A 57,671-nucleotide genomic window follows, 5' to 3' on the forward strand; every position below is an offset into this window, starting at 1 on the left:
TTTGGTAGTTGACAAATTAGCGATCGCTAGTTCGTCATACATAACACTTAACTTAGAAGTTCGTTAAAAGGTTCCAAGAAGGAAATGCACTGAGGGATTTCCAACAAATAAATTCTCCAATGTTTTGGGGGTGAGCGTCTAGCTATGTAACTAAAGATAGGCAAACGCTCACCCCAAAAAAACTATACGGTATAGCTACTTTACCAACCTTGTTCTGCATTTTGAAAAACGTAAGCAGCTACCTCCACGATCTCCTCAGAACTTAACTTGCTTTTAAAGGCAGGCATAGCATTTTTACCATTTTGCACTTGGTGGATAATCGCCTCGATTGAGTCTTGATTGTAATTTTCTAGGTACTTTGACAATGCTTCCTTTTTTAAAGTTTTCTGGTTGATAAGGATGTTACCGCCACCTATATGGCAAGAAGCGCAGTTAGCCTCGAAAATTTTAGCACCGTTGGATGTTTCGGCAGCTAGTGCTGGACTAATGAATGTGAATTTGAATAGGGCGATCGCCGACAGTAGAATTAATAAAAGTATTCTCAACAGTATTTCCTCGCAACAAGCCTCCAGCAAGAGTATAAACGCGATTAATCCCTGATTAAGTCAAATTTGATCAAAATTGGCGGTAACAAGTTCACTCCTCGATCGCTACAGATTGTTTAGCGTCTTAGGGAAGGATAGAACTCGTTACCGCCATTTCTGCATTTTATGCGTCACTCTAGGAGTGTAGCGTGTGGCGATGAGCTAATTTCATTGAGTAATCATCTCGTGTCAAACGCTGGTGTTTCTAGCCTTGGACAGTAATTGTACCAACCATGCCAGCACCACGATGAGGTTCACAGTAGAAGGTGTAGTCACCAGCAGGAGCGTCTGCTGCAAAGGTGGTTGTTTCCTTTTGGCCAGGACTCATGAGCAACTTCTTATGAGACAGAGATTTAGCTAAATCAGCGCTCTTAGAGGGGTTTTTGACTGCATCAAACACAACATTATGGGGAGGAACTTTATTGTTCACCCATTCAATAGTGTCACCTGGTTTGATGGTCAACTTTTTCGGTTCAAATGCTAGCAGTCCTTTATCGCTACCCAATTTCACCTGGTAGGTTTCAGCCGAAGCACTGGGAGTAAAAACAGCAAAGCTGCTAACAACTAAAAGGATTGTCAACACAGCTAAACTAAGGCGTCGCCAGCTTGCCGAAATTAATTTCATAGCTCTCTCCTAACAAACAATTTTTTTCCCTTTCTCATTTTAAATAAAATCAACACCAAATATGACAATCTGTCATAGATCAATTTTTTTTTAAGAATGGAGAGCAATTTATTGCAAAAAGCTGTCCAATAATTAGTCAATGGGGAATGGGGAATGGGGAATTAGGAGTAGGGACTGAATTCTTCCCAATTCTCTATTCCCAATGCCCAATACCCTATTCCCAATGACTCAACTCCAGGATTTAGTAATAGATTTTTCCGCCTCCCCACTTAGTACCAACGATTTTGGGTTGTAAGAGAATATGACCGGCGATCGCTTCCAAGTCATCATCCGTCAGATTTCGCACTGCTGTGAAAATATCTGCGCTTTTGAGACTGGGGTGTATTTCGGAAATCTCTTCTTCACCGTCGTAAGTAGTGGGATTTTTCAGGTAATCTACTAAACCTTCAATGTTGTTACGGTTAGGTGTTGCCAGTGCCAAGTCCTCTGGAGTGAGTCCCACGTTTTGGTTTGTCTTGGTAACTCCACCAGCATGACATTGGGCGCAAGCGTAATTAAATAAGCGTTTGCCTTCTTTGACTTGTTTAAGGCTGAGTACAACGGTATCACCTTGAGCATTTAATGGCACTGTTCGGGTAGCTTTGTCCAGTTCCACTGCTGTCGCGCTACCGACAATCAACTGAAACGAGAGTAAAACAGTAGCCACAACAACGCCAATTAGTCTTATAAACATGTTTCCCCTTAAAGATTTTGACGCTCAACACAGCTAAAAACGCGATTCTCAATCTCCAAGCTGCTAATTGCTAATGACTTATTAGTTTTTTATCATTAGCTATCAGTTATTAGCGAAAGTTCTGAGATAACCCTTCAGGGGACTTCGCGATCGCTCACCAAGTCGTTAGTACCTTTGGGGCGTATTTCAGAGGATATTTGGGAAATAATTGCCCTTGCATCTTCTAACGCCAAACGGGTCTTTTGGTGTTTGTAGGCGATTCCCAGTTGGTTGCACAGAGAAAACACTTGTTCTACAGGAATGCTGTAGTCGGCTGCTATCTCTGCGATCGATAGGTCTGCAAAACCCATAATGCTTGTTTACTGATAGATAGAGATTGAGTCGCTGTAATACCAATATCACGTTAGGAGTGCAATTTGTTGCCCAAAATACTGTTTGGGGAATAGGGTATGGGGAATCGGGCATGGGGCATGGGGAATCGGGCATGGGGAATCGGGCATGGGAAACAGAGAGAGCAAAGGAGAATAATTAACGCCCAATGCCCAATGCCCAATGCCCAATGCCCAATGCCCAATGCCCAATGCCCAATGCCTATTAACCTTTTCCCCCGGTAAAGGTGACGCTTTGAATAAAGTAACGATTAAAAAAGGTATAAATGCCTAAAGCTGGCAGGGTAAAGACCATAGAAGCCGCCATAATGTAGTTCCAATAGCTGATGTATTGACCTTTGAAGGTGTTCAGTCCCAAAGGAAGGGTAAACATTTCTGGATCAAATAGGATAACTATAGGCAGTAAAAAATTATTCCAACTCCCCATGAACACAAAAACTGCCTGCGCTGCTAGTGCTGGTTTTGCCAAAGGTAAGACAATGTGTCGAAAAATTCCAAAGGTATTTAAGCCATCGAGTTGAGCTGCTTCTTCTAGTTCTTTAGGAAAATTAACAAAAAATTGCCGCATCATAAAGATGAAAGTGGCATTAACCATGCTAGGAACAATCATGCCTTGATAAGAATTCAGCCAGCCGATCGCTTTTAAAATCAAAAATGTCGGAATCAGGGTGATTTGCGTCGGTACTGCTAGTACTGCCAAAATGAGGAAGAACCAAAAGCGCTTGCCTACAAAGCGCAATCTTGCCAAAGCATAACCAGCCATTGAATTTAACAACAAGTTTAAAAGCGTGACGCTGAGTGCGATCGCTACACTATTGAACAACCAGCGCCAAAATAGCGGTTCTTGGAGAAAGATTTGCCTGTAGTTGTCAAGAGTAAAATTCTTGGGGAGAAAGTTGGGTTCACCACTGACAATCTCTGTTAGTGGCTTAAATGATGCTGAAAGTGCCCAGAGAAAGGGAATTAGAGTAATGATGGCATAAAGTGTCAGTAAGACGTACAACAGGGCTTTGAGCCAGGATAAGCCAGAGGTGTTAGTCAAATCCGTTCGCCTCCGAAAAGTCGCTGCTGAATCAAAGTGATGGCAACGATCGCAGCTGCTAATAAAAATGCGATCGCAGCTGCATATCCCATTTGTAAATTCCGAAACACAGCTTGGTAAATTAGCAGCACCACCGTTAAGGTAGCGTTGTTTGGGCCGCCAGTACCGCCAGAAAAGATGTAAGACTGGTCAAAAAGCTGAAAAGTCCCAATCACCCCCATTGTTACCACAAAGAAGGTTACAGGCTTAAGCAAGGGAAGAGTAATGTGGATAAATTGCTGCCATCCATTTGCGCCATCAAGTTCTGCGGCCTCGTAAAGTGTTTGGGGTATATCTTGCAACGCCGCCAGATAAATCACCATGAAAAACGGTGCAGTTGACCAAATGTTCATGATCGTAATGCCTTTGAGCGCAACTGCTGGATCGCCCAACCAGTTATAAGTAGGTAGCCCCACAAAAGCGAGAAAATCGTTTAGTAGCCCATCAGTGTTATAAATCCACATAAAGATGAGTGTCAGCACTGCTGAAGAAGTGACTGTCGGCAAAAAATAAAGGATGCGCCACCAGTTTTTACCGCGAATCCCAGAATTCAGAGTTACCGCCAAAATTAAAGCCAGGATAGTTTGAGTTGGCACAACAATCGCTACATATTCGGCTGTGTTTTTCAAAGCAATCCAAACTCTTTCATCTTCAGCTAATCGCGCGAAGTTGCGAAAACCGATGAATTCGTACTCAATACCGCCGAGAAGTTGGACTTTTTGCAGGGAAAGAAAAACGGCGTAGAGAATGGGTAAGACTACAAAAGTTCCCAAAACTAGAATGGTGGGCATCATGAACATATACCCAGCCAAGTCTTCAGTGATGTTCCACCTGGATTTTCTGCGCCGCCTGTTAATTTCAAACACTACTGAATCTCCACTTAATCCCGCACTAACCCGACTGTAGCGATGGGTTGTGCATGATTATTTATCGTACTTCTGTCACAAAAGCATTCAATCCTCATTTTGTAAAGAAAAAATTATTCTGCTTTGGGAAAAGGTTAGAAAATTGTTGAAAAAATTGCTTAACTTAGCTCTTGTTCTCTTTTTGGGCTATGCACCGGAGTGGAATTTTTATCTTTAGAGGAGGTTTCTGTATATCATCTGATAAAAAATGCCAATTTGATCAAAGGATTATTCATTGTAACTGCTTCTTAGGTATTGTAAACTCCCTGTGAAAATAGGTACTTTGTAAAAGTGGAGATTTTAAATGATGCTTCATTCACTCAGAATGTGGATTGTTCCACTAGTTTTGACCTCAGTTAGTCTTTGCTCAAATGTAAGCAGAGCAACAGCAAAGACCATTTATCCATTTATTGGCAATTATCGGACAACAGTTAATATTACGCCTATTTCAGGCAACGTTTCGCAGGTATTTGAGGTTGGTTTGAGTGATGATGCCCCCTATGATTTAGAATTATACAAAGGTTTGACATACTCCGTGATTGATGACAAAGGAAATCTCACTTTTAACAATAATCCAGAAGTATTTGGTGTTCAAGGTTTCCCATTAGGCTACATCGTGTTTGGCAACGGTGATAACAAGTTATTTGGAACTAGTGATGCCAGTGCTTCAGTTAATTTTGATAATCTGACAGCGAAAGGTTCTGGCATTGTGAATATCACTGGCGGTAAGGGCATATTCAAAAATGGTATAAGCACACTATTGTTCTCCGAAGAGGACATAGTTAATTTGGGATCAATTATTACCTTGAATGGTCTGGCTTTAGTAAGTGGTTCTATCGAAGTTCCCCAAGAAGTTCCAGAACCAACAACCATCATGGGGACAGTAGTAGCGTTTGGTGGATTAGCTGTTAGTTCGTTTGCAAAGCGAAAGAGAACTGCTAGAAAACAACATTAGTGGCCAACATTAAAGTATTCATAAACACTTTAATTCTTATTATGGATGCTTTAATGTTTACAATATCGGAACTTCGTACTCAGAACTCGGAACTTCGAGAATTCGAGAATAAGTGAAGAGTTAGGTTTAAGAAATATGAGACTCAATTTACAATCTCAACTTTATAAGGCTGTTTCGACACGATTTAAAAAGTCGTCTAAGACTTGTAAAAATCTTTCTGTCTCTTCTAGATGAGGCATGTGTGAACTGTTTTCAAATAGTACCCACTCGGAGTCAGAAATACCCTGATGAACTGTTTTTCGAGGGCAGAAGTATTAGACATGGCACAAAAATTATTTGACATTATAATAGTCGACTATACGTAGACAAATAATTACATCTGATAAAGAGATAGGAAATTTCTACTCAGAAGTGATTTGGTAGAGGTAAGAAAGATTACTTACTCCATCGTCTTAATCTGCTGATTAGCTTCATTCTCTGCCTTCAGCATTGCTTGTTTTAATGGTTGTTGTCCCAACAAGGCGCTGACAAACTGGTTATCAAAGTTATTGACGATCGCACTTGGATATTGACCCACCTGCCACGGTGTAGCATAACTAACTCCCGCGACTAATGGCGATCGCAACGGATCTTGGTCATAACCCAAATTCTTTGCCACTGATTTACGTGTTGGCAAAGCAAACCCTGTTCCTGTCCACTTTTGCATTCCTTCTTTACCCGTGAGATAAGAAATCAATTTCCAAGCTTCGGCTTTGTGTTGTGCTTGCTTATTCATCACGTAGGCAACTGTAAACACCATCGTGCCTTTTTTATCATTAATTGTAGGTACTGGTGCAGTAGCAAACTCTACTTGGGGAAAGGTTTCAGTTAGATAGGGAATTGCCCAGTTACCTTCAATCGCCATTGCTACTTTACTCTGACCAAACATTTCACTACCTGAGTTTGTCCCTACATCAGATTTTTGGGCAGAGGAGCGGTCTTTTTGATATTGGTTTACTACTAACTCTAAACCCTGTAAACCTGACTCACTGGCAAAAGTAGCATAACCATTTTTATCTACGAGTTGTCCACCAAAGGCTTTAATTTTATAAGCCTGACGCGCCAATTCAGGAATTTCGCCAAACCCGTATTTGTTAATTTTGCCTGTCAGTTGCTTCGAGTAGTTACGTAATTCATCCCAACTCGCTGGCGGATTACTCAAGCCGGCGGCAGCGAAGGCTTTTTTGTTATAAAACAGGGCAAGGGTGGAATAGTCTTTGGGAAGACCGTAAATATGATTCTGGTATTTGAAACTGTCGAGTAGGGTATCCTCAAAATCCGCGAGGTCAAATTTGGGGGTAATGTAACCTTCTAACGGTTCTAAGACATTCTGACTCATTAAGAAAGGAGCTTCCAGGGCATCCAGATAAAAGACATCGGGCGCAGCTTCCCCAACTAAACGAGTTTTGATTACATCCATGTATTGGTCGGAAATTACCTCATATTTGACCTTAATAGTTCGATGTTGTGCTTCAAAGTCTTGCAGTACTTGTCTTAATAGTTTTTGCTCAACGGGAGAGCCTCCCCAACCACTAAGTTTGATGGTGACTGCGGTAGATACTAACGGTTTGCTTGGCAATTGTAGGCTGTGACAAGCAATAATAGCGATCGCGATCGCTATCACCAATGCCAAAAAATTAAATAATCCTTTATTGTTCACAAACAAATAATATTCTCTTTCCTCGCTTATACCTTGTGTTATTAAGGAATGATATTTTACTTATTTGAAATTTTGGCTGAAAATTGCAAGCTAAAATAACGAAAAATTATCAGCAATGCTAATTCAAGCATACTGAGTTCCTTTCCAACCTGATTTGTCCGAGGATACTTCACCCATAATTTATGTTGATGGATTCTGTTCAGATTGAAACAACTGCGCCACTGACTCTGGAATTTACCCAGATTGCCTTACCACCAACAGCAATCTCTTCAAACTCTAGAATTTCTAAGGATACTATTCGCACCAGTTTAAAAGCCTCCACTGGGGATGCTGTCTTAGCATCGGTTTACTCTCTTGGAACTGGCGGGATTTTACTCAGCAATTTATTAGTGGAGTTGGGTGCTAGTCCAGTGGTATTTGGGATGCTGTCTTCTATTCCCATGTTGGTCAATCTCATTCAGCCGTTGGGTGCTTACTTGTCGGAACGCAGCACCAGCCGCTTTCAATATTTGCTTCGGACACACGGAATTGGTCGGCTGATATGGCTGATTTTAGTAATTGGTATTGTCAGCGCCAGCTTGGGAGTGATTGATGCTCACCAGTTAGTCATATTGACACTCTTGATTGTTCTATTCAGCAATCTTTTGGGAGGACTAGGAAGCGCATCGTGGCTCAGTTGGGTAGCAATGATAGTTCCCCGGCAATTACGAGGCAGGTTTTTTGGGACACGCAATAGTGCTGCTAACCTTAGCACTTTAGTTTGCGTACCAATTGCCGGTCTAGTTGTATCACATTGGTATGGGGGATCTCTACAAGGTTATGGGATAGTTCTACTGGTAAGCGTTGTGTTTGGGATTATAGGATTAGGATGTCAGTATTTCCAGGTGGATATGAATCCGCGATCGCAAAACACTTATTATGGCCAGTTAACCCCAAGTGAGATTCAATCAGAGGTTGCAAAAGATGAATCTTCTAAAGTCCTTCAATCAATTCATCCACCACAAGACCAGTCAATTAACAGCATCTGGAAAAACTCTAACTTTTTGATTTTTCTGCTGTATTTCAGCTTTTGGACGCTTGCTGTTAACCTCAGCAGTCCTTTTTTTAACCTTTATATGCTCGATACGCTGGATTTGAATGTGAGCTACGTAACTATCTACAACAGCTTTCAGGCGGGGGCGACTTTGCTGATGTTTATCCTGTGGGGAAAATTAGCAGACAAGATAGGCAATCGTCCCATCCTCATCTCTATTGGGATTTTGGTTGCAGCTACACCATTTCTGTGGCTGGGGATTAGTGTTAATCGCCTTGACATCTGGCTGTGGTTGCCACTGTTACACATCTTGATTGGAGGGACTTGGGCGGCAATTGACTTGTGCAACAACAATATACAATTGGCGATCGCACCAACTAAAAATCAGTCTATCTATTTTGCGATCGCAGCTGCCGTTGCTGGAGTAAGTGGCGCTTTGGGCACAACTATAGGCAGTTTCATCGTCCAATTTTCCCAGTCTGGAGGTTTACTAAGCTTGTTTGTCCTCTCTGGTGTATTCCGACTAGTAGCCCTTGTTCCGCTCATGTTTCTTCAAGAGCAAAGAGGTTAGGGAGTGGGGAGTGGGGAGTGAAGAAGCAGGGGAGCAGGGGAGCAGGGGAGATGAGGGGACAAGGGGACAAGGAGATAAACAAAACTCCTTCCTAACTCTTAACTCTTAACTCTTAACTCCTAACTCCTAACTCAGCACGGGCTAAACCTTAGCTTTCCGCTAACAGCACTCCTAATGCCCAATGCCCAATGCCCAATCCCCAATGCCCCAAACTTTATTCTGCCGCGGTAGAAGTCAAGGACATTGTTTCCCACAACACCATGTGAGGTGTTGTTAATACAGGCTGATGTAGAGCAATCAGCTGGGCTAGGGTGTTCTTTAATTGGGTACGGGGTACGATATCATCAACAAAACCATGCTGGAGCAAATCTTCAGCAGTCTGGAAATTTTCGGGTAGTTTTTCCCGCAGGGTTTGCTCAATCACTCGCCGACCAGCAAAACCAATGGTTGCCTTGGGTTCTGCCAAAATTATATCGCCCAACATTGCAAAACTAGCGGTAACGCCGCCCGTTGTCGGATTGGTCAAAACTGGAATATATAATAGTCGCGCTTCTTTATGGCGCTGTAAGGCTGCAGAGATTTTCGCCATCTGCATCAAAGAGAGCATACCTTCTTGCATTCTCGCGCCACCGGAGGTACAAACGATAACTACAGGATAGCGTCGTTGAGTGGCTTGCTCAATCATCCGGGTGAGTCTTTCTCCCACGACGGAACCCATACTACCACCCATGAAGCGGAAGTCCATAACCCCAAGGGCAATGGGCAAACTATTGATTTGACCTAAACCAGTTCTAACTGCATCTATTAAGCCAATTTTATCTTGTGTTTCCCGCAAGCGATCGCTGTAAGGTTTGCGATCGCGAAATTCTAGCGGGTCAGTTGGACGCAAATGCTCATCCAGCGGTTTCCACGTATTGTTATCTATCAATTGACGGATGCGCTCATCACTATCTACCCGATTGTGATGACCACATTCGACACAAACCATCTGATTGGCTTTCAGGTCTTTTGTATATGCCAACACGCCACATTTAGAACATTTATGCCACAAACCATCAGCAATTTCACGCTCTTGGCGTTCGAGGCTGGTAGATCCTGACTTCCTTCGATTTGCAAACCAATCAAATAGAGACTTTAAACCACGTGATTCTTCGTTGTTAGCCATTTTTTATTTTATTTTAAGTGGGTATGAGGTCGAAAACATGTCAAACCGTATTGGGTTGTGCTTAGTCATAAGTCATTTGTCTTTACTAATGACTTATGAATACATCGTTAAACTACGTTTTTAAGCAATTCAGACCTTAATTTTTGTCTTTGGTTGCCAGCTTAACGAAAATACTTATACCAATACAAGTCTCTTGCTCTTTTTTTCAGCAGACTTAATTATATGGACGTAGTGACAAAACCATGAGAATACCAACCTCCAAATAAGATGCTCTCCCCCTCCCACCCTAATCAATTATTTGTATTGCTGGGTTTTGAACAATCAGCATCTGTTGCACTAGTTGTACTTGCCAACGGTTAATCGTCGTTAAGAGGGTAATACAAGTCACAAGCTGAATATTATCAAAATGTGAAGGGCAGATGGGGTAATGTTGGTTACAGTCACGAATTATAAATATTTTTTATGAAAGGGGATTGGGCATGGGGCATGGGGCATGGGGCATTGGGCACGGGGCATGGGGCATTGGGCATGGTTATTCCCTTTATCCCCTTGTCTTCCTCATCTTCCCTGCTCCTCTGCTCCCTACTTCAATTCAAGACGCTGGAAAAAATAACCGCAGGTAGCTAGACAAAATGGCTTCGCCGCTAAACAGCGTAATCACAGATCCTAAAGCCAGAAAAGGCCCGAAAGGTATCTTTTGTCCTAATTTTTGTCGCGATCGCTGCATAATCAAAATACCGATACCAATTAATGCTCCCAACGCACAGGCAATAAAACTAGCTAAGAGCAAATATTTCCAGCCTAACCAGGCTCCCATCATGGATGCTAACTTGGCGTCACCTGCACCCATTGCAGTTTTACCAAAGGTAATTGAACTCAATAGGGCGATCGCCTCAAACAGCCATAAGCCTAATACTGCGCCAACTATAGCGATCATAAGGTGATTTACCAATGCCACAAAACTACCCTCTGGTAGAAAACCAACTACCATTTGAAACAAAATTCCCACCACTAAACCCGACTTAGTAAGTGGATTGGGTAGGGTCATTGTATCTAAGTCGATGAGTGATAGCGCCAATAACCAACTGCAAAAAGCCCAATAGCCTATTGTTAAAGTTGAAACTTGAAATACCCAAAAAATTAGTAAAAAAATTATGCCCGTTACCCCTTCTACCACAGGATAACGGACAGAAATTTTGCTTTTGCAATATCGACACCGCCCTCTTAAGGAAATCCAGCCAAATACTGGTACGTTGTCGTAAGCTTTTAGCTGGTTTAAGCATTTAGGACAACGAGAAGGCGGCCAAAGAATTGACAACCCAGCAGGTAGGCGATAAACAATAACATTGAGAAAACTACCAATAGATGCACCCAAAGCAAAGACCATTACACTCGCCGGGATGGCGAACAAAATGTCCATACAGTCATTTGTCCTTTGTCATTTGTCCTTTGTCATTTGTCCTTTGTCATTTGTCCTTTGTCAATAACTAATAACCAATGACCAATGACCAATGACCAATGACTAATACATGTGGGATTCAATTTGACTTAAGGGTACAAAACACTCTTGAGGTAAAAGAACTGGTTGGTTAGTAAAAATAACCTTACCTCGATGAGTCACACGATTAATTGCTACACCGGAAGGTTGCCCTGCTATTTCGGGATGGACTTCACAGTGAGTATAGTATATCTGCCCAGCAGCTCTGATTACAGAGGGATCAATCAAAGGCGATTGGTTCTTGGGGGCGGTAAAATTTACTTGACCTTGTCGTAATGCGTACACTATCGACTGTTATTTGATTGCTAGATTTCCCTTTAGTCTACCCGAAACTTATAGCAAAGGTTGCCAAATTGCCCAAGTTGCTATATAAAATTATTTTTGTTCCATAGCTTTGATGAGTGAGTCTCCCATAGTGCGGCAACCAAGGAGATTTTTTCCTGGAGAAATTATATCCCCGGTGCGATCGCCTTGTTCTAAAACTTGCAATACGGCTTGTTCAATGCGATCTGCTGCTTTTGGTTGGTCTAAACCGTAGCGTAACATCATCGCCACACTCAAAACCTGTGCTAAAGGATTTGCCTTATCCTGTCCAGCAATATCTGGGGCGGAACCATGAACTGGTTCAAATACACCAGGGCCAGAAGCACCCAAACTAGCTGAGGGTAACATCCCAATACTACCTGTGAGCATGGCAGCAGCATCAGAGAGAATATCACCAAACAAATTGCCTGTAACAATAGTGTCGAACTGTTTGGGAGCGCGTACTAACTGCATAGCAGCATTATCTACATATAAATGAGAGAGTTCGATATCTGGATATTCCTGAGAAAGTTGGGTGATGTGATCGCGCCACAACTGAGATACTTCTAATACGTTCGCCTTATCTACTGAACAAAGTTTTCCACCGCGTTTTTTAGCTGTTTCAAAGGCCACTCGCCCAATGCGTTCAATTTCTGATTCGGTGTAAACCATTGTATTTACACCGCGTTTCTCACCGGTTTCTGTAGCAAAAATCCCTTTAGGTTTACCAAAGTAAATCCCACCAGTGAGTTCGCGCACCACCATAATATCCACGCCTTCGACAATTTCGCGTTTCAAAGTTGAGGCGTCGATTAGCTGGGGCAAAATTTTCGCTGGGCGCAAATTGGCAAATAATCCTAAACCTGCACGCAGTCCTAACAAACCTGCTTCTGGGCGTAAATCGGATGGCAGAGAATCCCACTTATAACCACCAATCGCTGCGAGTAATACAGCATCACTATTACGGCAAGTCTCTAGAGTGGCAGATGGTAGGGGTTCGCCTGTGGCATCAATTGCTGCACCACCGATGAGAGCTTCTTGGAATTCAAACTTCAGATCGAATTGCTTCCCTACGACTTTCAGCACATCTACCGCCACTGCCATAATTTCAGGGCCAATGCCATCGCCGGGGAGTAGAGTAATGCGGTAGTTCTGGGTCATAGCTGATTATTACTAAGTAAATGCTTGCAGATCAAATATCATACCTAGTAAAATGTACTGATGGAGTTTTTAATTTATTTGGGTGTAGCTCTAACGTAATCATCTGGCATTGGATGAAACTACCGAAAAAGTCCTATATCCCTAGTTGAGCGGATCGAAACGCTGCAAGATGAGAGCTATAAATACCACTGGCAAACCTACACCCATACAAATGAGAGCTTGGATAAATGTCAAAGGTGTGGTGTCAAACACTTGATTCATCATGCTCCACTGACTAAACAGACATTGTAAAATCACCACAGCCACAATTCCGATCGCAGGTGCATAGGCTACAGGTGTGCGTTTACCTTGGATTCTCACGACTAGAGATGGTAAAAACTGGGTAATGCTTAACAGGTAAAAGACTTCTGCTGCCACCAATCCATTAATCGCCATTGTACGAGCTAAGGCTTCATTGCCTGTAGTTTGCAGTATCCATTGAAACACCCCAAAAATTACCACCCAATTGAAAACAGAAATCGCTAATATGCGTTTAAGTAAACTGCCTGATAAAAGCTTTTCTCTAGGGTTGCGTGGTGGTTGCTCCATCACCTGTCCAGATTTTGGCTCAAAAGCGAGGGGAACAATCAACCCTACTGAACTAACCATGTTCAACCAAAGAATTTGGATTGGTAAGATGGGAAGCACAGTTGCCAGGAGAATGGCAATCAAAATTGTCATGGATTCGCCAACGTTAATCGGCAGCAAGAAGGCGATCGCTTTTCGTAAGTTGCGGTAAACACCACGTCCTTCCTCCACAGCAGCTTCTATTGAAGCGAAGTTATCGTCAGTTAAAAGCATATCCGCCGATTCTTTGGCAACCTCTGCCCCGGCTATGCCCATCGCTACACCAATATCTGCCTGTTTGAGAGCGGGAGCATCATTGACACCATCTCCAGTCATGGCAACAATTTCACCCTGAGACTGCAACGCTTTTACTAGATGCAATTTTTGTTCTGGAGCAACTCGCGCAAAAACCATACCTTCCTCAGCCGCTTGGGTGAATTCATTTTCATCCATCTGAGCTAATTGCCGTCCGGTAAAAACTTGTGCTTCAGTCGAGCAAATTCCCATTTGACGGGCGATCGCCGCTGCTGTTAGTGCATGATCCCCAGTGATCATTTTTACCTGAATTCCAGCAGATTGACAGGCTTTGACTGCGGTGATCGCTTCCTCACGCGGCGGATCGATTATGCCTTGAAGTCCCAGAAACACCAGTCCTCGATCGAGATCGTTACGATCCAAGGATCGCTTACTGGCAACTTCTTTGCTGGCAAAAGCTAGCACTCGTAACCCTTGGTTTGCCATACCAGCAACTTCCTGTTCCACTGCGGCAGGATTGAGACGAGCGAGTTTTCCTTGAGCATCGAACATGCGATCGCATCGTTGGAGAATTGCCTCTACAGAACCTTTGAGATAAATGACATTGAGCGATCGCTTTGCATCCAATTCATGCAAAGTCGCCATGTATTGGAATTGAGACTCAAAGGGAATGGTGTCTATTCTAGGTAATTGCTCTAGATTTGCTTGCGTCAATCCCACTTTGTTGGCAGCTGTAATCAATGCTCCCTCAGTTGGGGTTCCTACTAAGTCCCACTGTCCATCTCCCCATTCGATATGAGAATCATTGCAGAGCAATCCTGCTTCCAAGGATTCCCAAAGAGCAATATGTCCATCTGCATTGAAATCAACAGGCTGTCCATTCATTAGGATTTCACCGTCTGGGGCATAACCAATACCGCTAACGGTGTAGTGTTGTCCACCTGCATAAATCTTTTGAACCGTCATCTGATTCTCAGTTAAAGTCCCAGTTTTGTCAGAACAAATAACAGTGGTACTTCCCAAGGTTTCCACAGCAGGTAGCTTGCGAATAATCGCCTTACGTCGTGCCATCCGAGAAACTCCGATCGCCAACGTGACTGTAACAATCGCAGGTAATCCTTCGGGAATCGCGCTGACTACCAGAGCTACACTCGCTTTAAAAACATCAATCCAAGATTCGCCCTGTCCTAATCCGACTGCAAATGTCAGGGCAGCTAAACCTAAAATGACATACAACAAGCTTTTGCTAAATTTGTCAATATTTCGTGTTAGCGGTGTTTTCAGATTTGTGCTGCTTTCAATTAACTGCGAGATGCGACCTGTTTCAGTGGCATCTGCGATCGCTACTACAATCCCTTCTGCCTGTCCAAAAGTAACGAAACTTCCGGCATAGACCATATTGCTGCGTTCGGCTAACGGTGTCTCGACATCCAACGATGCCGTTACTTTCTCCACCGGAACGGATTCGCCTGTTAAGGCAGACTCGTCAACTTGCAAGCCACGCACAGTTAATAGCCGCAGATCCGCAGGCACTTTATCCCCAGATGCCAGCAATACCAAATCACCCAGAACAAGTTCAGTCGAAGCCAAACGAGTTTTTTGACTATTGCGAATCACAGTTGCTTCAGTGGTGACAGCTTTGGATAAAGCAGCGATCGCACCTTCTGCTTTCGATTCTTGAATGTAGCCAATGATAACGTTAATCAGGGTGACACCAAAAATTACTCCCGCATCTATCCAATCTTTGAGCAGCAGTGTCACCAGTCCCGCCGTCAGCAAAATATATAGTAGTGGTTGATTAAATTGCTCTAAAAATCGTAGCCAAGGACTTTTTCCACTTTTAGCAGTCAGTTGATTTGCACCCATCTGCTGGTGTCGGGTGGTAGCTTCTTCATGGCTCAAACCCGCTTCAGGATGGCTGGCTAAGGTTTGCACAACCTTTTGTTCGCCCAGAGTATGCCATTCATAGTTGAGTAAATCTTCTGTTGTCTGAGCAAAAGTATTTGTAGCGATCGTATCTGCTGTCATTTGTGTCTCCAAAAACTAATTCGTAATTCGTAATTAAGATTCATCAGATTTATATGGATTTCTCTGTTTGAATCTGTACTTTTCTTTTTTCAAATTGGTGTGATTACGAGAATCTTTTGCTAAGTTCATAAATATGCCATTGCTGCACACCCCAATAACTGAGAATCGATTCTGCTTGCCAGATTTCATCTGTTGTTCCTTCTACCTTCACCAAAAATTTTTCTTGGCAGGTGGCTGACTCACAGAGTCTAGGTTGCCTTTCGGGAGCAAACCAACCTTGAAATGCACCATATACACTGCCAAAAATTGCACTTGCTCCACCCGCCAGCAGTGTACCCAGCACAGATTCAACCGCTAATACTGGGCCAAGACCGGGAATAACTAATACGCCAAGTCCAACTGTTAGTGCCAGAAAGCCTCCGGTTGTTCCTCCTGTAATTGCGCCTGCTTTAGCACCTTCGATCGGAGTTATGGGATGTTTACCCGTATTAGCATCCTCGTGCAACTTTTCGTCTTCAGAGTCTAAAGTGAATACAGAAATTTTCTGCATAGGAAAGTCAATCGCTTTGAGTTCATCAAGCGCCTGTGTTGCAGCCTGACGGGTAGAAATGATTCCGATTGCATTTTTAACTGGACTAAAATTCATCACAACATCTCCTATCAAAATCAATAAGTTTAAAACGAAGTTTTATAGTGGTTATCGCTTGGGTGAAGTACAGTTTTGACCTCTCTCCAAACCTCTCTCCTACAAGGAGAGAGGCTTTGAATCTTACTCCCCAACGCTAGTAGGGAAGGGGTTAGGGGTTAGGTCTGTATTGAACTCAACTGCAAGCCGCTATATTAATCTCCAAATAGTAAAAACTATAGTTTTATAGTTTGAGCATGAACCGTATTAGGTAAGAGATTCGTTTTAAATCTCAGTTAGCTTAGTTTCGTTTCTCTGCTTCTTTTCCAGGATTGCTGATGAATGTGAACGAAAAGTGAATAAATCATTTATCTACCTAATTTCACTTTTAAATCACATTTGTCCCTCAAGCTAAAAGACAACAAATGTGAATGAAGTAATTGATTATTGGAGTTGGATATGAGCTTTAAAAAGATTTTAGTGGCGGTCGATGATTCACCTGCGACTGCAACAGTGTTTATAAAAGCGCTGGAGTTAGCCCAAAGAGATGCTGCTCAGTTAATGATTGGTCACAGCATTGAGCTAGCAGCTTCTAGTCAACTCACTGTGAATTTAGTAGACCTGGAAATAGAAACACAACAGGCACAAAGTTTACTCCAGTTGTACTATCAGAAAGCGAAAATACTAGGCATTATGGCAGAATCCAGTTATCAAACAGGAGATCCTGGGACTAACATCTGTGATTTAGCCCGGAGTTGGGGAGCAGATTTGATTGTGCTTGGTCGTAGAGGACTTAATGGATTTGCCGAACTTTTAGCAGGAAGTGTGAGCAATCACGTAGTTCATCACGCTCCATGTTCCGTTTTGGTTGTTCAAGGTCAGTAGTTTCTTGACAACTGTCTACCAACCGCCAGAATTTTGCTGTTAAAACGCGAGTTTTCTATGAATAGTATTCATTATGCTTTGCAATAAACAATCTAGTTTACTCGTAGTCCATCAAAGAGACTTTGCGGAGTTTATTTTATGGTAAGCAAATCAAGTTATTTTCTTCCTTTGCTCCCCCTGCTTTATCTGCCTGTCTTCACCAATAATTTTTGGATTGGTCGAGTACTAGGACGACAATACATTGGGTTATTTTTAGCAGGAATAACCCTTTTAATTCTGGTTTTTCTATCAACTCTTACCCATGAAAATCTACACTGAAATTGAAATTCAGGCATCTGATAAGCAAGTCTGGAACTTACTTACTGATTTTGCCAGTTTTCCACATTGGAATCTGTTTATTCGTCAAATTAGTGGTTCGCTCAGTAAAGGAGCACAGCTAACCGTTCACTTTCAGCCTCCGGGTAGAGATATTGTGACCTTTCGACCTACGGTGATTACGGTAGAACCTAATCGCAAACTGTTCTGGTTATGGCACTTTTTGATACCAGGGTTATTTGACGTTGAACATAGCTTTATCATTGAACCGTTAGCAAGCGATGTCTACGACGGACTACGCCTACGCGTCCGCTTCATTCAGCAAGAATCTTTCCAGGGTTTACTAGTACCTCTGCTAGCTCGTCGATTAAATATTGACGTTCGCCAAGGGTTTGAAGCCATGAATCAAACATTAAAAACCAAGGCAGAACGCATTAATCAAACTACGACTAATTCATTAAATACACAAGTTTAGCCTGAATCCCAGATATGAATGATGAAAAATCTGACAAGGCATAGATTAGAATTAATGCCTAAATAATGTTAATCAGGGATTTGCTTATAAAATTGGGCGCAAATAAGAAATAAAAATAAGCAAAGAAATTTCTAATTCGCTCAAAGCTTTATTTATAAGGTTTTGCATCAGCCAGTACTGTATACCTTTCTTGCCCAGTATTGACAACTTTACCTCTATACATGGATATCATCTTTGGAATTAATTATTTAATTTTGCTCCAAAGTCTCTTGAAACGTTCTTCTTGGCTAGATCCAGCATCAATATTACTTGCCGGAATAAGGCCTGCTTGATGGCAAGTTTGAACATATCCAGTAACCGCATTACGCAGCCAACGAATAATCAGATGAGTTCCAAAGCCAATAGTAACTCTACCGCTACCGTCAAGTGACCAATAATACATACTTTTTTCCCCTCTAGCAAAACCATGCGTCCGATTTGAATTAGTAGCAGCATGAACTAAAGGACAGCGATAAAGAGAGTATAGAATAGCCCCATACTCATACTCTTCAGCTAAGGCTAAAAGGTTAAGGTTGGCTGCAAGTTCTGGGCATTCTCTAGCAAGTTCATCACGAGGAACATCAAGGTAGGCTCTAGGTGGTTCATGCCCGAAGAATACATCATTAGGATCTTTATTAACACGTTTATTAATAATCAGGTCAGCTACGTGAGCATCCTGTGGACGGTAATGTTTCCAATCTTCAGCAAAACAGACAACAGCAACTTTATTAACATCTGGATCATTCGGAATAAACTGCTTTAAAAACCTAGCCAATCTAATAGATGCTGGAATTGTACCACCAACTTCTTTTTCCAACTTTTTCTTAGCGTCAGGAAAATCGTGCAGCCAAATCTCTGCAAGTGCATCCAGAGAAGATGTGGCTAATGTATTCGCAGCAGTGACAGACCATGCTTCTTCTAGCCATTGAGCATATTTATAGAAAAAATGCTCAAAAGGGTCTGTTGTTAATGGTGTACACTTCATTTTAAGGTAATGCAAAATGTATTATATTGTAATATGTAAGTAGTAAGAAGGGCAAGGAAGATGAGGAAGGCGATCGCCTCACTTACTTTCATTGAACGAGTTTAGCGATCGCCTCTCGCAAACGCTAGGAAGAAATCGCCATCATCCAACTCCTTTCTCTTCTAGCTGTTGACATACAGCTTTCTTTTTTAACCTGAAATCGGATCAATGTTATTCCACAACTTCATAGCGTACTAACTTTCTAACATCCTCGCGGGGTAGACCTAGTTCTTGGGCAATTGTCGCTTCTATTTGGCTGAATTCTATTGTTGGAAGTTCTAATTCCAATCGCTTCAAGATGGGGTCTGCTGTTTCCACTTCTACCTGGGTAATTTTTTTAGTTCGGTTGACGGCGGCGTTAATGAGCAACACATTGACTGATACCTGTGCTTCAAGCTGAGTATCTGACTGAAGTTTTTTCTCGGTGGAGTAGGGTCGGCTTAACTCTTGAGCAGCTAGGAAATTACAGCCAAGCCAAAACACAACCGCTACCAGTGGTAGAGGCAACCAAAACTCTAATCCCAACCCTTGCAGCCAACGTTTACTAATACACCACACCACTACACCTGCTTCTGATTTTGCTAGCTCCCACTTCATCTATATCCTAATGGGCTAGACAATCCTCTGAAATCTTACTGATGAAAGACGTTGAGATTGCTTCAATAGATTATTCTAAACAAGCACAAGTGTATAAAGGTGATGAAAATCTTACTGGTAGAGGATGATCCAAAGCAATTAATGCCGCTGCAAATGGTTCTCTCTCAGGCTGGACACAGCGTCGATGGTGTCAAGGATGGTGAAACCGCTCAATGGCTTTTGGCTGAAAAAGAATACGATCTGCTGATTTTAGATTGGATGTTACCTCGAATTAGTGGAGTGAGTTTGTGTCAACAGTATCGGGCGGCGGGAAAAACTGCCCCCGTATTAATGATCACGGCAAAAGATACCACACCTGATAAAGTCATAGGATTAGATGCCGGAGCAGATGATTACCTCGTCAAACCGATTGATATCGTGGAGTTCATGGCGCGAGTGCGGGCATTGAGAAGGCGATCGCCCCTTTGGCAAGGAGACACCCTCTGCTTGGCAGACCTCGAACTTCATCTTGATACACTAATTTTGGAGCGCCAAGGAGCGACTGTATCCCTTTCCAGCCAAGAATTTCAGTTGCTAGAGTATTTCATGCGTCATCCTAAGCAAGTTTTGACTCGCCACCAAATTGAGCAAGCCGTATGGGAGTGGGGTAGTGAGCCAGAAAGCAATGCAATCACCGTTTTAGTTCGTAAACTTCGCCAACGTTTGCAAACATTAGCAGCAGCCGATTGGATTGAAACTGTCTATGGTATGGGCTATCGCCTCAACCCTCCAGAACCATCTTGAAACTTGATAATGACTGAGACGCAGAGTAGGGAGTAGTGTAGTTCAATTACTTGAAAAGTCTTGTAATTACGTTAGCGTAGCGGTAGCGAGTCCGCGAGCGTCATTACGAATTACGAATTACGAATTAGCATAAGTTGTGTTTAACCGCAGTCGTCGTAACTTAGCTCGTTGGTTTACCCTTTCAATGGGGTGCATTCTCATTCTCTTTGCTGGAGTGATTTACAATCTTGAGGTAAAAGACAAGCTCAAAGCATTAGATCAACTGCTTTATAAAAGAGCAGAGTTAATGGCAGCCAGTTCGCAGTATCGGCTGTATCAAGGACAAAAAGAAGTCGATCTGAGCAATATACCGCTATTGGGTAGTGGTTCTCACCCCGCTGATATTGAATTGGTCTATGTTCGCTGGTATGACCCCAACGGCAAACTCAAGCGGTTTTTTGGTACTCCACCTCCAGAAAAGTTGGGAATAGCATCTGAGTTTCTCACGATTAAGTCCGTTGACCAGTTTACAGGTGAGACGCTTTGGCTTCGTCAAGTCACCCTACCTGTTCAAGGAGGAAATTCGGTCATCGGTTATCTGCAAGTTGGTATCCCACTGACAGAAACTCAAAACGATCTCAGAGAATTTCAGTTAATGTTGACCCTTGCTGTGCCTATAGCACTGGGGTTAATTGGACTTACAGGTTGGGTACTTGGCGGCATAGCTATGCAACCCGTTCAGCAAGCCTATAATCAACTACAACGCTTTACATCAGATGCTTCTCATGAGTTGCGATCGCCCTTGTCTGCGATTTTAACCAATGCCCAAGTTGGGTTACTAATGGCAGCAGACCGTCCCCAAATCCATCCCTCAATAGAGAACATCATCGATAGCGCCAAGTCGATGAGTACCTTGGTCAATAACCTACTGCTGTTGGCTCGGCATCAGGGAAAATTAACTCCCGAATCTCTCAAAAAGGTTAATCTTAATAGCTTGCTAGAGAATTTAGCTATTTATTACAATACTGTTGCTGCAAAAGCGTCGCTCGAGTTGATCGGCCATTTACCAGAACAACCCATTGAGTTGTGGGCTGACCCCGATTTGCTGCGCCTAGCTGTGGAAAACTTGCTTAACAACGCCTGTAATTATACTCCATCTGGTGGAACTGTCTGGTTACGCTTAGAACCTCACCCAGATCGGGCAGTAATTCAGGTTATTGATACTGGAATTGGAATTCCAGAGGCAGATTTACCTTATATTTTCGATCGCTTTTACCGAGTTGATACAGAACGTACCAGAGAAAGCGGCGGATTTGGGTTAGGATTAGCGATCGCTCAACAAATTGTCCAGGCTCACGGCGGTCACATTCATGTGATGAGCAATGAGGGTAAAGGCTCGACGTTCCAGATAAAGTTACCACTTATGAGCCATTCCTAAATCATTTTTAAAAGATGATTCATAATGAAAATCTAAAGCAAACGATCTGCTAACAGAGAAGGCACTGTTTGCAAATTCAAGTTAAATTAACGTGAATTCGACGAGTGCTATTTTGACCTCTCCCCCAGCCCCTCTCCGACACGGAGAGGGGAGCCAAAACCCTAATTTCTCATTACTCCTCCCTTTTCCCGTGGGAGAGGGAGGTTGGGAGGGAGAGGTTCATCGAATTCAAGTTAAATTAATCCAAACGTGGACTATTACAAAAACATTTTAGAGTTGAGCAAAGCTTCTTCAAAGGTGTAGCCGTCGATTATTTGACAGGTAGTAGATTACTTCAATGCCTATAGCTACTCCTACCATCAACACTAAAACCCAGACGGTTTGTGGATCTGTTTGCAAAGCAAACCAAATCAACATTCCTAGTGCTACTAAACATATTCCAGTACCTAGAAGTGAAATCCACTGCTTGCTTTTCGTATAACGATGCATACGAGCGTTAGCTAAATTAACCGCAGTAAATATTAGGAGAAACCCAGCACTACCCATCGTTGAGATCCGACTTATATCACAAAAATTGGCGATTATTAGAGTAATACCACTAGTAATAAATAAGCCAATTGAAGATTGCTCTATGCCATTCATTTTGCTACCAAAGTTAAACCCCCTAGATTTAGCAATCACAGTGCTAAAACGAGCTGAACCGTAGAGTGTGGCGTTACTAGCCGAGATAGTTGAGAAAAGAGCAGCAATAGTAATCAATACAGATCCAAATTGCCCCATAATTGGTTTGGCAACTTCAGCCAAAGCATAGTCTTTTACTGCCAAAATCTGTTCTATTGGTTCTGCTCCCAATGTAACCAGTGCTATTAAAACGTAAAGCAAAATAACGAACCCGATTACAGAGTAATAAACTCGTGGCAAAGTATGCTTGGGATTGACAAGATCCTCTGCTGCATTGGCGATTAGCTCAAAGCCTTCATAAGATAAGAAAATCACCATTGCTCCGGCGAAAATTGACTGTAGCGACGATATTGAGACTGGTTCTAGACGGGAAATGTCGATATGACTACTTCCCATAGTAATGAACAGGAGCAAAATCCCCAGTTTGAAGCTGACAATCCAGATTTGAGATTTACCAATATGATTGGCAGTTAGTAGATTTAATCCAGTTGTCCCTAAAATTGCCAAGCTAATCAGTAAATGCTTCCAAATAGGTTGAGTAGATGTAAACAGGCTAACTCCATAACTACCAAAAGCCTGCAAGTAAAAGGAAAGCATGACTACATAGCTAAACCACAGTAGAAGATTCAGTGTTCCACTAAACAGCCCTGAACCAAAAGCCTGGTTTAAGAAGGTTACTGTCCCGCCTCGACATGGATGAGCTACCGAAAGCTTTGCATAAGCATAAGTAGTTATCAAAGCTATTGTCCCGGCGATCGCAAATGCTAGTGGTGCGCCTACATCAGCTATTTGAATTACAACTCCCAATGCTGGAAAAAGTCCACCAACAATGCCGCCTACACCCAATGCCCACACAGACCAAAAACCGATTTTTTTGCTTGACACCTGTAACCTCTTTAAAAATAGATAGTCTTATAGTCATTGATTAGCAGGCATATAATCAAGCTGAGATTAAGCGGTACATACTTCTATATGTCGCTAATTTTCTGAAAGCTAGTTGCAATTTTGGAAACCATCCTGACAAAAGCTGTAAAAAAAGTTAGGTTAGCGGTTAATCACAAGCCGCACTCTAGCAGCGATGGTAAAAGAATTAACAATTTGCACCCGTGGACTCACTAAGCAATTTGACCGACATGTTGCTGTCAATGATGTTGATTTAGAAATCCAGGCGGGGGAAGTATATGGACTGATTGGGCCGAATGGCGCGGGTAAAACAACTCTCATCCGAATGTTGGCGACTGCTGAGGAAGCAACTACGGGTGAGATTTATATTAATGGCGATCGCCTCATCCGTGACAACAGTAATCTCAAACTTAAGCGTCATCTTGGCTATTTACCCGATGACTACCCACTATATGAAGATTTGACAGTCTGGGATTACTTAGATTACTTTGCGCGTTTATATCGTTTGCGAGAACCGCGCCGCACTAAACGCTTACATGAAGTTTTAGAACTTATTCAACTTGGTAATAAACGCAATAGTCAGATTTCTACTCTGTCGAGGGGAATGAAACAGCGTTTAAGTTTAGCGCGAACTATTATCCACGAACCAATTTTACTATTACTAGATGAGCCTGTTTCTGGACTCGATCCGATTGCGAGGATGCACTTTCGCGAAATTATTAAGGCTTTGCAAGAAGCTGGAATGACTGTCATCATTTCCTCCCACGTTCTCAGCGATTTAGCGGAAATTTGTACTTCTGTAGGAATTATGGAACTTGGCTTTTTAGTAGAAAGTACTTCCCTACAGCAACTTTATCAACGTCTAGCCCATCAGCAAATTGTGTTATCAACTCTGGGGAATTTAGAGGCACTTTTGAACGAGCTTAAACACCATCCTTTAGTAGAAGAATGGGAGGTGATATCAGGAAAAAACAGCGTGCGGGTGAATTTTTCGGGCAAAGATGAAGATAGTGCCGAGTTATTGCGATCGCTAATCAAAATCGGCATTCCTTTAACTGATTTTCACTGCACGCAAGAAGACTTAGAAAGCATTTTTTTAAAATTAGGTCACAAACAAGCATCTTGATTCATCAATAAATCTCACTCACTATTTTTGGATAAATTTTTCAGACTATGCTTAATTTAATTGACAAAATCGGCGATTGGAATCCGCAATTATTTCGCGAACTCAAAGGACAATTTAAATTTTTTAATGTAGCGATCGTAGTTGTGACATCTTTTCTATTGCAACTGGTAGTAATTTTATATCATTTAAGTAATCCTCCTGATAATAAGTACTCCTTAACTGGTATATACTGTCGTTTACGTCAAATATATGAACCGCAACAAACACAGATTCTCAAAGAATCAAATCAAACTAAAATTGATGAATTAAATGATTTCTTCTCAAAGAATTTTTGTCCCCAAATTCAAATTGATTGGCAAATGTGGTGGCGAGATCGTTGGGAATATATATTCTTAACATTTAGTGTAATTTTTATATTTACACTACTAGTTGCAGGAACTTATTTGCTAATTAACGATTTCGCTAAAGAAGAAACTCGCGGCACACTAAACTTTATCCGTCTTAGTCCCCAATCAGAAACAAGTATATTGACTGGCAAGTTGCTAGGAGTTCCGAGTTTAATTTATCTCCTGATTTTAGTAGCAGTTCCTTTACATTTATGGGCTGGGCTTTCTGCCAAAATTGCTTTTAGTTACATTTTGGCTTACTACACAATTCTTGCTACTAGCTGTATTTTCTTCTACAGTGCGGCACTACTACTTAGCTTACTTAGCCGTTCATTTAGTGGTTCTCAGCCTTTGTTGGGTTTATTAGTTAGTGGTGTAATTTTTATATTTTTGTTTATAACGATGTTACTCGCATCGTCTTATAACCACAGTTTGAATAGTTCAACTGCTTGGTTTAGACTTTTTAATCCTTGGGATACAACTAATTATTTATTTCCTAACTTGTTTAATCTATCCAATGACTCGGATATTAAAAAGCTGCAATTTTTCTATCTCCCATTAGGGAGAAATATTATTAGTATTCTTGGCTTTCATTTATTAAACTTGGGATTGTGCAGTTACGGAATTTTGCACATTCTTAAACGTTGCTTCCGTAATCCTCAAGCCTCAATAATTAGCAAGAAGCAAAGTTATTTATTAGTAGCGTTTTGCCAGTTGATGATCTGGGGTTTTACTTTACAAATTGGTGAAAATAGTTACACATTAGATCAACAATTTGGGGGAAATTACATTTTGCTAGCATCGTACAACTTGGTGTTGATTTTAAGTTTAATTGCAGTTCTTTCGCCTCACCGTCAAGATGTACAAGATTGGGCAAGATATCGACATCAAGGAGTTTCTAGCCACAAGAGTATTTGGCAGGATCTAATTTGGGCTGAAAAAAGCCCTGCACTCGTGGCGATCGCAATTAATCTTACAATTGTTACTATCCCCTGGCTAGTCTGGATTTCATTTACATCTGTTTTTGATACTAACAATGACCAAACTTGGCTGGTTAAAGATGTTGACAGGTTTAAAGTACTTTTAGCTATAGCTTTGTCTATCAGCGTAATCATGATTTACGCTACTATCGCCCAATTGCTACTTTTGCTGAAAACTCCCAAACGTTCTTTCTGGGCAATTCGGATTATAGGTGCAGCAGTGTTCCTACCACCGATAATTTTAGAATTTATCGGCATCACATCACAGGTGTCTACTGTGGTGTCTACTGTATGGCTGTTTTCAACTTTTCCTTGGGTTGGTATACAAGGCTCTAGTACAACAACAATTTTTATGGCATTCCTCGCTGAGTTAACTTTTCTAGGATGGTTAAATTTGCAGTTGACAAGGCAAGTGAGATTAGCAGGCGAATCTACTACGAAAGCATTATTAGCATAACATTAGCTCGGTAGTTATCAATAAACTTAGAACCTCAATTTCTCAAAAAAATTGGGGTTTTTGTTTTTTATAAATGCTTGAAGACTGCTATATTATCTATTATTTGTTATTTTTTTATTAACACAAGTATCACAACAATCTGAAAATCATGTTAAATATCTCTACTCAAGACCTACGCTACACAGCCATTCACTTTTTAGAACAAAGTCCCCCACAACGTTTACAAATTCTTAAGCAACTGGGCATCGCTCGTTATGAATTTTTAACTAAAATTCAATTAAATAAAGCCAATATAATTTGTATAATGCGATTTTTTAAATCTCCCAGTCAGCTAAAGTTTCCTAATCTAATGAGAGCAGATTTATCTGGTTTAGTTTTAGATGATGTCAACTTCATCCGAGGAAATTTGTCAGAAGCAAATCTCCAAGATAGTAGTTTAGTAAATGCAGACCTTTTATTTGTAAATTTTACGAAAGCCGACTTGAGAAATGCAGATTTACGAGGTGCAACTCTGAACGAGACTATTTGGTTGGAGACTCTAGTAGATAAGTGTCAGTTTGGCGTAGGTATTGGTTTAAATCATCTACAACGTCAAGATTTAGAATTACGCAAAGCGATATTTAATTCTTGAAAAGTTAGTAATGAAAACACAAAAAATTATAAGATGATTGAATTGATATTGACTTGGATAAGTTAATGAGTATTAAGTTGCCCCAAAAATTGATGTTGCTGGGTTCAGGAGAACTAGGCAAAGAATTTGCGATCGCTGCTCAACGTCTTGGTAATTATGTGATTGCCGTTGACCGCTACGCCAATGCTCCGGCGATGCAGGTTGCTGATGCTTATGAAGTTATTTCTATGCTCAGTGCTGATGATTTAGAAGCTGTAGTGACAAAACATCAGCCAAATATTATTATACCAGAAATTGAAGCAATAAGAACCGAAAAACTCATCGAATTTGAACAGCGAGGGATTACAGTTATACCGACTGCGGCTGCTACTAACTATACAATGAACCGCGATCGAATTCGGGAACTGGCGCATCAAGAATTGGGCATCAGAACGGCTAAATATGGTTATGCGACAACTCTAGAAGAATTGATTGCAATTTCGGATAAAATTGGCTTTCCCAATGTTGTTAAACCGGTGATGTCATCATCTGGGAAAGGTCAATCTGTAGTGCAGGATAAGACTGAGGTTGAGAAGGCTTGGAATTATGCGATCGCTAATTCTAGAGGAGACAGTCAAAAGGTCATTGTAGAAGAATTTATTAACTTTGAAATTGAGATAACTTTACTGACAATTAAACAATGGAATGCACCAACAATTTTCTGTTCTCCCATTGGTCATCGCCAAGAACGAGGCGATTATCAAGAATCGTGGCAACCCGCAGAAATTTCTGAAGATAAAATATTAAAATCCCAAGAAATAGCTATAAAAGTCACTGATGCGTTAGGAGGAGCCGGAATTTTTGGCGTTGAATTTTTTATTACCAAAGATGAAGTGATTTTTTCAGAACTTTCTCCCAGACCCCACGATACGGGAATGGTGACATTAATCTCACAAAATCTTAACGAATTTGAACTACATCTGCGAGCTATTTTAGGCTTGCCAATTCCTCATATTGAACAGCTAGGAGCATCAGCTAGTGCAGTAATTTTAGCCTCAGAAAAATCTGATTCTATTGCTTTTAGTGGTGTCGCCGATGCTTTGTCGGAAAAAGATGTAGATATTAAATTATTTGGTAAACCTAATGCTCATCCATATCGGCGAATGGGCGTAGCTTTGGCGAAAGGTGTGAATGTCCAAGAAGCTAGGGAAAAGGCTACTAGAGCTGCAAGTAAAATCACAATTATCTAAATTTAGCCTGCTTTAGCACAATTGGTTTATTAGCCATAGGTTTGAACCTATGGCGGACTGACTTATGGCATAGGATGAAAGAGAAGGTCTGGGAAAATGAAATTAAAAATCGCCCAGGTAGAAAAGGCAATTGATATCGAAAAAACAGCAAGAACGGGTGCTAGGGAAAGATACTTAAGGAAATATGTTTGTTGGTTGTTTGATTTCTGCATATAATCCTCCTAAAAACTTTCCGAACTGCAACTATTTGGGGTTGGATTGTTGCACTTACTAAAGATATTGTGATACTTCAAGACTTCTCACTTTGGACGGAATGACAATGCCATAATAACCATCTAAGAGATATTTATATCTGAAATATCACTTTTCATCTCTTTTTCAAGTATTGGCAAGATAATTAGATAATAACTAAAATATCTTCAACATACTTGCTTTGTTTTTAATTTTAAAAAAGCTCCTAAAAAATATTTTGAGGAGCTTTAAAAATTAAACCATGAGTATGAAATAGTACCTAATTTAAATTTAACTTTGCGAATTATTTTTATCCTCTATCTAACGAAATAACAGGATATTAAGCTAATTTGTTATTTTAAATACGTAAATTATGTGTGAAAAATATGAATTGATTGTAGTACACACAAGTCGAATTACCCCCCTTAACCCCCCGATGCATTGGGGTAAAAAAAGAAATTTAGTTCCCTCACTTTTGCAAGTTTTGTAACAGAAACTCAAAAAAATTAAATTTTAGGCAAAGAAAGAAATCTAATTCCCTCCCCTTTGCAAGGGGAGGGTTAGGGTGGGGTAAAACCTTGGGTTTTTCAGCTATTTCAGACTTGTGTATACAGCGTAGGTTCGCGGTGAAAGTAGATTTTGTCGCTAGATAAAAGTGGGATGGGGTTACAAGGGTATAATTAGTAATTGAGTGGACTTGATATAAGGCTATTGCAAAGGTTTCACATTAAGTTGACACCTATGATAGCTATGCCCCCCTAGCAATATCTATTTTGAACTGCTATTTCGCAACACTATTAAGCGAATCAACCGCAGCAACTGGATTCGGCTGATTCAGATAATTGTAAACTAATTGGGAAACTTGACGGATAAAGTCTCTCCCTCTTGTGTCTTTATAAGGACGGGTAACGAAGATAGCCGCCAGGTAACGCTTACCATTGGGCATAGTCACAAATCCCGCATCGCCAATAAGAAACCCAATATCTCCGGTTTTGTTGGCGATAACTGCACCTTTCCCCAAACCGGCGGGAAGCAGTGTATGAATTGTGGTGTGACGCAGAATATCTAAGGCTTGCTCCCGACTCTGGGGCGAAACTAACTTGTTATTCACAACTAAAGCCAGCACCCGCGCCATATCTTGAGAACTTGTAGTGTTGGTTCCTCTCAAGTCAGCTAAAAGATGGCGAATTACTGTGTCTTTCAGTCCCCAACTACGGAAACGCTGATTTAGTTTCGCCGCTCCACCTAAGCGATCGATAATCATGTTGGTGGCAGTATTATCACTAATGGTAATCATCTTAGTGATGGTTTCCAAAGCTGTGTACTTCTTGCCAACTCGCTCATATTGCATACTTCCAGAACCATTGGTAACTAAGTCACGCCGCATCGTCAGGTTTTCCTGAAGGGTGACTTTACCAGCATCTAAATCTTGGAAAAAAGCGATGAGTATTGGCAGTTTAATTGTACTAGCAGCCGGGAAAACGCGATCGCCTCCAATATCCAAATAATCCCCAGTATCCAAATCCAGAAAAAACATTCCTGTTTTCAGAAAGCTGTAGCGACTCATCAAGGCTTTAATTTGAGGTTCCAGCGCTTTCATCGGTGAATGCATCGGAACCACACCAGCAAAGAGAGTGCTATTATCATTTACTCTTGGAGAAATACTCGGAGTTATCTCTAAATATTGCGGCTGGGTTGCAGTCAATCGTATTGGCTTGGGTAACTGCACAGACCAATGGTTAGGGGATTCCTCTTGCAGTTGCACCTGTGCTAAATCAAAGGTGTAACCGGGTGCTAAAGTAACTACCATGCGGGTAGTCTCTGCGTTAAACTGCTCGATGCGAATGTCTTTAATTACTGGGCCCACTCTTTGACTAGTCTGTGGATATCCTAATGTAACTCCAGCCAAATCAATTACCAAACGAGTCGGGTTAGTAAGTAGTTGCACTTTCGGTTGAACATTTTCATCTGTGGTGAAGTCCAGATGATTGCGATTGCTATCAAAATGCCAATTTGCGATCGCTACGCCCGCCGCAGGCATCGCACCATTAGCTTTAACAGTAGAGCCAAGCAGGATTAAGCTTAAGAAACTGGGTAGAAGCCAACTGAATTTTACAATGTTTTCTTTGTGTGTGAGTAGCATCAGCGATCGCGTTGTGTGTGAGGAAAATTCTTGAACGAACAAAAGCCGCCCACCATTAAAGCACAATTATGAAAAGTTTAGTAAATTGCAGTGAAAAGGCATGGTAAAGAACCAACCGAACCGATTTTGAGCGTGGCGTAATCTATTGCATCCACGCACGAATGCGTTTGCGTATCGCCGCTGATGACTATTTCTCCAGCGTGAGCCGCAATGTCTCAATTGTGTCACTGAAAGCTTTTATTGCGAAATCTACATTAGATATTCGATAGACATACCACGTAAACATAAGTGTTATCCTGACATAGCATTGACATCAAAATGACATATCTAAAAAATATATAATCAACTATAGTTTTAACAAATCACTATATCTCAAATACAATATTGAAACAAGAAAATTGATGCTATGATTCTGTTTCAATATATCTGCTTGAGCCAACAGCAATAGCAATTTCCCAAAATCTGTCTATAGGTACTTTTATCTATTTTTCTACCTAAAAGTATACATATATAGCTAAAACTTGAGTTATTGATTTAGAGAAATCAGTACTGCAAGTAAACTGTCCATGTTTTCCCAAGATAAACCAAATCCAAAAGATTCACCGCAAGTACCATCTTCAGCACCTTGCCAAACCATTTTGCCCACTGCCCCATTGCCGGAAGCGATTAGTCAAAATATCGAGACTATTATTGACCTGCACAGACGTTATGAGAAAGACGTACCTCAACATCAACGGTTTGTAGAAACGGTAACAGCCTTTTTTGGTCGTCCGGTATTCCTGTATAGCATCCTGTTAGGAATTATTCTGTGGGTAACACCCAATGTTTTACCACGACGTTTAGGCATATCAAGATTCGATCCCCCGCCATTTTCTTGGCTACAATTTTCACTGACCGCAGGTTCCCTGTTAGTAACAACAGGGGTATTGATAAAACAAGAGCGACAGGAAAAATTAGCAGAGCAACGGGCGCAACTTAGCCTTCAGCTTAACCTGCTCTCTGAGCAGAAAATCGCAAAACTTATCGCTTTAGTTGAAGAATTACGCCAAGATATTCCCAATGTCAAAAATCGCTCCGATCCGCAGGCCCAAATAATGAAGGAAGCTGTTGATCCCCAAGCGATTCTAGATGCATTAGAAGAGACTTTAGCATCAGAGTTAGCTAATTTTCGGAACCAAAAAATACCAGATCAGGAGTAACAAAGCTTACTATTGTGTTAGCAAAAGTACTAAAATTAGTAACTTTTTGATTGTATTTGCTACCCATCTCAATACGGTTTAGATAAGCTGGGAAGGTGGTTTGGAGGCACTTAAAGTGAAGAGATTAAATTTAAATACTCTTGCTTCCCCAACACTTTCTTCTACCTTCGCTCAAAGAACTCGTTTTAACAGATAACTTTCTTAACCAAAACGTATTGAGAGTTACTCAGATTGTTAGGGTAGCTATCAGCTTCACTAGTAACGCTATCTGCTTACTAGGTTTTTATTGTAGGCTGTATCTGTAATTAAAATCCTAAATCTACGGCAATGCGATGGGCGCAAGCAAATCCAGAAAAAGCGACTGCGTTCAAACCTTGACCTGGAAAAGTGCTATCTCCTACACAATAAAGTCCTGATATAGCTGTGCGATTAAAGGGCATATTCAATAACCCCCACAATTTACGTCGGGGAATTGGCCCATAAGTGCCATCCTCACGACCCAAAAAGCGGCGATGTGTGCGCGGCGTCCCCACTTCTAAATAATCCAATCCGGCATCTAAACCCGGAAAAAGCTTCTCTAGGCGGTCAATAATTCGCCAAGCTGCCTCTTCTTTTTTTGCTTCGTACTCACTTGGAGAAAGTTCTTGCCAATCATCAATCCAGTGAGGCGTAAAGGCATGAATGATGTGATATCCATTTGGTGCTAAATCTGGGTCAAGCAATGTCGGAATCGAAACAAAAACTGTGCCTTCTGCTGCTGTCATCTTTTCCCAGTCTTCCAGCAAAATATGGTGACACTCTGTCCCCGTAGGTAAAACTGACTCCTTTACCCCGATGTGCAAACTCAAAAAGCTTGGAGATTTTTGGTAGTTTTGTTGCCATTTTTTCTCATTATCTGGCATTGCTTCTACTGGTAATAATTGTGTAAATGTATCCCAGCGTGTAGCATTAGAAACTATGCGTTTACCCCGATATACTTTACCATTAGCCAGTTGCACACCTACTGCTTTTCGCTGTTCTGTAAGAATTTTGGTGACTCTAGCTTGGTACTGAATTTGACCTCCAGCCTTTTCTAGACCTTCCACCAGTTTTAGAGCAATTTGTCCGACTCCGCCTTTGGGATAGTTAACTCCGCCATAATGCCTGTCAGAAAAGACCATTCCAGCATTAATCATTGGTGTCATATCTGATGGAACCACCGACCAGCAATAACATTCCATGTCGATAAACTTCAATAATTGCGGGTCTTTGATGTAACGCCGCGCCACATCCCCGGCATTTTGCGGCAGATACTTGGCTAAACCGAGACACGCCAAAGGATGCTGGAAAAATACGCGCAGTAAATACCGAGGTTCTTCCAGCGACAGCAAATCCATGCTGTTGAGACACTTAAATACTTTTTGGCATTCGTCATAAAAGCGACGAATCCCTTGTTCTTCATGGGGAAAATGAGCAGTAAGATTTTGCAAAAATTTTTCATAAACCCGGTCAACCTTCAAGTCTAAACCTTGGGGTAAATGATAGTGAATCTGTACCGGATCTGCGATCGCTTCTTGGGTGACATTTACACTTGATAATGCACGGGTGAGTAAGTTGGTTGTACCGTTCTGTCCCAGCCCAAAAATCATTGACGCACCAACATCAAATCGATAGCCTTGGCGTTCAAAATAACCAGCACTACCGCCTGGAATCAAATAACGTTCCAGTACCAGCACTTTCGCTCCCTTCGCCGCTAACTGGGTCGCTGTTACTAATCCGCCAATCCCAGACCCAATTACGATTGCGTCATTTGTCATTTGTCATTTGTCCTTTGTCATTTGTCATTTGTCCTCTATCCTCTGTCTAGAGTCCCTTGTCCTTTGTCTAGAGTCAATCAATATTTACTAATGACCTGACCAATGCCCCATGCCCAATGCCGCATGGCACGCTTGTTAACGGCAAACCTATTATTCGTAAGGCTTTTGGGTGTGGGGTGTGGGGTGTGGGGTGTAGTGAGCAAGAAGTTCATTGATGTTCGCACGAGGATTGTACTTTTCTTACTTTTTCCCTACACCCTACACCCTACCCCCAACACCCAGCCCTCGCAGGGGTTTTATCTTTTCTTAGTGCCATTCGCCCAATGCCCCATGCCCAATGCCCAATGCCCAATGCCCCATGCCCAATGCCCAATGCCCAATGCCCCATGACCAATGACAAATGACAAATCAAAAAAAAGAGGGACGAGCCTGCTACTGCTGGCTAATCCCGTCTGCCGATCCTTAAAAGAGAGGAGAACACTGTATATGAATATAGCCTTGATTGAGAATTAATGTCAACTACTAATGCAAATATTTATCAATAAACTTGAGATTGCTAATTTTAAGCTGTCAGCCGGATGCAGGAAAGAGTATTATGGTGTTTCAGTTCTTATACAATCAAAAGGCGCCTATTTCTGGCTATGACGCTACAATTGCGCGTTTATGTTCCACCCCATCCCCTGATCAAACACTGGCTGGCAGTTGCCCGTGATGCAGGCACGCCTTCAGTATTGTTCCGCAGTGCCATGACTGAGTTGGGAAGATGGCTGACTTATGAAGCTGCACGAGACTGGTTGCCGACCCAAGAAACAACAGTACAGAGTCCCTTAGATACCTGTGCAGCAACGGTAATCGATCCGCAAGTGCCTATGGCAGTAGTGCCGATTCTGCGGGCTGGGCTAGGATTACTAGAGGGGGCGCAGACTTTATTGCCTTTAGCATCGATTTACCACCTTGGTTTGGCGCGAGATGAAGAGACACTGCAACCTCATTGTTATTTGAACAAGTTACCAGAAAAATTTGACCCCCAAACACGAGTGTTAGTTACCGATCCAATGTTGGCAACCGGAGGATCGATTATGGCAGCAATGGCAGAATTGATACAACGGGGTGCTGACCCTGCCCTGACGCGGATTGTTTGTGTAGTAGCAGCTCCACCAGCTTTGCAAAAATTGAGTGAAGCTTATCCAGGTTTAATAATTTACACGGCTACTATTGACGAAAAACTGGACAGTAAGGGATATATTGTACCGGGATTAGGAGATGCAGGCGATCGCATCTTTGGGACTTAAGCTAGTATGCAGCTAGGGCAGGAAAATAGCATAACTACTGTAAAAGTTGCAAGGTTTGTTGAAGGCGGTAAAGATATGAGTCAGCGAGATGGTTTTGGCAGTGGTTTTGTAGCAGGGGCCTTTGTTGGTGGCGTATTTGGCGGTGTTATCGGGGCACTGATTGCTTCTCGCCGCGAACCAGAATTGCTAATAGAAGAGGAGACAGAACTGACAGATAGTCAAGCCGAAGCGAAAAAAATAGCAGCAAAGCGGCGTCAGATGAAAACCTCAGAAAGTGAGAGTGCTGGTATAGAGACGGCCAGGCGATCGCTAGAAGATAAAATTGCCCAGCTAAATGCCACAATTGATGAAGTGCGAAAGCAACTAGGAAATGTTAATGGCGGTTCACCCCAAGCAACCAATGACCGCTCCCTCACTAAAGACTCCTGAAGTTTGTTCAGGCGTGGTGAAAGTGTCAAGTGTGGTAAACGTGAAATCCGCAAACACTTTTGACTTTGGACTAAATTAAAATTAAAACATAAGACCGCGTTTGACACCTAGTAGGAAACAAAGCTATCCATGAGTTTACTGATTACGACACTAATTACCTTTGTCACCTTTTATAGCTATTTGCTAATTATCCGGGTTTTGCTAACCTGGTTCCCGACAATCAACTGGTATAACCAGCCATTTGCCGCTTTAGCCCAGATAACCGATCCTTATCTGAATCTATTCCGCTCAATTATTCCCCCATTGGGCGGTATGGATTTTTCGCCGATCTTAGCTTTCTTAGCACTCAATCTAGTTAGTAGTCTTCTGAGTGCCATTCCAGCTAGCCTGCCCTTATAGAAGGATTTTGATTACTACCTTAGTAAAGAATTGTGTAGAGACGTTAAGTATACAAGCGTCTCTACGATTTTTTACAGGGTTTCTAATTACCTAGCCGTACTAAGAATTACGAATTACGAATTACGAATTACGAATTACGAATTACGAATTACGAATTACTTACGCACTTGACCGCTAAACCCCGCAGCCTTGAACTGTTTTAGCTTCAACGGAGTAGGCTGATTCGCAGGTACAGAAATTCTCAATTCAAAATCGCTAATACCTGGTGGCACTTCGGTAATAGAGCCTAAGCGAGTGCGGTTTTGCATCACCGAGTCATTATTAGCATCATAGATGCGTCCAAAAATATCTGCATCGTAGACTGTTTTATTAGTGCCATTTTCGGCTTTGCCAACGACAAGAAAACAATTGGCAGCAGCGCTACCACTACTGATAACAGCCCCTTGTGCTAGTTCTGGTGGACAATCTTTATAAGAGACATCAAATAGTTTAATCTGTGTCAGGGCTACAGCTGGGGGAATAATCACCCACGATAGAAAAGTAATGAGACATGAAATAAAAACCACCGTGAGTGAACGCAACCGCATAAAAGACCCCGTGAGTTAATTTAGCAAACAATATTTAACTTACAACCTCAGCTTACCTGAATTTAACTACAGGGTGATTGGAGACTTGAATTTAACATTTGTAATAATTAGGGGAATAACCCCTCAATTGCTATGAACTTATGACTCCAGATGAGATTGAAGTAGCTATGTTCGCAGCCTTTAATGATTGTGATGCAGCAAGCTGTCCTCTCACTGACACGCAGAAACAGATATTACTGCAAGTGGTTGAGCAAATTCAGGGAAATTCTACGTCTGGGATGTCAAATATTGCTAATCCTCTAGACGAACTTACCCCAGAAGAGTTAGAAGCATTTTTAAAATTTGTTAAGGAGGAAGAACAACGCAACCGCACTTGGAAAGTGCAATTACTCAACGACTGGTTGCTGGAAAAGGATTCTGGAACGGTACAATTTATTCGCCAACGCTATGGTTTACAGTGGCTGAATCGGGTTGAGTCATATCATTTTGACAAGTATTCTTATTTTGAGGATGCATTAAAGTTAAGAGTAGGCGATCGCATTGAAGTTTCCAATGCACTATGGGAATGGGTGCAAGAAGATGGCCCTTGTAAGCGGGAATGGTTCCCCTGTATGGTAATTAAGGTTGAGGAAATTAGCGATGTCTACGACGGGCGTAGATGCAGCGATGATTCCTCTACTAATTGTGTCATCCGCTTTTTGAACGGCGCTGAGTATGAAATTCAAGGAATGTATCAATGGAATCGCTATAACTGGCGCTGGCCTCAAAAGGAGTAAGGAGTGCTGAGTTTTTAATACTTGTGAATGAGTCTGCGAATCAAATCATTGCTTGAACAACGCCCAAGCCAAAAATCTCTCAGTATAATACAACGCTAATTGATTGCTCACACCGTTGAAAACAGCATCAAAAGCATGTTCTGCCCAAGGAATTTCTAGAAAAACCGCAGTGTTACCAGAGTTATGTAATCGTTCATACATCTGTCTGCCAAATCGCGCTTGCACCAAATGGTCGCGACTGCCGTAAATTAATAAAGTTGGCGGTAAAGGGTGCGTTAGGTAATTTATCGGTGAAGCAATTTCATACTGATTAGGCAATTCTTCTAAAGAACCACCAAGAAATGCTTTTAAAACAGCGCGAGAATTTATAGGATCGGGATTTGGTGGTGTTTTGTACCCTTCAGTTAAGTTAACAGGCCCGTAATAGTTCACCACAGCACGAATGGGTGGTGCATCGGGTTGATAAGCCGCTAGCATTGCTAGATGTGCCCCAGCAGAACGTCCCAAAAGTACCATACGTTCTGAATCGGCTTCATATTCATCTGCATGTTTGCGAATAAAATTTAGGGCTGTACGCACATCATCTAACTGAGATGGAAAACGATATTTAGGTGCGTGTCGATAGTCGATCGCAAATACCGTATATCCATGATTAGCAATATATTGATTAAACTCGGTATTGGCATGAGTATTGCCATATTGCCAAGCTCCACCATAAATTACTACCACTACTGGATATTTGCCTACCTCTGGGGGTTGGTAAACTTCCATTTTTAAAGGCACTCCCCCAGGAGAAGCAAAGAGAATATCTTTTTGATGACGCGTTTTACCTAATGCAATACCCCGAAAGAAATTAACTAAGTCAAAGGGATGGGTTTGCATATTAGCCCTTACTTGGACTGGAATTTGCTCTAGATAATTTTCTCCCAACCCTTGTTTTATCGCTTTAGCCATCTGCATTTGAGTTGGTGGAATATTCACTAGCACCCATCCGCAAATTAGCAATCCGATTAAACTGAAAATGCAAACTAAACGCTGTAATTTACGGCGACGGATATAGAATAAAGACAGCAATAAAAAGAGCAAATTTAATAATAATAACCAAGGACTAACTTCTGGCGCTCCTACTGCTAGTGTGAGTAAAAACATATTTGGAGCCGGAAGAATAATCCAAGCACTAAGAAATAGACTTGCAAAACTGAGTAATAATGCAAGCGATGATAAAAATATTTTGGGTTTAACAAACATAAATAAAAATGCGGTAATAATGACTTCAAAGAAGTACAATTTATCCGTTAATGTTAAGGTTGGCAATAGTTCTATAGCGGTTCTCAGTTTAATCCAATCCAGACCTAACCCTCAACCCCTTCGCTTCAAGGTAAGGGAAGTAAGACTCAAAGCGCCTCTCTTTTTAGGAGCCACGGTGTACACACAAGTCTCTCGACCTGCACCTTTGTTGCATCGACTTGCAGCTTTGATGCATCGACTTGCAGCTTTGATGCATCGACTTGCAGCTTTGATGCATCGACCTGTAACTTTGATGCATCGACCTGCATCTTTGTTGCATCGACCTACAAAAATTAACCCACCCTATGTTACATAGCAACTTTAAAAGACTTGTGTGTACACTGTAGCTTTTTAGCAGAGAGGTCTAAACTGTACTGTACACAAGTGAGAACTACTATATATTTTGAATAATAATGACAGCATACATTATGGCTGTTGTATTTGCTTTTGTAACTAAAGACGAAAAGCTTTGAGCGTTGCATTTCTGCCTGCTGTTGTACTTTGCTCTAGATATTGGGGAATTGCTTCAATTACTGAGAATAGAGGAAAATTTAAGCTTTGTTGAGATTCTACATAGTGTCCGTCTTGCAGAACATTAATTTGGAGCTTACCTCGATCAAAACGCCAAAGCTCAGGTACTTTTAGCGCTTCATAAATATTAGGATGAGTGCGAGAAGTAATATCAATTTCTAGAGCTAAATCTGGAGGAGGATCTACTGCTAAGTCTAGCCGCTTTTTGCCGCGAATCTTAGATTCATTTTTTATATAGAAACACTGATCGGGTTCTATACTTTGAGCCATTGCTTGGTTTTTGAAAGTGGTAGAACCAAGGCATCTAAACTCAATGTCTAATTTTTCCAAAAGAGCTTTGACTAAATCGCTAATAATTTCTTTATCGTCTTCATGTTCTGGCAGTGGTGCCATAATCTCCAGCATCCCCCTATCATAAGCAATTCGTGCTGCCCGGTGTTCCCCTAAATCTTCTAGAATTGCTTCCAATTCCTGCCAGGTTACATCTCGCAGTAGCACTCTTTGTCCTGGTGGAACATGGATGCGCTTTAATTCCAACAACATCATCTCCACTCCCGATAGTTAAAACCTAAATTTAGCTTACTCTAGTTGACCTGATAGGGGCGACAATTTTTGCTGCTTTTAGAAGTGTATGCTGGAGCGATCGCTTCTATAAAGATGAATAGAGTAGAGAAAAACCTCTGGAGTTCCCAGAGGTTTTGGTTCCTGATTTAGTTTCTACTTGTTACTCCAATTTGTCCTTAGTCGTTTCCTGATAATGGAGAAAATTATTTTAAAAACAAGATCCCCGATTTCTTAGACAATCGGGGATCTGAGCCTTGCGATTTTATTTGGATACTTAGTATCTACCCATCTACGCGATTAATTCTTTGCCTGTGGCTGCAAACCAGGAATCGTTACATCTATTGGTGTCACTTGTTTAGCTAACTGTGTCAATGGCGGTTGAATGGCGGTTTGATTCCCCACTACTAGAGTTACAATCTTTTCTGGTTTGAGATATTCTCGTGCTACCCGTTGGACATCGGCTGCTGTGGTGGCGGCGACGGCTTTTTGATAGCGAAAGAGAAAATCAGCAGGATAGCCGTAATATTCGTATCGCATCAAGCGTGATAAGGTTTGGCTGGGGTCTTGAAAGTTGAATACAAAGGAGTTGAGTGTAGACTCTTTGGCATAAGCCAATTCTTTTGCTGTCACTCTTTGAGTCTGGGTGCGCTTGATTTGGGCTTGTAAGGCTTTGACAAACTGGACGGTAGCATCCGATCGCGTTTCTCCACCAGCGATAAATATGCCAGGATAATCGTAGCGGGGACTCCACTGGCCGTAGACAGAGTAAGCTAAACCTTGACGCGATCGCAATTCATTAAATAAGCGTCCACCAAATCCATTTAACACTCCATTCAATACATCCAGCGCTGCATAATCGGGATTGTCGAAACGTCCGCCCAAATGCCCGATAAGCACACTACTTTGCGTCAGTTGGGGCTGATTGACAAAAAAGACTCCACCTGTATTAGCTGGTGAAACCTTTGGTAATGTGGGTTTAGCAATACCTGGGTTACGCTGCCAATCACCAAACTTAGCTTGAATGAGCGATCGCATTTTCTTACTATCAAAATCGCCCACAATCCCCAAAATCATATTATTGGGGTGGAAATATTGCTGATAAAACTTGAGCAAATCCTCACGCTCAACTTTATCCACCGTCGCATACTCTATGGTACGAGCATAAGGGCTATCTTTCCCATAGATTAATTTTTTAAATTCCCGATTAGCAATCCCATCTGGATTGTCATTACGACGGGCAATGCCACCTTTAGCTTGAGTTTTCGCCAAGTCTAGCTTTTCTTGAGCAAATACAGGCGATCGCAGCACTTCAGCAAATAGCCCAAACACTGTCTCTAAATCTTCACTCAATGCGTCAAAGCTAGCACTCCCAGAAGTTTCACCAATACCAACTTCCACAGATGCTGCCCGTTGTTCCAATATCTCGTTGAGTTCATCAGGCGAATGGTTCTTAGTTCCTCCAGTTCGCATTACCGCGCCTGTAAAACCAGCCAACCCGACTTTCTCCATTGGTTCCAAGCGATTCCCTGTCCGTACAAACGCTGTACCATTCACCAACGGTAACTCGCGATCTTCCATCAAATAGACAACCAAGCCGTTTTGCAGCACAAACCGCTCATACTTGGGTAACTTAATCTCAGGTAGCGGTGGTAGCTGCAATTCTGTGTAATGTTTTGCCTCAGCCGTCGCCGCCAGAGAAAAATTACAAGTTAAAAGTAAGCACGCAAAAACAGCAACCAAAGCATAAATCAACCCTTTGCTATTTTGAATTTTCAACGCTATCTGCCTTTTAGCTTTCACCTTGTACTTCTGCATATCTATTTTCCTGTGCGCCCTTTGCGGTTTGTTGTTCATGCTGCTTTCGACAACAGCTTCCCAATCGTGCGATTTTTCGGCGTAAAAGTTTCCTTTGCCACCCGTTGAATATCACCCGTCGTCACTGCTGAAATGTCATCCAACTGCTTAAACAAATTCCGCCAAGAGCCAGTTTTCACTTCATATTCCAACAATTGTTGAGCCATGCCCATATTGGAATCGAGAGTACGTAACAAACCCGCCCGTGCTTGGGTTTTCACTCGTTGCAAATCAACCGCCGCCACAGGCTCAGTTTTTAATTTGTCAATTTCTTGACGTAAAGCCACCGCCAACTCATCAACTGTATGACCAGGAGCTGTGAGAGCATAGAAAAATATCAAGTTTGGGTATTTATCTCCAGGAAATCCACTGTAACCTTGAGCATTTAGCGCCAAACGTTGCTTTTCTACCAAAGACTTATATAGCCGCGATGTGCGCCCATCACTTAATAAACTGCCAATGATTTCATAGACGGCATTATCTGGATGAGTAATTGCCGGACGATGATAACCTTCTAAATACCAGGGTTGAGAAGGTAGCTGTAAAGTAACTTCCCGTGTTTGTTGTTGTGGTGGTTCTACTGGGATTTGTTCAACAGCTTTGGTTTTGGCTTGAAAGCGGCCAAAATAAGTTTGCGCCAGTTTTTTCACCTGAGTGGGATTGACATCTCCGACAATAGCGATCGCTAAATTACTCGGTACGTAGTGAGTATCAAAAAACTTTTGGACATCTTCTGGTGTCAGATTGCGGATATCTTCGTCATAACCAATCACCGGACGCCTGTATGGATGGGCTTTATAAGCAGTATCGATAAACTTTTCCACCATCAGTCCAATAGGTGAATTCTCTATCCGCATCCGTCGTTCTTCTAAAATTACATCTTTCTCTTTATAAAACTCACGACGAATTACCGGATCGAGAAATCGCTCTGACTCCAACGACATCCAAAGTTCTAGCTTATTGGCAGGAAAGCTGTAAAAATAACGAGTCGCTTCGGTTGAAGTATTGGCATTTAAACCCACTCCTCCCGCTTGTTCGACAATTTGCCCCAATTCATTTTGCTTGACTAGCTTGCCTGCTTGCGCTTCCACTTGCTCAAACTCAGTTTGTAACCGAATAACCTCAGCTTTTCTGCCATTGGCTTTCGCTGTTTTAATTTGAGCATTCAACTGCTCTAAGCTATCTAGTAGCGGTTTTTCTTTTTTGTAGTCTTGTGTACCAATGCGCGTTGTGCCTTTAAATGCCAAATGTTCTAGAAAGTGAGCTACACCAGTTTTACCATCTGGCTCATCCACACCACCCACATTCGCATAAGTCAGAAAAGAAACCACGGGCGCTTGATGTCGTTCCAAGACAATAAATTTCAAACCATTGTCGAGGCGAAACTCCGTCAATTGCTTAATAACTCGATCGAGATAAGGTTGGATTGAAGTTTCAACTGGCGGAGTTTGAGTTTTAGTTTCTTGAGGAGGTGCTGTCTGAGTTTGAGCTAGAGCGACTTCAGGCAGCAATCCCCACGAAAAGATAATTAAAGTCAAGAAAATGATAAACAACCGCCGCAATATTACAGATACTCGATCTGACCAATCCAAAATCGTTCGACTGAGCAAAGTCGAAGTCCCCAATCGTTCGACTGAGCGTAGCCGAAGTCTAAAATCTAAAATTGACCGACTGCTCTGGTTCATAAGCGAGAAGTAAGATAAAGTTACATTACCTAAATAACAGGATACTTAGCAAAAGAGCGTTAATCTTGTATTAAGCTTTCAGTGGCTCTTTGCACTTGACTAAGATAATAATGCTACAAGTTTTGTTACGGATATCTAACCATAACTGTTATGCGAGTTTTTAATTCTTCCCCGCCCTCAGAGGTTCAGACGCGCACCCGGATTTTACAGGCAGCGCAACGGTTGTTTGCCTCTCAGGGATTTGACGGCACTACCACCCGCGACTTAGCACAAACGGCAGGTATAGCTGAAGGTACTCTATTTCGTCATTTTCCGAATAAAAAAGCAATTTTGGTAGAAGTAGCCACGAATGGCTGGGTAGAGATTCTTACAGATTTGCTCACAGAATTGAGTGAAATGGGCAGCTATAAAGCCGTCGCTCAAGTGATGCGCCGTCGGATGTGGAATTTTCAAAAAAATGCCGATTTGATGCGGGTTTGTTTTATGGAGGTGCAATTTCACCCCGATTTGCGCGATCGCATTCAATTAGAAGTCATTACCAAAATGACTGATGTCGGCGAAGCATTCTTTCAAACAGCGATGGATAAAGGCATTTATCGTCAAGGGGACGCGAAATTAGTTGCGAAGGTTTTCTTAGGAATGTTTGCGATCGCAGGTTTTTCTAACAACACCCTCATGGAACCTGATGCCTCTCCCCAACAAATGCAGGAAATGGCCGAAGGACTCGCTGATATTTTTCTTAATGGTGTTTTAGCTAAAGAGTGAAGAGTTATGAGTTATAAGTTATGAGTTTTAACTCCTCACTCCTAACTCCTAACTCCTAACTAATGATTGTTTTCGCTTGCTGACTCCACTGTTGTACTAGCTCAAGTGCTGGACACAAATCTCGGCGCTGCATTGTTGCTACCTGCAAGCGCATAATTTGTTGGTGCAATCTGTGAGTGGGAGTTTGAGCTAACTGCATTACAGAACCAATACCCGCATGAAGCAATAAACCACAATATTGTGTCCCGACACTGGGAATACGCGCCAAGTCAGCTAAAGCCATCCATTTATTTACATACTGAAGATGAATCTGTAGTTTATTTGCTAACGCTAGTCTTGACTCTAAAGTTTTCCCTTGTTTGACTAAAGCTACTGTGCTAGTAATCCCACAATTTTGGAGTTGAGATTGTTCCTCATGGCTCAGTCCAGGTAATTGCTCAATTGGCCAATCACGAGATTGGATACTAGTTCTACTATCTTTGTGTTTAGCAGACATTTTTGAAATTAAAATATAGGCTTATTTAAATATTGTGACAGTTGCTTCTTCGCAAAAGAACGCTTTTGCGGTTTAGTGTTTGTATTGATGTGCAATTTTAAGCCAACCTTCTGCAATGCGATTGTATCGACTGACGATGCGATTGTATCGACTGACAATGCGATTGCATCGACTGACGATGCGATTGTATCGACTGACAATGCGATTGCATCGACTAACAATGCGATTGTTTCGACTGACAATGCGATTGTTTCGCATGACAATGCGATTGCATCGACTAACAATGCGATTGTTTCGCCTGACAATGCGATTGCATCGACTAACAATGCGATTGTGCCGCGCTATTTTATGCAGGTAATGCCGATTGTATCGGGATAGCTCAAGATAAAGGCGTTACGGCTTGTATGGCTAAAAATATGCGATCGCTTTCTATAGTTTTCTTGACGTTACAATGGGCGTACAGTATCTGCAATTTAGCTAATATACGGTAGATTGCAGGAAGCTGATGACCAAAAAGAAAAAGGATACAGAGCAACTAACATTTATTTATAAGGATCAAAAATTTTTGAATTTTGAATTTTGAATTCGGAGCGAAGCGACGTGACCCAGATTCCGAAAAGTGCAGCCCAGTTCTATGAAACAGACTTTGCAGCATGGACAGAAAAAACTGTACAACTTATTCGTGCTGGACAATTTAGACAAGTAGATTGGGATGCTGTGATTGAGGAGATTGAAAGCTTGGGACGGTCAGAACGACGAGAATTGAAAAGCCGCTTGGAAGTATTATTACAGCATTTGCTCAAGTGGCAATATCAATCTAGTTTGCGGAGTGGCCCTTGGCGAAATACGATTGATGAGCAGCGCCACAAAATTGCAGATTTACTGCAAGAGAGTCCCAGCCTCAAATCTTATCCAGAAGAAGTTTTAGCCCAGTGCTATTATCGGGGATTGAAAGCTGCTAGTAATGAAACTGAACTACCAATCAATACGTTTCCAGTGGAATGTCCTTATTCCATTGTCCAAATTCTTGATAGTGAGTTTTTGCCAGATATTATCGATTTGTAATATTAGGTTGATGCGATAAATAACTCCCCTCGCAGCACAGTTACCGCTTGTCCAGCGAGAAAAACGCGATCGCCTCCGTCATAATACACCTTCACCACCCCACCGCGACTAGATGCTTGATAAGCCAAAAACTCATTTTTGTGCAAGCGATCGCGCCAGAACCAAGCTAGACAGCAATGAGCCGCTCCTGTCACTGGGTCTTCATTAATACCTAATCCTGGTGCAAAGAAGCGAGAGACGAAATTATATTCAGAATCAGTGTCAGTGAGGCTGGTGACAATGACGTTAGGAATCGGCAACGTTTTAAGTAGTTGAAAATTAGGCTGTATTTGCTGCACCAATTGTTCAGATTCCAATTCCACAAGATAACCTAGTGAATTCTGCAAGACAGATTTGTAGGCTACACCCAAAGCTTGCTTGAGTTCTGGAGGAGCGACTGTTGCTTGTGAGTGATTTACTGGAAAATCTAACTCAATCCAATCACCTTGTAACTTCGCAATCAACACTCCACTTTTGGTATAAAAACGTGCAACTTCATCAGGTAACAAATGTCCCTCTGACCAAAGTACATGGGCACTAGCTAAAGTTGCGTGACCACAAAGCGGAACTTCTACTGTGGGCGTAAACCAACGCAGATTAAAGCCATCATCCTGTCTGACTAAAAAAGCTGTTTCAGATAAATTCATCTCTTGAGCCACCTTTTGCATCCAGCGCTCATCTTGGGGAGTAGGCAAAATACAGACAGCAGCCGGATTACCTGCCAAAGGTGTATTGGTAAAAGCATCAACTTGAGTAATGATTTGTCCCATTAAAGTCACGTCGCTTCGCTCCGAATTCAAAATTCAAAATTCAAAATTTAAAATTAATGATCCCCATAAATAAATTTTCTTGTGGGGCGGGCATCTTGCCCGCCAGGACGGGCTAGAGAGCCAGTCCCACAAGAGTTTGCTAATGCACTATTTTAGTCTTGCTACGCTACTACTAGCGTGTTAATCCAAATGAGAACCGCTATATACAGTACCTTATAAATTAGGAATACAATCTCCAAAAACTAGGGCCAATGTTAAAGCAAACCGAAAACATGAGGATAAAAATCTTCAGAAGCATCTTTGCTGCTGTCAACTTAGCGCTAATTTCTGGAGGATTAGTTAGTTGTGTTGTTGAAGCCCCGCAGCCACTTGCACCAATTGAGCAACAAAAACCAGAGTTACAACCTAACCAGAACGACAAAGATGACGACCACAAAGATGACGATCGCAAAAACGATCGAAAAGATGGCGATCGCAAAAATAATAAACAAGATGACGATAAAGACGATAACGACTAAATACAGGCAAAACTATCACCTTTATCCTTTTCTTTGAGTTTACATTTATGCTTATCCCACAAACTTCTACTTCCCTCGCCGATACTTTACGCCACCGACGGCAACAACTAGCCAAGCTGATTGATTTTCCGGCAATTCTGTGGTCGGGTAGCAATAATCCGCGCAATTTTCCGGCAAATTCCTTTCCATTTCGGGCTAACAGTCATTTCCTTTATTTCGCCGGACTGCCATTACCAAAAGCGGCAATTCGTCTAGAAGCGGGAAAACTAGAACTATTCATCGACGATCCGTCACCCAGTAGCGCCCTTTGGCATGGAGAAATGCCAACGCGCGAGGAAATAGCCGAGAAGATTGGGGCAGATGTGGCAAGGCCAATGGCAGAATTAGAGTCTTGGCTAGAAGATGCCGCTACACTTGCCGTCCAAGATGCTGCTACTTGGACGCAGCAATCGCAGCTATTAAATAGATGGGTTTTACCACAAAGTCCTCCTCAAGGAATTGACTTGGAGTTAGCGAAGGCGATCGTTTCACTCCGCCTCACCCACGATGATGGTGCATTAACCGAGTTGAGAAAAGCTGCGGCTGTCACTGTCAAAGCTCACAAAGCCGGGATGGCAGCAACACCCCAAGCCAAATTAGAAGCAGAAGTTCGGGCAGCGATGGAAGGGGTGATTATTGCCCACAATATGATTACCTCTTACAACAGTATTGTCACCGTTCACGGTGAAGTTTTGCATAACGAGCAGTATCACCATAGTTTGCAACCAGGTGATTTACTGCTTGCTGATGTTGGTGCTGAGACTGAAACTGGTTGGGCAGGTGATGTAACTCGCACTTGGCCAGTTTCGGGTAAGTTTTCATCTACCCAAAGAGATATTTATAATGTAGTGTTGGCAGCCCATGATGTTTGTATTGCCAAAATCCGGCCTGGTGTAGAGTATGGGGATATTCATCTGCTAGCGGCTACAGCGATCGCTGAAGGTTTGGTGGAGTTAGGCATTTTACAAGGAAATCCCCAAGATTTAGTAGAAATCGATGCCCACGCGCTGTTTTTTCCTCATGGTATCGGTCATCTACTGGGTTTAGATGTGCATGATATGGAAGATTTGGGCGATTTAGCCGGGTATGAAGAAGGACGCCAAAGGAGCGATCGCTTTGGCTTAAGCTATCTCCGTTTAAATCGTCCCCTGCGTCCAGGAATGTTAGTCACAATTGAGCCTGGTTTTTATCAAGTACCAGCAATTTTAAATGATGCCAATGTGCGTTCAAAATATCAGAATGTGGTGAATTGGCAGCGTTTATCTGAATTCGCCGATGTCCGAGGAATTCGCATTGAAGATGATGTTTTAGTTACTACAGAAGGCAGCGAAGTTTTAACAGCTGCATTACCAAACGATGCCGATACTGTAGAAAATCTAATTAATGGCTAAGTTCATACTCACAGGCATCTTTTGTAAATATTTGCAGTGTGATGCTGCGTACTACTATGGTTTTTCTGAACTACTGGATCGATCTTTAATCCAGTTAAGCATTTGATATCATGTCCGCTTGATTACTTACTAAACCCCAAGAACCCCATCCCGCCAAAGCTACGCTTTGTCTCCCCTCCCCGCCTGCGGGGAGGGGCTGGGGGTGGGGTGCAATGACTGTGGGTATCATAACTAATTACCCCGACTTGATATGATTTCGCACACCACGTTCAGATCGTGAATCCAGCAAGATCGCTAACATAGAAGCATCGCGCCGATCGTCAGTGTTAGAGTACTGGGCTGGATCTCGATTTACTTGCACTTCTGCAATCTTTACGGTTTCTGCAATCACCTCAAAACGCACTTTGAAAATGCAAAAACCAGTCCAACTACGATGCAAGTATAGCCAAGGAGCCTCATAGAAAATGAACCACTTATCTTCCATCTGCTTTGGAATGACTCCAGCAGCAATTCGGTCGAATTCTTCCTGTGAGTAAACTGTTTCTAGCGTTATATTTTTGCATACAGAAGGTATCGGTTCTGTTTTCCAACCATTGCGTTTGGCTATTCGCATAGTTTTGATATCATTCTATTACCATTGTGAAAAAGGGTATTTTACTAAATTGCTGTTGAAATATCTAGAGTCATCAGAAACTTCTTGTCCAATCCAGTTTGGTAATTCAATTTGTTGATTTTCATCAGTGAGTTCAACTTCTGCTAATATCAGTCCTTTATTAACACCATCAAACTCATCTATTTCCCAAATAAAACCACCCGACTCTATTTTATATCTAGTTTTTTCTATAAAGGGACGTTGACATAATGTCTCAAGTATTTCTTGAGCATCTTGAACAGGAATAGGATACTCAAACTCTAATCTCGAATATTTTATATTGGGGCCTTTAATGGTCAAATAACTTTTTTCCCCTATTATACGTATGCGTACAGTTGCTTTATCTTGTGTAGCAATATATCCTTGACGATATACACTACCTTCAGCTAATCCTCTCCAGCTATTTCCTCTCACTAAATATTTACGCTCTATTTCTTTTGCCATTTTATTTACCAAATTATTTGCTTTTATATATCACAAATAATAGAGTAATCCGAAATTTTTTCACAAAAATGTGTGCGCAATGATTACAAATCAGAGTCAAGTTGTTGAAGTATTCATATTAACTAATTGATAATTAGCGATCGCTTCTACTGTAGTCCGATAATTTACATCCTGATGACGATTTGATGCTATCTGCATTAAGCAATTGCAACTAGCAGTAAATTCGTGATTTTTATCTCACTTATTTCAAGGCGCAATGAATTTTAAAGACTTTTAATTCTCCATACCTATGCTCAATAACTAACCTGTAATTAAAACATTTGTTATATGTAAGAACTCACCAAATTTTCTTGTTTAATTTGTTCTTTTGCTAAAGCCAATGCTTGACGAGCATTTTTAAACTTTATTTCATCTGTAAATTTATGCTCAAAATTCTTTAAATAAGCTTCCAAATATCGAATACGTAAGTGTGGATCGGCAGGATTCTGAAGAAAAGGGAGGTCAGCTTCAACCATGAACCGAATAGCCAACAGGGGGATAGGGCTACGAAGTGGACGAAAGTTTGGGTTGTGTAGACCAGGACTTTCATTACGTTTATGAAATTCTCCTATCATTAATCCTGACTCAACAAACAAAGGTTTAAGTTTTTGTTGGACACTATCTACTACATTAGTAGCGTCTTCTATATAGATGTCAGGAAAAATAAGTAAAAAAGCTTTATTAATTGCTAATTCCTGCTCTTGAGGATCTATTTGCAGAAATATATCTCGATAGCGTCCAACAATCTCTTCTAATTTTTCTGGATACAAATCTTTTGTGTGAATAACTGCTAGACGAATACTGTTTGATTTGAGAGAGAAAGGTACAAAAGGGCAAACTGCGCCGGGTCTACCTAAGCCAGGATGAGGCCTTCCTAAAAAGTTTTTCACCCACTCCATAATTTCAATTAAGGTAGAAAGGTCTTCGTGTTGCTGGAGTTGTTCAATTTCACGAGTTGTATAGAGTTGCATAAGCTTGAGTTAAATGGAATAATTGTTTAATTCTGAATCCCAAATTAGTTTATATACAGGTGTATTGTAAAACTAATTATTTAAGTAAATAAAACAAGCTCTTTGTTGTTGATTTTTGGTTAATCGGTAGCTTGCAGAAGATAACAATGCTCTCTCATTTAGTTCTGTGAACTTCAAGTAAGTTACTTCAAAACATACACAAACATATTTCACATCAAATAACTTGTTTTCATTTGTTTTGAAATTAGTTTGTAATATTTAGCTTCAGAACTAATATTGGAATCTTGAAATATTTGTAAGATATGCTACATTTTGGTAACACACTCTACAATTAATTGACAGATTTTTTCAAAAAGAATTTACGATTTTTATAGGATACGTATGTACCATCATTCGGCATCTACTCCTAGTTGTTTACACTGTTAAACTTCTGTTATTTTTACGAATACATTATAAATTTTATGTGTAAATAGTTATTTTTACTGTAAAAATTTAGTGTAGTTTTAACAGCAACTTTAGGGCTATTATCAAGGCAGTATACTTATAGCAAGTAAAAAGTTTACACAGAATTGGTATAAGTCAATTTTATAAGTTTTATAATACTTACAGCGAATTCCAAATTAATAAAGTACACTCTCCCAAATAGATTGGGGAGGATGCTTGATAGAGTGAGGTAGTTAATCCACTTAGAGGATGTCTGAGAAGTATTCAATATTTCGCTTGATCCCCCCTAGCCCACGCCAGTCGCTCATGGGGGAAACCCCCAAGACCGCGCTGGCTCCCCTTAAAAAGGGGGGAACTGGAATCAAAGTCCCCCAATTTATCGGGGGATTTAGGGGGATCTACAAGTCTCGAATACAACACCAAAAAGTTTTCAGACATCCACTTAGATGAAAATACTATATTCTCTATTGGTCGATCTCAACGTCAGGTATTTGTAGCGAATATCAGTATTTTAGGCTTTATTTGGTCTCAAAATAAAAATAGTAGGGATAGTTAGAATAAGCGGCGACTTCTACCGTTCCCCATACCCCTATTCTTAAGTAAGCTACTCACAAAATTAAATATTTTAGGACTTCCGGTACTATACCAATTAACCATAATATGCCTTAAGTCAAATTTATATTTCAGGTGCTGATTGCAACCCCGATTTTGCTGCATATTTACTGTTCTGGGTATTAGAAATGGTTCAAAAACCCAAAATTAGTATAGTCAATATGTATGATACGTAAGTCCTATATAGGACTCATATTTGATTTCTGAAAAAACTCAGTACACTCCTAAATCCCTTTTTTCCAGTTAAGAGTTCCCTCCCTACGCAAATATGTTCATTAATCAAATCGGATTCCTATATTTGTTTAATTGAAAGTCCATTATTTATCAACAAATTCTTTCACCACTGCCATAGCATCAGGAGGAATCTGGGTAATTAGACGGAAGGGAAATGCCGCAGTTGAAGCAAACTGAGCATAGTCTGGTGTCAGGAAGATAGCATAGTTTTTAGCTTCTGGAGTCATCTGAAAAGCAAAGGCCAAAGTTATAGCTTTAACATACTTGCGAACATCTGCTGCTTGTTCGCCGACAACTTCACCGCCACTAATCGGTGTATTTGGTTGTCCAACCTGATCTAATGTAGTGCTGGGGTCTTTTACACTGAGATGAGTAGCCCCAATAATACCAACTAGCGATTTTGGGGATGGGATCTTGTCAAATCCCACAATCTGTTCAGTTAAAGCTGGGGTGGTTTTATCGGCGGAACCTGCTAACACTATGGTAGGAACTTGTATCTTAGTTAACCCAGTTTCGCCAAAAATTAGAGAAGTTGTCGGATTGAAAGCGATCGCTTGTTTGATTCTGGGATCTCGTAGTTGATAGCTATTTTCTGGTAGTTCTTGAGCGATGCACTGGATATTTTCTCCCAAACTTAAGATAGTTAGGTTCTTTTTACAGCGTTGTTTGAGATGTTCTAGTTGCAACTCGGCTCCAGCAAGTGCTAAAGCTGTACCACCACCAAGAGAATAGCCAACAACCATCGCGTTTGTAGTTGCAAGTTTCCCTTGTAGGGGATAATTAGCTGTTTGGTTGAGTTTTGCTAATTCGTCGAGGACAAAACTAATATCTTGAGGGCGATTTAAAAACTCTTGAGGCTTCATGACTCTGGTTTTGCCTTGTAATGCTAAATCAATATTTGCCGCATTACTACCGGGATGTTCTAAAGCTGCTACTACATAACCGTGGGATGCTAAATGTTCTGCTAAGTAACGCAAGTCCGTGCGGACAGATGCAAAACCGTGAGAAAAGACGATTACGGGTTTGTCGGGCGTTGCAGCAGTTGACCAGTAAATATCAACTGGAATTTTGCGATCGCGCTTTTGATCGTTGAGACTTAAATTGAGTACTTTTACTTGGGCGCTTCCTGGTTGGCTGGGATCGAAAGGGAAAGCAATCTGCGGTGTTCTCGGATGTGCTGTTATAGGGTCAAGTTGGGGAGCGATCGCTAACATAAATTGCTGGGTACGCCAAAAAGCTGTATTTAAGTTTTTTGTAACAACCCAAGCCTTTGGTAAATCAATTTCTAAGCGTTTACTGGGATAAGCAGCAATAAAACTCAGTATAGAAAGACCTTGCGGTGCAGTAGAACCTAATACCAAGCCCGATCTGAGTGCTTGTACCCCAGCTTTGTCCTTTCGGGCTAAGGCTGTAGCAAAGTCACTGAGAATACTTGTACCAATCTGGGTATTAATTAACTTATCAAGTGTGACAACATTCATCGGTATATTCATACCCAGCGCCCCCAAGAAGAAGCGGCGTTGTTCTTCAGATAAAGACTGTAAACTCCCAGGCAATTTTCCTGTTTTTACAGCCTTTTGCAACTCAGTAAGAGAGATGGATTCTGTAAATAAACCGAAACGCACAACAACTGTGTCAGCTGCAATAGCCGAAGTATTTGCCCCCAGCTGTGTAAGTGCGATCGCGCTAAATAAACCCGCAACTGTCTTAAGACTTCTCCAATTTCCCATAAATTTTTATACCAACTGTTACTTACGGGAATATAACGGATATTTGTGTATTTGACTACCCCAATAATTGATTAGAAATAAAAGTAAATTTTTTCTTAACTTGATGGCGATGTCTACGACGGGCTACGCCTATGCTCTAATCTCCTCAAAGCATCTGCCAATGCAAACAGAGCCATATTACAAGGATAACAAAAGTAACGAATTGTAGAATTCATCACAGCTAAAAATTTGAGCATAAATCAGTGTTAACAGCCACAAAAGCTCGATTGTTTCTCAGCTACGTTTAAGACTGTAACGGAGCTACTAGAACAGGGAAAGCGATGCCTGCGGCGGTAAACTACGCATCTACAATCTGCAATTTTTTTTCACAGAAAAATTTAACCGACTGCTTAATGTTTTGTCTTTGCTGTTTCAAACGTTTTGCAGAGGTGTTGCAGGTGAATAGTCTGATTGCTGTAGCTGCACAATCGTTACTCATCAAATTCCCCCAGCCGCGTCAACAATTTTTCTTGGCTTTATGCGTCGCAGACTACCCTATATTTTAATTTTTCTGCTCTCTTTGAGTATTATTACACTGTGGTGGCCTGTGAATGATTCTGATTGCAATTTCGAGGCTTTTATCGCATCAAAAACTACAAAATTTCAAGTACATGCTACTAAGGTTAGTGTTCAGCCGTGGCGTGGTCGTCATCATGTATATGGCATCTTTATGATTCCTGATGAATACAAACAATCTCCATTTTTTGTGTTAACAGTCCAAGGTGCTGGTAGTTACTGTTCAAAACAATTTGGTTATAAACAAAACTTTGATGACATCTTTGCTGAACCAGGAACTTATCTGGTAAAGAAGCCTATTAGAACTCGAAAAACTCTGCGGCTCATTCTTCAAGGTTTATATTCTCAGGTCAATAATAAAAATAATTGGACATTGACTTTCCCGGAACCAAAAGCTAGTCAAAATAATTCGTAATTCGTAATTCGTAATTCGTAGTTACAATTAGTGTGGGCTTTAACCTACCACTGTCTTGTTGACCACTAAATATGCATATTTAGTGGGGGTCTGTACCCTCTTTAATTACGAATTAGTAATTATTTGGTCAAGATAATTTATAAGTTAGCTTGGTGGTTGAGTTTCCAAAATCTGGTTTTTCTCTAATAAAGCACTAGTCGCATTAACTACAATTTGTGCTGCTCCGGTGAAGAACGATCGCTCGATAGTCGCTGGTACATCGCTAGGTTGATGATAGTGCGGAGTACGTAAATTTGCGGTATCTGTCACCAGCACAGCACCCACACCTTGGTACCAAAACGGTGCATGATCGCTGCGTAAGGTGTCTGGTGTCAGTAAACCTTTAAAAGGAATTGGTAGTGTTAGAACTGCTGGCATTGATTCCTGTTTATTCAGGGCGGTTGAGGGGGTATTTTGTGAGTTTTGAAAGGCATTCAGTAAAGACAAATGTTCTGTATCACCGACTACTGCCAAAAAGTCGCCCTTGTCGCTAGGTGGCGTCACAGGCAATCCGGTAGGGTATTTCTGACATCCAGAAGTGTAACAAGCGTAACCTACCATATCCATAACGATCGCTCCGCCTAAATTTTGCAAGCGTGCTGTCTTACTCACAAAAGCCTGACTACCCAAAAGTCCTGCTTCCTCTTGGTCAAAAAAAGCTAGCTGTAAGGTTCGTGGCGTAGGACGGGAACCGAGTAACCGAGCGACTTCCAGCACTACAGCTACACCACTGGCATTATCATCGGCACCAGGGGAAGAGGCAACAGTATCGTAATGCGCTGCTACAAGAATTGCTTTCGCGGCTTTGTTAGTTCCTGGACGTTCGGCAAAAATATTCACACCGTCAGAGAAGTTTTCTAATTTAGGTTTCCAGCCGGCTTTTTTCAGTTCAGTTGTAATATAAGTGCGAGTAAGCGATCGCTCTTTTGTGGTGTAGCGCTGAAAATTCAACTTTTGGATATGGTTTAACAGCTTCTCAGTAGACACTTGGGGAGTAATATCAACTTCCCTTGATGGCTGTGAATCGAGTGTTTCCACCGGAATCCGCTCAACAATTGTCGGTGAGGGACGCTGTTCAAAAAACGTGCTACCTCTGCTACCCAACACTGCAACTGTCATCACCACCAACAGCATCAGCCAAATCCATTTTCTCATCTGATTTATCCTTGGCTTCCTGACTTAGGGTAGCGCAAATCCCCAAGCATCACTTTCCAGGATTGCTTCGGTTAAGGTTTTTTGATGAAAATTCTAGCGAGCGATCGCAAAGACGCGATAAATCTGATTAAGCTAAGAAACATCTAATTTGCATAATTGAATTAAATATAACTCTTGTGGGGTGGGCATCTTGCCATTGGTGTCAACTTAACGTGAAACCGCTTGTCCGCCGGGAATTGAAATTCCCGTCTCATAGCTAAAGTCATCTGAAGATGACTAAATATCGCCAAAAATCTCCAGTCTACTTCAGTAGACTTAAGCCTATTAGCCCGGAAATTTATTTCCGGGCGGGCATGGAAGCCAACAGTTAAGCTATTTCCAGCTTAAGTTGACACCAATGGCATCTTGCCCGCCCAGCTTATGCAATTTAAATGTGGAACAGCTTATTAGACCCTTGCAAAAGTCCCTAACACCCCACCCCCAACCCCTCCCCGCTTCCGGGGCTACCGTGTACACACAAGTCGAATTTCTTCTTAAATCCCAAAGATTACCTACTTAATCGCAGTGATGGTTAGGGTGGGGTAAAACTAAAGCTAAAACCTTAGTAAATCAGTTTTCAGGTGAGGTTTTGAGAATTTATGCAATAAATATATTGAATTCGGGTGGTCGTTTATTGAATTCGGGTAGTCGTTTATTGAATTCGGGTGGTCGTTTATTGAATTCGGGTAGTCGTTTATTGAATTCGGGTGGTCGTTTATTGAATTCGGGTGGTTGTTTATTGAATTCGGGTGGTTGTTTATTGAATTCGGGTGGTCGTTTATTGAATTCAAGCAGTGGTTAGGGTGGAGTAAAACCCAGATTCTTGAACAACGTAGAGACTTGTGTGTACACCGTAGGCTTGCGGGGAGGGGAACGTTTGCGTTAGCAAATGCGGGGTGGGGTTCTTTGTTTTTTATTTATGCAAGAGGTCTATTGTCGAGACGGCGATTCATCGCGTCTCTTGCTTGCGTTAACCTAACATTTGTCTTTTAACAAGAGCATGGCCAGATTGCACATCAAACCAGTGAATATCTTCAGGGGGCAATGCTAATGTAATATCCTCATTACTCCAATTTTGGTCTGTTGGCAACAAAGCACGTACCGTAATCGCTCCGGTTTGTGAACCCTCAACCTTGACACTGACCAAATAGTGCATACCCAAGTTTTCCACTAAAAACACTTTCCCTTGAATAGTCTGGGTATCACCTGGTTGAGCTATGCGGACATTTTCGGGGCGGATTCCCAAAACAATTTGCGGTGGTACAGTTGGTATATCTGGAAGAAGCACTTGGAAGTTACCCAAGAGCGCATATTGTCCCTTACAAGGCAGAGTTAGCAAATTCATTTGCGGACTACCAACAAATCCAGCCACAAATAGATTAGCTGGATGGTTATAGATGCGGTCAGGCGGGTCAAGTTGCTGGACATAGCCATCGTTGAGCAAGGCAACTTTCGTAGAAAGCGTCATCGCTTCGGTTTGGTCGTGGGTGACGTAAACAACTGGCACTTTTTGAGCGGCAAAAATTTGCTTGATATCGGCTCGGACTCTTTCCCGCAATAGTGCATCCAGGTTACTTAAAGGTTCATCCAGCAGGTAGACATCGGCATTACGTACCAAAGCACGACCGACAGCAACCCGTTGCCGTTGACCTCCAGACATTTGACCAGGCTTGCGGTTCATTAACTCTGCTAATCCTAAAACGTCTGCCACTTCTGCCACTCGCTGTTTAATTTCTGTCGGTGGTACTTTTTTCAGCTTCAGTCCAGAAGCGAGGTTTTCGTACACAGTCATGTGAGGATAGAGCGCATAACTTTGAAATACCATTGCAATATTGCGATCGGCTGCTCGTTTATAGGTGACATCTACATCCCCAATCTCGATCTGACCGCGAGTCGGTTCCTCAAGACCTGCAATCATGCGTAAAACGGTGGATTTGCCACAGCCAGAAGGGCCAAGTAAAGTGAGAAACTCATGGTTATCTACAGTTAAACTAACGTCTTTGACAGGGACGACTTTAGGACTGTAGGTTTTATTCAAGTTTTTAAGTTCGAGTTTAGCCATTTTTCATTTATCATTTGTCATTTGTCATTTGTCATTGGTCATTTGTCATTTGTCATTTGTCATTTGTCATTTGTCAGAAATTATTATTCTCCCCTCTGCTTTCCCTGCTCCCCTGCTCCCCTGCTCCCCTGCTCCCCTGCTCCCCTGCTCCCCTGCTCCTCTGCTTTCCCTGCTCCTCTGCTCCCCCTGCTTCCCCTTATCCCTTGACAGCACCAGCGGTAAGACCTTGGACAATCCGGCGCTGGAAAAACAAAACTAGTAAAATCAGGGGTAATGTCCC

General features: G+C 41.6%; 57 protein-coding genes (1 of these 57 cut by a window edge). 23 read left to right on the forward strand and 34 right to left on the reverse strand.

Going from position 1 to position 57,671, the window contains the following annotated elements; translation table 11 throughout:
* Window positions 1-200: 200 nt before the first annotated feature.
* From petJ to RM049_RS01160, 4 genes are all read right to left on the reverse strand, one after another.
* A complete protein-coding gene (gene petJ / locus RM049_RS01145; RefSeq protein ID WP_322671790.1) occupies window positions 201-545 on the reverse strand; it encodes a cytochrome c6 PetJ in 345 nt (114 codons plus the stop codon).
* 244 nt (window positions 546-789) lie between these two features.
* Entirely contained in the window at window positions 790-1,209 is a 420-nt protein-coding gene (petE, locus tag RM049_RS01150) for a plastocyanin (RefSeq protein WP_322700206.1), read from the reverse strand.
* Window positions 1,210-1,450: 241 nt separating this feature from the next.
* Window positions 1,451-1,942 (reverse strand): photosystem II cytochrome c-550, encoded by a 492-nt coding sequence (gene psbV, locus RM049_RS01155; RefSeq protein WP_322671792.1) that lies wholly within the window; start codon window positions 1,940-1,942, stop codon window positions 1,451-1,453.
* 134 nt (window positions 1,943-2,076) lie between these two features.
* Window positions 2,077-2,292, reverse strand: a complete 216-nt coding sequence (locus RM049_RS01160) for a hypothetical protein (RefSeq protein WP_322671793.1) — start codon at window positions 2,290-2,292, stop codon at window positions 2,077-2,079.
* Between the two features lie 99 nt (window positions 2,293-2,391).
* Between RM049_RS01160 and RM049_RS01165 the strand changes: the two genes are divergently transcribed.
* Complete coding sequence (locus RM049_RS01165; RefSeq protein ID WP_322702858.1) at window positions 2,392-2,556, forward strand: histidine kinase; 165 nt, start codon at window positions 2,392-2,394, stop codon at window positions 2,554-2,556.
* Here the strand turns inward: RM049_RS01165 and RM049_RS01170 are convergent.
* Together RM049_RS01170 and RM049_RS01175 are read right to left on the reverse strand one after the other, a co-directional pair.
* Window positions 2,537-3,373, reverse strand: coding sequence for a carbohydrate ABC transporter permease (locus tag RM049_RS01170; RefSeq protein WP_322702859.1), 837 nt, complete (start codon window positions 3,371-3,373; stop codon window positions 2,537-2,539). The two genes, RM049_RS01165 and RM049_RS01170, sit on opposite strands and share 20 nt — an antisense overlap.
* Window positions 3,370-4,278, reverse strand: coding sequence for a sugar ABC transporter permease (locus RM049_RS01175; RefSeq protein WP_322702860.1), 909 nt, complete (start codon window positions 4,276-4,278; stop codon window positions 3,370-3,372). Before RM049_RS01175 ends, RM049_RS01170 begins: the two co-directional genes overlap by 4 nt.
* Window positions 4,279-4,621: 343 nt before the next feature.
* Here RM049_RS01175 and RM049_RS01180 point away from each other — a divergent pair, with 343 nt between their 5' ends.
* Entirely contained in the window at window positions 4,622-5,272 is a 651-nt protein-coding gene (locus tag RM049_RS01180; RefSeq protein ID WP_322686355.1) for a PEP-CTERM sorting domain-containing protein, read from the forward strand.
* 439 nt (window positions 5,273-5,711) lie between these two features.
* Here RM049_RS01180 and RM049_RS01185 read toward each other — a convergent pair whose 3' ends face one another.
* Complete coding sequence (locus tag RM049_RS01185) at window positions 5,712-6,971, reverse strand: ABC transporter substrate-binding protein (protein ID WP_322702861.1); 1,260 nt, start codon at window positions 6,969-6,971, stop codon at window positions 5,712-5,714.
* A gap of 188 nt (window positions 6,972-7,159) precedes the next feature.
* On the opposite strand from RM049_RS01185, the gene RM049_RS01190 reads away from it, so the two are divergent.
* Window positions 7,160-8,575 (forward strand): MFS transporter, encoded by a 1,416-nt coding sequence (locus RM049_RS01190; protein WP_322671800.1) that lies wholly within the window; start codon window positions 7,160-7,162, stop codon window positions 8,573-8,575.
* A gap of 214 nt (window positions 8,576-8,789) precedes the next feature.
* Here RM049_RS01190 and accD read toward each other — a convergent pair whose 3' ends face one another.
* From accD to RM049_RS01220, 6 genes are all read right to left on the reverse strand, one after another.
* The gene (accD, locus tag RM049_RS01195; protein WP_322702862.1) at window positions 8,790-9,740 is read right to left on the reverse strand and encodes an acetyl-CoA carboxylase, carboxyltransferase subunit beta; all 951 of its coding nucleotides are present in this window, start codon (window positions 9,738-9,740) and stop codon (window positions 8,790-8,792) included.
* 592 nt (window positions 9,741-10,332) lie between these two features.
* Complete coding sequence (locus RM049_RS01200; RefSeq protein ID WP_322700202.1) at window positions 10,333-11,160, reverse strand: prepilin peptidase; 828 nt, start codon at window positions 11,158-11,160, stop codon at window positions 10,333-10,335.
* 102 nt (window positions 11,161-11,262) lie between these two features.
* Window positions 11,263-11,523 (reverse strand): hypothetical protein, encoded by a 261-nt coding sequence (locus tag RM049_RS01205; protein ID WP_094347451.1) that lies wholly within the window; start codon window positions 11,521-11,523, stop codon window positions 11,263-11,265.
* A gap of 90 nt (window positions 11,524-11,613) precedes the next feature.
* On the reverse strand, window positions 11,614-12,702 hold the full coding sequence (gene leuB, locus RM049_RS01210) for a 3-isopropylmalate dehydrogenase (protein ID WP_322702863.1): 1,089 nt from the start codon (window positions 12,700-12,702) through the stop codon (window positions 11,614-11,616).
* Window positions 12,703-12,843: 141 nt separating this feature from the next.
* Window positions 12,844-15,591 (reverse strand): HAD-IC family P-type ATPase, encoded by a 2,748-nt coding sequence (locus tag RM049_RS01215; RefSeq protein ID WP_322702864.1) that lies wholly within the window; start codon window positions 15,589-15,591, stop codon window positions 12,844-12,846.
* A 103-nt stretch (window positions 15,592-15,694) separates the two neighbouring features.
* Window positions 15,695-16,237: a hypothetical protein gene (locus tag RM049_RS01220; RefSeq protein WP_322702865.1), complete on the reverse strand. Its 543-nt coding sequence runs from the start codon at window positions 16,235-16,237 to the stop codon at window positions 15,695-15,697.
* 438 nt (window positions 16,238-16,675) lie between these two features.
* Between RM049_RS01220 and RM049_RS01225 the strand changes: the two genes are divergently transcribed.
* Together RM049_RS01225 and RM049_RS01230 are read left to right on the forward strand one after the other, a co-directional pair.
* Window positions 16,676-17,101 carry a universal stress protein gene (locus tag RM049_RS01225; RefSeq protein WP_322702866.1) on the forward strand — a complete coding sequence of 142 codons (426 nt, stop codon included), beginning with the start codon at window positions 16,676-16,678 and terminating at the stop codon, window positions 17,099-17,101.
* A gap of 301 nt (window positions 17,102-17,402) precedes the next feature.
* Window positions 17,403-17,891 (forward strand): SRPBCC domain-containing protein, encoded by a 489-nt coding sequence (locus tag RM049_RS01230; RefSeq protein WP_322702867.1) that lies wholly within the window; start codon window positions 17,403-17,405, stop codon window positions 17,889-17,891.
* Window positions 17,892-18,135: 244 nt separating this feature from the next.
* Here the strand turns inward: RM049_RS01230 and RM049_RS01235 are convergent, their stop codons facing one another.
* Window positions 18,136-18,915, reverse strand: a complete 780-nt coding sequence (locus RM049_RS01235; protein WP_322700197.1) for a hypothetical protein — start codon at window positions 18,913-18,915, stop codon at window positions 18,136-18,138.
* Window positions 18,916-19,125: 210 nt separating this feature from the next.
* Window positions 19,126-19,551 carry a hypothetical protein gene (locus tag RM049_RS01240; protein WP_322700196.1) on the reverse strand — a complete coding sequence of 142 codons (426 nt, stop codon included), beginning with the start codon at window positions 19,549-19,551 and terminating at the stop codon, window positions 19,126-19,128.
* 102 nt (window positions 19,552-19,653) lie between these two features.
* Between RM049_RS01240 and rppA the strand changes: the two genes are divergently transcribed.
* Both rppA and RM049_RS01250 read left to right on the forward strand, forming a co-directional pair.
* The gene (rppA, locus tag RM049_RS01245; RefSeq protein WP_322671844.1) at window positions 19,654-20,334 is read left to right on the forward strand and encodes a two-component system response regulator RppA; all 681 of its coding nucleotides are present in this window, start codon (window positions 19,654-19,656) and stop codon (window positions 20,332-20,334) included.
* Between the two features lie 136 nt (window positions 20,335-20,470).
* Window positions 20,471-21,751, forward strand: coding sequence for a HAMP domain-containing sensor histidine kinase (locus RM049_RS01250; protein ID WP_322689439.1), 1,281 nt, complete (start codon window positions 20,471-20,473; stop codon window positions 21,749-21,751).
* Window positions 21,752-22,042: 291 nt separating this feature from the next.
* On the opposite strand, the gene RM049_RS01255 is transcribed toward RM049_RS01250, so the two are convergent.
* Window positions 22,043-23,317 (reverse strand): APC family permease, encoded by a 1,275-nt coding sequence (locus RM049_RS01255; protein ID WP_322702868.1) that lies wholly within the window; start codon window positions 23,315-23,317, stop codon window positions 22,043-22,045.
* A 193-nt stretch (window positions 23,318-23,510) separates the two neighbouring features.
* Here RM049_RS01255 and RM049_RS01260 point away from each other — a divergent pair, with 193 nt between their 5' ends.
* The 4 genes from RM049_RS01260 to purT all read left to right on the forward strand — a co-directional run bounded on the left by RM049_RS01260 (window position 23,511) and on the right by purT (window position 28,144).
* On the forward strand, window positions 23,511-24,461 hold the full coding sequence (locus RM049_RS01260) for an ABC transporter ATP-binding protein (protein ID WP_322702869.1): 951 nt from the start codon (window positions 23,511-23,513) through the stop codon (window positions 24,459-24,461).
* Window positions 24,462-24,508: 47 nt separating this feature from the next.
* Window positions 24,509-26,284 carry an ABC transporter permease subunit gene (locus RM049_RS01265; RefSeq protein WP_322702870.1) on the forward strand — a complete coding sequence of 592 codons (1,776 nt, stop codon included), beginning with the start codon at window positions 24,509-24,511 and terminating at the stop codon, window positions 26,282-26,284.
* A gap of 148 nt (window positions 26,285-26,432) precedes the next feature.
* Entirely contained in the window at window positions 26,433-26,915 is a 483-nt protein-coding gene (locus RM049_RS01270) for a pentapeptide repeat-containing protein (protein WP_322702871.1), read from the forward strand.
* 65 nt (window positions 26,916-26,980) lie between these two features.
* Window positions 26,981-28,144, forward strand: a complete 1,164-nt coding sequence (gene purT / locus RM049_RS01275; RefSeq protein ID WP_322702872.1) for a formate-dependent phosphoribosylglycinamide formyltransferase — start codon at window positions 26,981-26,983, stop codon at window positions 28,142-28,144.
* A 62-nt stretch (window positions 28,145-28,206) separates the two neighbouring features.
* On the opposite strand, the gene RM049_RS01280 is transcribed toward purT, so the two are convergent.
* Together RM049_RS01280 and RM049_RS01285 are read right to left on the reverse strand one after the other, a co-directional pair.
* Complete coding sequence (locus RM049_RS01280) at window positions 28,207-28,356, reverse strand: PsaJ protein (protein ID WP_322702873.1); 150 nt, start codon at window positions 28,354-28,356, stop codon at window positions 28,207-28,209.
* An 800-nt stretch (window positions 28,357-29,156) separates the two neighbouring features.
* A complete protein-coding gene (locus tag RM049_RS01285; RefSeq protein WP_416212604.1) occupies window positions 29,157-30,518 on the reverse strand; it encodes a serine hydrolase in 1,362 nt (453 codons plus the stop codon).
* Window positions 30,519-31,084: 566 nt separating this feature from the next.
* On the opposite strand from RM049_RS01285, the gene RM049_RS01290 reads away from it, so the two are divergent.
* On the forward strand, window positions 31,085-31,717 hold the full coding sequence (locus tag RM049_RS01290; RefSeq protein WP_322686377.1) for a DUF1003 domain-containing protein: 633 nt from the start codon (window positions 31,085-31,087) through the stop codon (window positions 31,715-31,717).
* Window positions 31,718-32,022: 305 nt separating this feature from the next.
* On the opposite strand, the gene crtH is transcribed toward RM049_RS01290, so the two are convergent.
* Window positions 32,023-33,513, reverse strand: a complete 1,491-nt coding sequence (gene crtH / locus RM049_RS01295) for a carotenoid isomerase (RefSeq protein WP_322702875.1) — start codon at window positions 33,511-33,513, stop codon at window positions 32,023-32,025.
* Between the two features lie 102 nt (window positions 33,514-33,615).
* Here crtH and RM049_RS01300 point away from each other — a divergent pair, with 102 nt between their 5' ends.
* From RM049_RS01300 to RM049_RS01315, 4 genes are all read left to right on the forward strand, one after another.
* The gene (locus RM049_RS01300; protein WP_322702876.1) at window positions 33,616-33,903 is read left to right on the forward strand and encodes a hypothetical protein; all 288 of its coding nucleotides are present in this window, start codon (window positions 33,616-33,618) and stop codon (window positions 33,901-33,903) included.
* A gap of 251 nt (window positions 33,904-34,154) precedes the next feature.
* Entirely contained in the window at window positions 34,155-34,805 is a 651-nt protein-coding gene (gene upp / locus RM049_RS01305) for a uracil phosphoribosyltransferase (protein ID WP_322671821.1), read from the forward strand.
* 75 nt (window positions 34,806-34,880) lie between these two features.
* The gene (locus RM049_RS01310) at window positions 34,881-35,234 is read left to right on the forward strand and encodes a hypothetical protein (RefSeq protein ID WP_322702904.1); all 354 of its coding nucleotides are present in this window, start codon (window positions 34,881-34,883) and stop codon (window positions 35,232-35,234) included.
* 129 nt (window positions 35,235-35,363) lie between these two features.
* Window positions 35,364-35,633, forward strand: a complete 270-nt coding sequence (locus RM049_RS01315; RefSeq protein ID WP_322671822.1) for a YggT family protein — start codon at window positions 35,364-35,366, stop codon at window positions 35,631-35,633.
* Between the two features lie 155 nt (window positions 35,634-35,788).
* Here RM049_RS01315 and RM049_RS01320 read toward each other — a convergent pair whose 3' ends face one another.
* Entirely contained in the window at window positions 35,789-36,220 is a 432-nt protein-coding gene (locus RM049_RS01320; protein ID WP_322702877.1) for a biotin carboxylase, read from the reverse strand.
* A gap of 140 nt (window positions 36,221-36,360) precedes the next feature.
* On the opposite strand from RM049_RS01320, the gene RM049_RS01325 reads away from it, so the two are divergent.
* Window positions 36,361-36,996 carry a hypothetical protein gene (locus RM049_RS01325; RefSeq protein ID WP_322671824.1) on the forward strand — a complete coding sequence of 212 codons (636 nt, stop codon included), beginning with the start codon at window positions 36,361-36,363 and terminating at the stop codon, window positions 36,994-36,996.
* 45 nt (window positions 36,997-37,041) lie between these two features.
* On the opposite strand, the gene RM049_RS01330 is transcribed toward RM049_RS01325, so the two are convergent.
* Window positions 37,042-38,244 (reverse strand): alpha/beta hydrolase, encoded by a 1,203-nt coding sequence (locus tag RM049_RS01330; RefSeq protein ID WP_322702878.1) that lies wholly within the window; start codon window positions 38,242-38,244, stop codon window positions 37,042-37,044.
* 19 nt (window positions 38,245-38,263) lie between these two features.
* Between RM049_RS01330 and RM049_RS01335 the strand changes: the two genes are divergently transcribed.
* Complete coding sequence (locus RM049_RS01335; RefSeq protein ID WP_322702879.1) at window positions 38,264-38,599, forward strand: hypothetical protein; 336 nt, start codon at window positions 38,264-38,266, stop codon at window positions 38,597-38,599.
* A gap of 137 nt (window positions 38,600-38,736) precedes the next feature.
* On the opposite strand, the gene RM049_RS01340 is transcribed toward RM049_RS01335, so the two are convergent.
* The 3 genes from RM049_RS01340 to RM049_RS01350 form a co-directional block, all read right to left on the reverse strand.
* A complete protein-coding gene (locus tag RM049_RS01340; RefSeq protein ID WP_322702905.1) occupies window positions 38,737-39,357 on the reverse strand; it encodes a Uma2 family endonuclease in 621 nt (206 codons plus the stop codon).
* A gap of 318 nt (window positions 39,358-39,675) precedes the next feature.
* Window positions 39,676-41,193, reverse strand: a complete 1,518-nt coding sequence (locus RM049_RS01345) for a pitrilysin family protein (RefSeq protein ID WP_322702880.1) — start codon at window positions 41,191-41,193, stop codon at window positions 39,676-39,678.
* A 35-nt stretch (window positions 41,194-41,228) separates the two neighbouring features.
* Complete coding sequence (locus RM049_RS01350; RefSeq protein ID WP_322702881.1) at window positions 41,229-42,917, reverse strand: pitrilysin family protein; 1,689 nt, start codon at window positions 42,915-42,917, stop codon at window positions 41,229-41,231.
* Window positions 42,918-43,067: 150 nt separating this feature from the next.
* On the opposite strand from RM049_RS01350, the gene RM049_RS01355 reads away from it, so the two are divergent.
* Window positions 43,068-43,682: a TetR/AcrR family transcriptional regulator gene (locus tag RM049_RS01355; RefSeq protein ID WP_322702882.1), complete on the forward strand. Its 615-nt coding sequence runs from the start codon at window positions 43,068-43,070 to the stop codon at window positions 43,680-43,682.
* Between the two features lie 55 nt (window positions 43,683-43,737).
* Here RM049_RS01355 and RM049_RS01360 read toward each other — a convergent pair whose 3' ends face one another.
* Together RM049_RS01360 and RM049_RS39180 are read right to left on the reverse strand one after the other, a co-directional pair.
* The gene (locus tag RM049_RS01360; RefSeq protein ID WP_322671829.1) at window positions 43,738-44,178 is read right to left on the reverse strand and encodes a DUF4332 domain-containing protein; all 441 of its coding nucleotides are present in this window, start codon (window positions 44,176-44,178) and stop codon (window positions 43,738-43,740) included.
* Window positions 44,179-44,250: 72 nt separating this feature from the next.
* Entirely contained in the window at window positions 44,251-44,532 is a 282-nt protein-coding gene (locus tag RM049_RS39180; protein ID WP_416212605.1) for a hypothetical protein, read from the reverse strand.
* Window positions 44,533-44,778: 246 nt separating this feature from the next.
* Here RM049_RS39180 and RM049_RS01370 point away from each other — a divergent pair, with 246 nt between their 5' ends.
* A complete protein-coding gene (locus tag RM049_RS01370; protein ID WP_322671830.1) occupies window positions 44,779-45,243 on the forward strand; it encodes a DUF29 domain-containing protein in 465 nt (154 codons plus the stop codon).
* 2 nt (window positions 45,244-45,245) lie between these two features.
* Here the strand turns inward: RM049_RS01370 and RM049_RS01375 are convergent, their stop codons facing one another.
* Entirely contained in the window at window positions 45,246-46,052 is an 807-nt protein-coding gene (locus tag RM049_RS01375; protein ID WP_322702906.1) for a PhzF family phenazine biosynthesis protein, read from the reverse strand.
* 251 nt (window positions 46,053-46,303) lie between these two features.
* Here RM049_RS01375 and RM049_RS01380 point away from each other — a divergent pair, with 251 nt between their 5' ends.
* Together RM049_RS01380 and RM049_RS01385 are read left to right on the forward strand one after the other, a co-directional pair.
* Window positions 46,304-46,570: a hypothetical protein gene (locus tag RM049_RS01380; RefSeq protein ID WP_322702884.1), complete on the forward strand. Its 267-nt coding sequence runs from the start codon at window positions 46,304-46,306 to the stop codon at window positions 46,568-46,570.
* Window positions 46,571-46,617: 47 nt separating this feature from the next.
* The gene (locus tag RM049_RS01385; RefSeq protein WP_322702885.1) at window positions 46,618-48,000 is read left to right on the forward strand and encodes an aminopeptidase P family protein; all 1,383 of its coding nucleotides are present in this window, start codon (window positions 46,618-46,620) and stop codon (window positions 47,998-48,000) included.
* Window positions 48,001-48,235: 235 nt separating this feature from the next.
* Here RM049_RS01385 and RM049_RS01390 read toward each other — a convergent pair whose 3' ends face one another.
* From RM049_RS01390 to RM049_RS01405, 4 genes are all read right to left on the reverse strand, one after another.
* On the reverse strand, window positions 48,236-48,613 hold the full coding sequence (locus RM049_RS01390; protein ID WP_322689421.1) for a hypothetical protein: 378 nt from the start codon (window positions 48,611-48,613) through the stop codon (window positions 48,236-48,238).
* A gap of 18 nt (window positions 48,614-48,631) precedes the next feature.
* Entirely contained in the window at window positions 48,632-49,096 is a 465-nt protein-coding gene (locus RM049_RS01395; protein ID WP_322689420.1) for a CYTH domain-containing protein, read from the reverse strand.
* Between the two features lie 323 nt (window positions 49,097-49,419).
* Window positions 49,420-50,106, reverse strand: a complete 687-nt coding sequence (locus RM049_RS01400) for a DUF6875 domain-containing protein (RefSeq protein WP_322671836.1) — start codon at window positions 50,104-50,106, stop codon at window positions 49,420-49,422.
* 1,373 nt (window positions 50,107-51,479) lie between these two features.
* Window positions 51,480-53,126 (reverse strand): alpha/beta hydrolase, encoded by a 1,647-nt coding sequence (locus RM049_RS01405; RefSeq protein ID WP_322702886.1) that lies wholly within the window; start codon window positions 53,124-53,126, stop codon window positions 51,480-51,482.
* Window positions 53,127-53,643: 517 nt separating this feature from the next.
* On the opposite strand from RM049_RS01405, the gene RM049_RS01410 reads away from it, so the two are divergent.
* A complete protein-coding gene (locus RM049_RS01410) occupies window positions 53,644-54,096 on the forward strand; it encodes a hypothetical protein (protein ID WP_322689418.1) in 453 nt (150 codons plus the stop codon).
* Window positions 54,097-54,240: 144 nt separating this feature from the next.
* On the opposite strand, the gene RM049_RS01415 is transcribed toward RM049_RS01410, so the two are convergent.
* From RM049_RS01415 to RM049_RS01425, 3 genes are all read right to left on the reverse strand, one after another.
* Complete coding sequence (locus tag RM049_RS01415) at window positions 54,241-55,290, reverse strand: M28 family peptidase (RefSeq protein ID WP_322702887.1); 1,050 nt, start codon at window positions 55,288-55,290, stop codon at window positions 54,241-54,243.
* Between the two features lie 1,009 nt (window positions 55,291-56,299).
* Entirely contained in the window at window positions 56,300-57,391 is a 1,092-nt protein-coding gene (locus RM049_RS01420; RefSeq protein WP_322702888.1) for an ABC transporter ATP-binding protein, read from the reverse strand.
* A gap of 196 nt (window positions 57,392-57,587) precedes the next feature.
* Window positions 57,588-57,671: the 3' end of a carbohydrate ABC transporter permease gene (locus RM049_RS01425; RefSeq protein ID WP_322702889.1), read on the reverse strand. 801 nt of this gene lie beyond the right edge of the window; 84 of the gene's 885 nt are visible here — the last part of the coding sequence; its start codon lies off the right edge, out of view; its stop codon occupies window positions 57,588-57,590.

It is taken from the genome of Nostoc sp. DedQUE04 (assembly GCF_034530995.1).
In the GTDB taxonomy this organism is placed as follows: Bacteria; Cyanobacteriota; Cyanobacteriia; order Cyanobacteriales; family Nostocaceae; genus Nostoc.

What these genes read in the sequence shown, in the direction of transcription:
- RM049_RS01300 (WP_322702876.1), top strand. Translation starts at nt 33,616, where the DNA reads ATGCCCCATGCCCAATGCCGCATGGCACGCTTGTTAACGGCAAACCTA.
- RM049_RS01380 (WP_322702884.1), top strand. Translation starts at nt 46,304, where the DNA reads ATGTTAAAGCAAACCGAAAACATGAGGATAAAAATCTTCAGAAGCATC.
- RM049_RS01310 (WP_322702904.1), top strand. Translation starts at nt 34,881, where the DNA reads ATGAGTCAGCGAGATGGTTTTGGCAGTGGTTTTGTAGCAGGGGCCTTT.
- crtH (WP_322702875.1), bottom strand. Translation starts at nt 33,513, where the DNA reads ATGACAAATGACGCAATCGTAATTGGGTCTGGGATTGGCGGATTAGTA.
- RM049_RS01345 (WP_322702880.1), bottom strand. Translation starts at nt 41,193, where the DNA reads ATGCAGAAGTACAAGGTGAAAGCTAAAAGGCAGATAGCGTTGAAAATT.
- RM049_RS01285 (WP_416212604.1), bottom strand. Translation starts at nt 30,518, where the DNA reads ATGCTACTCACACACAAAGAAAACATTGTAAAATTCAGTTGGCTTCTA.
- RM049_RS01200 (WP_322700202.1), bottom strand. Translation starts at nt 11,160, where the DNA reads ATGGACATTTTGTTCGCCATCCCGGCGAGTGTAATGGTCTTTGCTTTG.
- RM049_RS01235 (WP_322700197.1), bottom strand. Translation starts at nt 18,915, where the DNA reads ATGAAGTGTACACCATTAACAACAGACCCTTTTGAGCATTTTTTCTAT.
- RM049_RS01350 (WP_322702881.1), bottom strand. Translation starts at nt 42,917, where the DNA reads ATGAACCAGAGCAGTCGGTCAATTTTAGATTTTAGACTTCGGCTACGC.
- RM049_RS01330 (WP_322702878.1), bottom strand. Translation starts at nt 38,244, where the DNA reads ATGTTTGTTAAACCCAAAATATTTTTATCATCGCTTGCATTATTACTC.
- RM049_RS01290 (WP_322686377.1), top strand. Translation starts at nt 31,085, where the DNA reads ATGTTTTCCCAAGATAAACCAAATCCAAAAGATTCACCGCAAGTACCA.
- RM049_RS01355 (WP_322702882.1), top strand. Translation starts at nt 43,068, where the DNA reads ATGCGAGTTTTTAATTCTTCCCCGCCCTCAGAGGTTCAGACGCGCACC.
- RM049_RS01230 (WP_322702867.1), top strand. Translation starts at nt 17,403, where the DNA reads ATGAAAATCTACACTGAAATTGAAATTCAGGCATCTGATAAGCAAGTC.
- accD (WP_322702862.1), bottom strand. Translation starts at nt 9,740, where the DNA reads ATGGCTAACAACGAAGAATCACGTGGTTTAAAGTCTCTATTTGATTGG.
- RM049_RS01340 (WP_322702905.1), bottom strand. Translation starts at nt 39,357, where the DNA reads ATGTTGTTGGAATTAAAGCGCATCCATGTTCCACCAGGACAAAGAGTG.
- upp (WP_322671821.1), top strand. Translation starts at nt 34,155, where the DNA reads ATGACGCTACAATTGCGCGTTTATGTTCCACCCCATCCCCTGATCAAA.
- RM049_RS01180 (WP_322686355.1), top strand. Translation starts at nt 4,622, where the DNA reads ATGATGCTTCATTCACTCAGAATGTGGATTGTTCCACTAGTTTTGACC.
- RM049_RS01420 (WP_322702888.1), bottom strand. Translation starts at nt 57,391, where the DNA reads ATGGCTAAACTCGAACTTAAAAACTTGAATAAAACCTACAGTCCTAAA.
- RM049_RS01270 (WP_322702871.1), top strand. Translation starts at nt 26,433, where the DNA reads ATGTTAAATATCTCTACTCAAGACCTACGCTACACAGCCATTCACTTT.
- RM049_RS01280 (WP_322702873.1), bottom strand. Translation starts at nt 28,356, where the DNA reads ATGCAGAAATCAAACAACCAACAAACATATTTCCTTAAGTATCTTTCC.
- RM049_RS01315 (WP_322671822.1), top strand. Translation starts at nt 35,364, where the DNA reads ATGAGTTTACTGATTACGACACTAATTACCTTTGTCACCTTTTATAGC.
- RM049_RS01320 (WP_322702877.1), bottom strand. Translation starts at nt 36,220, where the DNA reads ATGCGGTTGCGTTCACTCACGGTGGTTTTTATTTCATGTCTCATTACT.
- RM049_RS01160 (WP_322671793.1), bottom strand. Translation starts at nt 2,292, where the DNA reads ATGGGTTTTGCAGACCTATCGATCGCAGAGATAGCAGCCGACTACAGC.
- RM049_RS01260 (WP_322702869.1), top strand. Translation starts at nt 23,511, where the DNA reads ATGGTAAAAGAATTAACAATTTGCACCCGTGGACTCACTAAGCAATTT.
- RM049_RS01335 (WP_322702879.1), top strand. Translation starts at nt 38,264, where the DNA reads ATGACTTCAAAGAAGTACAATTTATCCGTTAATGTTAAGGTTGGCAAT.
- RM049_RS01220 (WP_322702865.1), bottom strand. Translation starts at nt 16,237, where the DNA reads ATGAATTTTAGTCCAGTTAAAAATGCAATCGGAATCATTTCTACCCGT.
- RM049_RS01190 (WP_322671800.1), top strand. Translation starts at nt 7,160, where the DNA reads ATGGATTCTGTTCAGATTGAAACAACTGCGCCACTGACTCTGGAATTT.
- leuB (WP_322702863.1), bottom strand. Translation starts at nt 12,702, where the DNA reads ATGACCCAGAACTACCGCATTACTCTACTCCCCGGCGATGGCATTGGC.
- RM049_RS01375 (WP_322702906.1), bottom strand. Translation starts at nt 46,052, where the DNA reads ATGGGACAAATCATTACTCAAGTTGATGCTTTTACCAATACACCTTTG.
- purT (WP_322702872.1), top strand. Translation starts at nt 26,981, where the DNA reads ATGAGTATTAAGTTGCCCCAAAAATTGATGTTGCTGGGTTCAGGAGAA.
- RM049_RS01265 (WP_322702870.1), top strand. Translation starts at nt 24,509, where the DNA reads ATGCTTAATTTAATTGACAAAATCGGCGATTGGAATCCGCAATTATTT.
- RM049_RS01385 (WP_322702885.1), top strand. Translation starts at nt 46,618, where the DNA reads ATGCTTATCCCACAAACTTCTACTTCCCTCGCCGATACTTTACGCCAC.
- RM049_RS01390 (WP_322689421.1), bottom strand. Translation starts at nt 48,613, where the DNA reads ATGCGAATAGCCAAACGCAATGGTTGGAAAACAGAACCGATACCTTCT.
- RM049_RS01325 (WP_322671824.1), top strand. Translation starts at nt 36,361, where the DNA reads ATGACTCCAGATGAGATTGAAGTAGCTATGTTCGCAGCCTTTAATGAT.
- RM049_RS01400 (WP_322671836.1), bottom strand. Translation starts at nt 50,106, where the DNA reads ATGCAACTCTATACAACTCGTGAAATTGAACAACTCCAGCAACACGAA.
- petE (WP_322700206.1), bottom strand. Translation starts at nt 1,209, where the DNA reads ATGAAATTAATTTCGGCAAGCTGGCGACGCCTTAGTTTAGCTGTGTTG.
- RM049_RS01240 (WP_322700196.1), bottom strand. Translation starts at nt 19,551, where the DNA reads ATGAAGTGGGAGCTAGCAAAATCAGAAGCAGGTGTAGTGGTGTGGTGT.
- RM049_RS01165 (WP_322702858.1), top strand. Translation starts at nt 2,392, where the DNA reads ATGGGGAATCGGGCATGGGGCATGGGGAATCGGGCATGGGGAATCGGG.
- psbV (WP_322671792.1), bottom strand. Translation starts at nt 1,942, where the DNA reads ATGTTTATAAGACTAATTGGCGTTGTTGTGGCTACTGTTTTACTCTCG.
- RM049_RS01405 (WP_322702886.1), bottom strand. Translation starts at nt 53,126, where the DNA reads ATGGGAAATTGGAGAAGTCTTAAGACAGTTGCGGGTTTATTTAGCGCG.
- RM049_RS01410 (WP_322689418.1), top strand. Translation starts at nt 53,644, where the DNA reads ATGCGTCGCAGACTACCCTATATTTTAATTTTTCTGCTCTCTTTGAGT.
- RM049_RS01395 (WP_322689420.1), bottom strand. Translation starts at nt 49,096, where the DNA reads ATGGCAAAAGAAATAGAGCGTAAATATTTAGTGAGAGGAAATAGCTGG.
- rppA (WP_322671844.1), top strand. Translation starts at nt 19,654, where the DNA reads ATGAAAATCTTACTGGTAGAGGATGATCCAAAGCAATTAATGCCGCTG.
- RM049_RS01360 (WP_322671829.1), bottom strand. Translation starts at nt 44,178, where the DNA reads ATGTCTGCTAAACACAAAGATAGTAGAACTAGTATCCAATCTCGTGAT.
- RM049_RS01225 (WP_322702866.1), top strand. Translation starts at nt 16,676, where the DNA reads ATGAGCTTTAAAAAGATTTTAGTGGCGGTCGATGATTCACCTGCGACT.
- RM049_RS01415 (WP_322702887.1), bottom strand. Translation starts at nt 55,290, where the DNA reads ATGAGAAAATGGATTTGGCTGATGCTGTTGGTGGTGATGACAGTTGCA.
- RM049_RS01215 (WP_322702864.1), bottom strand. Translation starts at nt 15,591, where the DNA reads ATGACAGCAGATACGATCGCTACAAATACTTTTGCTCAGACAACAGAA.